Raw genomic sequence first — 56733 nt, forward strand, 5'->3', positions numbered from 1 at the left:
CAGCTGGAAGCCCTTCTCGATCTGGTCGGAGGGCGCCACCGGATATTCGCCGGAGAAACAGGCGTCGCAATACTGCGGGCAGCTGTTGTCGCGGCCCGCGGCCTCGCCCGCGGCACGGTAGAGACCGTCCAGCGAGATGAACTTCAGGCTGTCCACCTGCAGGTGGTCGCGCATCTCCTCCTCGGACATGGTCGCGGCCAGCAGCTTCTCCCGTTCCGGCGTGTCGACGCCGTAGAAGCAGGGCCAGGCCGTCGGCGGAGAGGCGATGCGGAAGTGCACCTCGGCCGCGCCGGCGTCCAGGATCATCTCCTTGATCTTGCGCGAGGTCGTGCCGCGCACCACCGAGTCGTCGACCAGGATCACCCGCTTGCCCTTGATCAGCGCACGGTTGACGTTCAGCTTCAGCCGGACGCCCATGTTGCGGATCTGCTCGGTCGGTTCGATGAAGGTCCGGCCCATGTACTGGTTGCGGATGATCCCCATGGCATAGGGGATCCCGCTTTCCTGGCTGAAGCCGATGGCGGCCGGAGTGCCGCTGTCAGGCACGGGGCAAACCAGATCGGCCTCGACCGGGGCCTCGCGGGCCAGTTCCACGCCGATCTGGCGGCGGGTTTCATAGACCGACCGGCCGCCGATGATCGAATCGGGGCGGGAGAAATAGACATGCTCGAAGATGCAGAACTTCGACGGCTGCGGGCGGAAGGGCATGCGGCTTTCGACGCGGCCATCCTCGGTGATGATGACCATCTCGCCCGGGGCCACTTCGCGCACCAGTTCGGCGCCGATGATGTCCAGCGCGCAGGTTTCCGAGCTGAGGCAGTAGGCATCGCCCACCCGGCCCAGCACCAGCGGCCGCACGCCCAGCGGGTCGCGCACGCCGATCAGCTTGGTCCGGGTCATGGCGATGACGGAAAAGGCGCCTTCGACCCGGCGCAGGGCATCTTCCATGCGGCTAGGGATGTCCTTCTGCAGCGAGCGGGCCATCAGGTGAATGATGCATTCGCTGTCCGAGGAGGACTGGAAGATCGAGCCGCGCTCGATCAGCTCGCGGCGCAGGGCCTCGGCGTTGGTGATGTTACCGTTATGGGCAATCGCTGCGCCGCCGCGGGAAAACTCGCCGAAGAAGGGCTGCACGTCGCGGATCACCGCGGCCTTCTTGCCGGCGGTGGAGTAGCGCACGTGGCCGATGGCCAGCGGCCCCGGCAGCGTCTGCATCACGTCCTGGGAGGTGAAGTTGTCGCGCACGTAGCCGAAGCGGCGGGCGGAGTTGAAGCCGAACTCGGGGTGGTGGCAGACGATGCCGCCGGCTTCCTGGCCGCGGTGCTGCAACGCGTGCAGGCCGAGGGCGACAAAGTTGGCCGCGTCGGTCACCCCGGTCATGCCGAAGATGCCGCATTCCTCCTTCAGCTTGTCGTCGTCGAAGGGGTGGGCGTGAAACCGTTTCTGGGCGGCAAGCGAGGCGGGGGGCGCGTTACGGGCGGCCTTGGTCATCTGTGCGACGTCCTGGGCTGAGGGCTTGGGCTGCAAGGGAGATGCTCCGAATCCGGTCATTCCGTCGCGCCCCTCTTACGCCGGGTGACGCGCAGTGTCACGAAAGGATCACATGGAATCTTGTGTCAGTCCATGTCGGGACGATCACGACAGGGATCAAGGGGCAGAATGTGACCTTTGCCGGGCCGCTCGGGGCCTCAGCCCTCGACGGCGGTGCAGGTGGAGGCCAGCTCTTCGTACTTGGTGGTGATCCAGCCGAGGGCGCGCTCGGGGTCTTCGCTCTCGATCTTGTTGGTCAGCTTGTCGAAGACCACGGCCGAGCGCGAGTCGTCGACCATCGGCACCGCCTGGCTGGTCAGCATCGTCTTGTAGACGAAGAAAGCCAGTGCCACGAGCAGGACGCCGCGCGCCACGCCGAACAGGAACCCGGCCGCCTGGTCGATGCCGCCGAGGAAGCTGCGCTGCACCACCGAGGCGAAGGCCGGGGTGAAGAGCGAGGCCACGGCCAGCGCCAGGGCGAAGATCACGCCGAAGGCCGCGATGATGGTCAATTCGCAGCTGTCGCCCAGGTATTCCCCGATCACCGGGATTTCCTTCATCAGCGGCTGCAGCTGCGGCGCGAAGACGAAGGCCACGACGGCGGCGACGATCCAGCCCAGAATGGCCAGGGCTTCGCGGACCATGCCGCGCGAATAGGCCAGGATGGCCGACAGCAGGATGACCGCCGCGACGATTCCGTCGATCAGAGTGAAACCTTCCATACGCCCGCGTCCCCGCCTTGCTATTCCTGAGCGGGACCGCCTTTGGCGAACGATCCCAGGGTGTTAACGCCTCATCCGGCGCCGAAAACCTCTCCGACGAAGCTGGTCAGATCGCTCATTTGCATCAGACGCAGCCCCTGATCGCCGCCGGGCTTTCCCCCGGCAGGGGCGATCGCGGACGAGAAACCAAGTTTCGCCGCCTCTTTCAACCTGTTTTCGGTCTGGCCCACGGGCCGCAGCGCGCCGGAGAGCGAAATCTCTCCGAAAACCACGCAGTCGGCGGGCAGGGCGCTGTCCTCGCGGGCGGACAGAAGGGCCGCCGCAACAGCCAGATCCGCGGCCGGTTCGCTGACCTTCATGCCGCCGGCGACGTTGAGGTAGACATCGAGCCCCGCGAAGGGGATGCCGCAGCGCGCCTCCAGCACGGCCAGGATGGTGGCCAGCCGCCCGCCGTCCCAGCCCACGGTCGACCGCCGCGCCTGGCTGTGCGGCGAGGGCGCGACCAGCGCCTGGATCTCCACCAGAACGGGCCGCGTGCCCTCGATGCCCGCGAAGACGACCGAGCCGGAGCTGGGCTGACCGCGCTCGCCCATGAAGAGGGCAGAGGGGTTGGACACCTCGCTGAGGCCGCCGCCGGTCATCTCGAAGACGCCGATCTCGTCGGCGGGGCCGAAACGGTTCTTCACCGCGCGCAGGATGCGGAACTGGTGGCCGCGCTCGCCCTCGAAATAAAGCACGGTATCGACCATGTGTTCGACCACGCGGGGGCCGGCGATCTGACCTTCCTTGGTGACGTGGCCCACCAGGATGACGGCGGCACCGCGTCGCTTCGCGAAGGTCGTCAGCTCATGCGCGGCGGCGCGCACCTGGCTGACCGAGCCGGGGGCGCTGTCGACGGTGTCGGACCACATGGTCTGGATCGAATCGATGATGACCAGATCTGGCCGTTCGTCGTCCAACGTGGTCAGGATGTCGCGCAGCGCGGTGTCGGCGCCCAATTTCACCGGCGCGTTTTCCAGGCCCAGCCGGGCCGCGCGCATGCGCACCTGGGCTGAGGCTTCCTCGCCCGAGATATAGAAGGTTTTCAGGCCCTTGTTGGCAAAAGCTGATGCGGCCTGAAGCAGCAGGGTGGACTTGCCGATGCCCGGATCCCCGCCCACCAGAACGGCAGAGGCCGGAACCAGGCCGCCGCCCAGAACGCGGTCCAGCTCATCCAGGCCGGACGAGGTGCGCGGCGGCGGAGTTTCCCGCGCCGACAGGTCGGTCAGCGCGACCTTCTGGCCGCGCATCGACCCCAGCCCCTTGCCCTTGGGGCCAGTGGACAGGGGCACGTCCTCGGTGATCGAGTTCCAGGCGCCGCAGGCCTCGCAGCGGCCCGACCACTTGGGGAAGGAGGCGCCGCATTCGGAGCAGGAGAAAGTGGTGATGGGTTTTGCCATGCCCCGGTTCTGCCCGAGCGGCGGCGGCCGGGCAAGGGGCGATGTGAACAAAAGGGGATCGCCGCGCGCCTTGCTGGCTTTCTTGCGCCCGCTCCCGGCTTGTCCTCGCCGACGGTATCCCGGGGGCGGGCTCCCGCCGTCAGCCGCGCGGCCCGCCCACGGGGCCGAGGAGCCAGGCCCAGCCGAGCAGGCCTATCAGGGCGACCAGCAGCACGATCGTCATGACATCGGCCACCCGCCAGCGGGCATGCGGCAGGTTGCGCGCCCAGTCCCACAGAACCGAGACCGCCAGACCCAGGGTGATCAGCGTGCCGAGCGGCGGTTGCAGCGCCGCCGGGCGCAGGCCCAGGGTCCAGCTGACGGCCCAGAGCACCCAGAGAACCCCGGCGATCAGCCCCAGGCGGAAGCCGTCGCCTGATTCATGCGCCTGCAGCCGCTGCCACAGGGAGATCGCCGCCAGGATGGGGATGGTCCAGATCAGCAGGGCCGCCGCCCAGCCCCAGCCGTTCAGGGCGCCTTCGGTCAGACCGGGAAGATGCATCCGGGGACTCCCTTCGTCACGTGCAGGTCACGCCCTTGGTAGCGCCAACACCGCCCCGGGAAAAGGCGACAGCGCCGCACAGCCCGCCCGAAGGTCAGCGCAGGGCGGCGATCGGCCCGGTGGCAGAGCCGGTGATGAACTGTTCGACGTAAGGATCGCCGGAGGCGTCCAGCTCGGCCACCGGGCCGGACCAGCGGATCTTGCCCCCGTGCAGCATGGCCACCTCGTCCGCGATGGCGCGGACCGATCCCATGTCGTGCGTGATGGTCAGGGCGGTGGCGCCCATCTCGGCGGTGATCTCGCGGATCAGGTCGTCGATGACGCCGGCCATGATCGGGTCGAGCCCGGTGGTCGGCTCGTCGAAGAAGATGATCTGCGGCTCGGCCGCGATGGCGCGGGCCAGGCCCACGCGTTTCTGCATGCCGCCGGACAGCTCTGCCGGGAACTTGTCGGCCACGTCCGGCGACAGGCCGACGCGGCGCAGCTTTTCTATGGCGATCTCGCGCGCCTCGGCCTTGGGGCGTTTCAGCGCGCCGCGCAGCAGGCGGAAGGCGACGTTCTGCCAGACCGGCAGGCTGTCGAACAGCGCGGCGCCCTGGAACAGCATGCCGAAGCGGGCCAGAAAGGCATCGCGGTCGCCCTTGGTCGCGTCCTGGCCATCCACCAGGATGCGCCCGCCGTCGGGCGTTTCCAGCCCGAGAATACATTTCAGCAGCACCGACTTGCCGCTGCCCGAGCCGCCGATGATGACCATCGACCGGCCCTGCGGCACGGTCAGGTCGACGCCGGCCAGCACCTTGTGGGGGCCAAAGCTTTTCTGCAGGTTTTCCAGCTGGATCATACCGAGAAGAAGACCCCCGTCAGGATGAAGTTCGCGGTCAGGATCAGCACCGAGGCGCTTTCGACCGAGGACTTGGTGGCCTCGCCCACGCCTTGCGCGCCACGGCCCGACCGCATGCCCGCGTAGCAGCCCATCAGGGTGGAGATGAAGCCGAAGGCCACGCCCTTCACCAGCGAGGAGATCACGTCGAGCGGTTCGAGGAAATCCCAGGTGTTGCGGATGTAGACCGCCGGGTTGAAGCCCAGGGATTTCACGCCGACGGTGAAGCCGCCAAGGATGCCGATCACGTCGCCCAGCCCCACCAGGAGAGGGACCACGATCAGCCCGGCCAGCACGCGCGGCACGGTGAGGTATTTCATCGGGTGGGTCGAGAGGGTCACCAGGGCGTCGATCTGTTCGGTGACCTTCATTGTGGCGATCTCGGCCGCGATCGAGGAGGTTACGCGCGCCGCGATCATCAGGCCGACCAGAACCGGGCCCAGTTCGCGCACCATGCCAAGCGCCACGATCTGCGGCACCACCGCCTGGGCGTCGAAGCGCGAGCCGCCGGCGTAGATCTGAAGCGCCAGCGCGCCGCCGGTGAAGAAGGCGGTCATGCCCACCACCGGCAGCGACAGCCAGCCGATACTGCCAAGCGCCACGACGAACTCGCGCCCGTAGAAGGGCGGGGTCAGCAGGTGGCGGAAGAACGACAAGGCGAACAGCGTCACCCGGCCGATCATGGCCAGCAGACCCAGGACGGCCCCGCCGAGGCCCGCGAGGGCGCGGACGGGAAGGGAGGGGGCGTCGCGCATCAGGCCGCGGCGCCGGTGAAGCTGCGCGCGTAGCGGCCACCCAGCGAGGTCAGGATCTCGTAGCCGATGGTGCCTTCGTTGGCGGCCAGCCGGTCCACGCCCTGAACGTCGTTGAGAAGCGCCAGGTAGTCGGGTACTTCGGTCAGCGCGGTCACGTCGACGGTGATCAGGTCCATCGAGATGCGACCCACCAGGGGGCAGGCGGTGTCGCCCGCGTAAAGCATCGTGCCCGGGGCCATCAGCCGGTGAAGGCCGTCGGCATAGCCCGCGGCGACGGTGGCGATGGTCGACGGGCGGTCCGCCACCCAGGCATTGCCGTAGCCCACCGACTCGCCCGGTTCGATCTGGCGGGTCTGGATGACGGGCAGGTCCAGGTGCACCACCGGCCTGGCGTCGGCATAGGGCAGGCCGCCGTACATGCCGCAGCCGGCGCGGGTCACCTGGAAGTGATAGTCGGGACCGTTGATGATGCCCCCCGTGGCGGCCAGCGAGCAGGGCGCCTCGACGCCCGCGACCATCTCGCGGAAACAGTTCAGCTGCTGGCGATTCATCGGATGCTCTGGCTCATCCGCGCAGGCCAGGTGCGACATCACCAGAACTGGGTCCAGCGCCAGCGCCTCATCGCGCAGGGCGGCCCAGTCGGCGGGCTCCAGCCCCAGACGGTTCATCCCGCTGTCTAGCTGGATGCCGAAGGGCGCCTCGGGCAGGGCCTCGCGGTGGCGGCGGAACTGCTCGACCGAATTCAGCATCGGCGTCAGCCCGGCCTGCGCCAGCAGGGCGGTATCGCCATCCATATGGCCCGAAAAGACATGGATCGCCGGCCCGTCGCCGAGCGCCTGGCGCACGGCCAGGCCCTCTTCGGCGGCGGCGACGAAGAAGGTGCGCGCGCCGGCTTCGGCGAGGGCGCGGGATACGGGCGCGGCGCCGAGCCCGTATCCGTTGGCTTTGACGACGGCGCCGGTTTCGACAGCCGGCGCGGACATGGCGTCGAGCGCGCGCCAGTTGGCCCGGAGCGCGTCGAGATCGATGAGGAGACGAGAGGTGGTCATGCCCCTTTTCTTGATCCGACCGCCGGGCAGAGGCAAGGGGAAAAGCCGCGTCCCCCGTCGATGGCGCGGCTGGGCAGACGGCGCACAGGGGGGCTTGGTTTCCCCAGGGTCACCTGTCTTGGCCGCTAAGTCACCACAATTTTCCCCAAATTCAGCCCCGGGCAGGTTCTACGACTTTCGTCTAGGGACTGTATGTGTGTGGCCGGCTGCCGGTCGTCAGAATGATAGAGACAGTATGTTAAAGAATTTCAGAAAGCCCGCGACCGATGTCCGCCCGCGGCGGATCGTGCCGCAAGCCAAGAAGCCGACGGTGCAGGACACCTCCGACACCTGGGTCGAGGTCCCCAAGGACTACACGGCAGCGGCCAAGTGGACCCCCAGTATCGGCGAATATTTTCCCAACTTCTCCGGGATCTCGACGGAAGGGCGCATCACCTTCCACCCCTATGTCAGCGGGCGCTGGACGATCTTCTTCAGCATCGCCGACGCTTTCTCGGAAACCTGCACGCGCGAGCTTTGCGCGCTGGCGCCGGTGCAGGATGACCTGCGTCGCGAAGGCGTGCGGCTCATCGGCGTGGCCCGCAACCCGGTCGAGGAACTGGACCGCTGGCGGGACGAGATTCACCTGCGCAGCGGCCACAGGGTGAGCATTCCGATCATCGCCGACACCGACGGTATCCTGACCAACACCTTCGGCATGATCCACCCGCTTCAGGCGGAGGCCTCGGCGATCCGCAAGACGATCATCATCGACCCCAACCTGCGGGTTAGCATGCTGTTCGAATATCCCCTCTATATCTCGCGTTCGATGGAAGAGACGCTGCGCACGCTGGACGCCGCGCGGGGCTTCTACGAGGAGCAGGACGCCGTGATCGGCGGCTACTAGGCGACACCACGATCTGCCCGCATGGGGCACGGGTGACGGGGCCGGAGGAGAGAAACCTTCGGCCCCGTTGCGTTGTCTGGTCCCTGACGCCGGGGATACCGCCCTTCACGCACGGACACGAGGCCGTGGGGTCGCTGTTTTCTGGGGCGCGCGCCCTCGACGGGCGATGCGAAGGGCATAGCTTGAACGTTGGACCAAGGGCTGTCGCCCTGTCTGGTCCGCAATGACGAGACGCCCCGCATGAGGACCCCGCCATGACATCCATCCGCCTTTCCGCCCTTCTTCTGACCGGCGCCGCGCTGGCCGCCCCCGCGAGCGCACAGGATTTCAACGCCGCGCCGCCCAATGCCGCCGATCAGCAACCCGCCTTCGAGGGCCAGACCCGTGCGCCGGTGCTGGAGGACGAAGTGACCTTGGACCGTGCCGTGGTGGTGGACGGGCTGGAACATCCCTGGGGCATGGAACAGCTGCCCGATGGCCGCTGGCTGGTGACCGAACGCCCGGGGCGGTTGCGCATCGTTACGCCCGGTGGCGAGGTGTCGGACCCGGTCGAGGGGCTGCCGCAGGTCGATGCCCGCCGCCAGGGCGGCCTGTTGGACGTACAGGTGCGCGACGATTTCGACGAGACCCGCCGGGTCTGGTGGAGCTATGCTGAACCGCGCGAGGGGGGCGAAACCGGCACCGCCGTTGCCACCGGCCTGCTGTCCGAGGACGGCAGCGCGATGGAGGAGGTCGAGGTGATCTTCCGCCAGATGCCCGGCTGGGCCTCGAGCATGCACTACGGCTCCCGTCTGGTCTTCGACGGCTCCGGCGCGCTTTTCGTCACCACCGGGGAACGGTCCCTGCCGGAGCCGCGCCAGCTGGCGCAGGATCCCTCGACACATCTGGGCAAGGTGCTGCGGATCGACCCGATGGGCGGCGCCATGCCCGGCAATCCGCAGATCGAGGGCGGCGCGCCCGAGGTCTGGTCGCTGGGCCACCGCAATATCCAGGCCGCGGCCCTGGGGCCGAACGGGGCACTCTGGACGATCGAACACGGGCCGCGGGGCGGGGATGAGCTGAACCGGCCCGAGCCGGGCGGCAACTACGGCTGGCCCGTCATCACCTACGGGATCGACTACAACGGCAGCCCCATTGGCAACGGCGAGACGGCCTCGCCCGAGATGCAGCAGCCGCTGTATTACTGGGACCCGGTGATCGCCCCCTCCGGCATGGACTTCTACGAGGGCGAGATGTTCCCCGATTGGCAGGACAGCATCCTGGTGGGCGCCCTGGCGGGCCAGGCGCTGGTGCGGCTGGAACTGGATGGCACCAGCGTGAAGGGCGAGGCGCGGTATCTGCAGGGGCAGGGCCGGGTGCGCGACGTGGACGTGGCCGCCGATGGCGCCGTGATGATCCTGACCGATGCCGGTAATGGCGCCCTGGTCCGGCTGACGCCGTCGGAGTGATCCGGCCCCGGGCGGGGTCTGCCCGCCCGGGAACGTATCGGGGCCGTCGCGCCCTTACTTGCTCACCGCCTTGTCGGCGATCTGCAGCATCAGGTTGGTCGCCACCTCCATGTCCTGGACGGAGATCCATTCCAGCGGCCCGTGGATGCACTGCATGCCGGTGAAGAGGTTGGGCGTCGGCACGCCCATCTCGGTCAGGCGCGAGCCGTCGGTGCCGCCGCGGATCGGCACCGAGATCGGCTCGACCCCAAGCGCGCGGGCGGCATCGCGGGCCAGTTCCACCGGGGTCATGTCGTTTTCCAGCCAGTAGCGCATGTTGCGATACTGCTCGGTGATCTCGCATTTGATCTGCGCGCGGGGCTCCGACGCGCCAATGGCCTCGCAGATCTTCGTCAGGATCTCGCCCTTCTGCGCCAGCCCGTCACGCTCGAAATCGCGCAGGATGAAGGTCAGCTTCATCTCGGCGGCGTCGCCCGTCATGTCGGTGCAGTGGATGAAACCCTCGTAGTCCCTCGTCGTGTCGGGCGTCATCGTATGGGCGGGCAGGGCGGAGATGATCTTCGACGCCAGCTGGATGGCCGAGACCAGCTTGCCCGTGGCCTGCCCGGGATGGATCGAGACGCCGGTGACGGTGACATGGGCGATGTCGGCGGAGAAGGTTTCATAGATCACCTCGCCCACCTCGGCACCGTCGTAGGTATAGGCGAAATCGCAGGCGAAATCCTTCGGCAGGTGTTGGTCCACGCCGCGGCCGATCTCTTCGTCCGGGGTGAAGGCGATGCGGATCTTCGGGCGGGCGATCTCGGGATTGTCGATCAGGTGCTTGGCCGCCGTCATGATGATGGCGATGCCCGCCTTGTCGTCGCCCCCCAGAAGCGTGAGGCCCGAGGCGGTGACGATGTCATGGCCCTGCTTTTCCGCCAGGTAGGGGAAATCCTTCGGCGACAGCACCAGGTCCGGCGCGTCGGGATAGGTGATGTCGCCGCCGTTGTAGCCCCGGATGACCCGCGGTTTGACGTCTGTCGCATTGTACTGCGGGGCGGTGTCGAAATGGGCGCAGAAGCCGACCGTCGGCCCCGGGGCGGTGCCCGGCACGGTGGCCAGAACGGCGCCGTAGTCGGTGACCTCGACATCCTCGGCGCCGATCTCGCGCAGCTCTGCCTCCAGCAGGCGGATCATGTCCCACTGGATCGTGGTGCTGGGCGAGGTGGGCGACAGAGCGTCGGACTGGCTGTCGACGGCGCAGTAGCGGGTCAGGCGGGTTTCCAGATCGGGGGCGAATTTGGGCGACATGGGGGACTCCTTCGGTTCGCGCGAAGGGTTGGGCGGCGGGACCGGAGTGTCAAGGCGGCAGAGGGCGGCAAGAGGGGGCGCTGCCCCCGTCGCCGCTGGCGACACCCCCGGAGTATTTCTGGCAATCGGATTGGGGGAGGGGCGTTGCGCCCCGGGCAGCGGGCGAGGATCTGCTTTGATGTGGGTCATATTTCAAAGGGTTGCGGGATAATCCCGCCTTGGTGACCATGTCACTGAGGGGCGCGCGAAAGGGGCGTATCGTCGGATCAGATATCCAATGGAGGATCCGATGAAACCGCAAGTGACCCGTCCCGCAGATCGCTGGTCGCCGCTGTATTTCCTGGCTTCGGTCGGGGCCGGTGGCCTGGCCGTGACCTTTTTCATGTATCTGATGTTCTGGGTGAAACACCCCGGTCAGCCGGTGCCCGTTTTTGAGGACATCCAGGCGGCGCTGGCCACCGCAAGCCCGCTGTTCTCGGCGACCATCTATCTGGCGCTGGCCGGGATCGCCGTCTTTGCCGCCATGAACCTGTACCTGCTGGTGTGGAACCTGCGGCGCACCGGCGCCTTCCTGCGCTCCGAGACCGGCGCGGCCCTGGCCGCCGGGCAGGGGCAGACCCAGATGACCGCGCTGCCGCTGGCGCTGGCCATGTCGATCAACGGCATGTTCATCTTAGGGCTGGTCTTCGTGCCCGGCCTCTGGGGCGTGGTCGAGTATCTCTTCCCGCTGGCCCTGATCGCCTTTGCCGCCGTGGGCGTGCTGGCGCTGCGCCAGGTGGGGCGGTACGTGGTGCGGGTGATCGGCCATGGCGGTTTTGACTGGAAGGCCAACAACTCGCTGTCGCAACTGCTGCCGGCCTTTGCCCTGTCGATGGTGGGGGTCGGCCTGGCCGCCCCGGCGGCGATGAGCACGGTCAAGGCCACCGCCGGTGTGGCACTGGTGCTGGCCAGCTTCTTCCTGGTGATCGCGGTGATCTACGGGGCGGTGAAACTGGTGCTGGGGGTGCGCTCGATGCTGGAGCATGGGGTGGCCGTGGAACAGGCGCCGACGCTGCTGATCGTGGTGCCCATGGTGACCGTCCTGTCGATCCTGCTGGTGCGTCTGGACCATGCCCTGCACGTCCATTTCGGCGGCCATTCGACCCCGGCGGACATGCTGGTCTTCCTGACCCGGGCGCTGTCGGTGCAGCTGGGCTTCACCCTCTTCGGCCTGACGATCCTGTCGGCCACCGGCTATATCCGCCGCTTCCTCACCGGGTCCGAGACCTCGGTCGGGTCTTACGCGCTGATCTGCCCCGGTGTGGCCCTGTCGGTGCTGATGCACTTCTGGATCAACAAGGGTCTGGTGGCGGTCGGCCTGATCGCCAAGTTCAGCACCGCCTACTGGGTCCTGAGCGGGGTGGCCGTGGCGCTGCAGCTGTCGATGATCCTGCTGCTGCTGGTGCTGAATCGCCGCCACTTCCTGGCGCGGCGCGCCCCGGCCCAGGTGCCCGCGGAATGATCCGCGCGCCCCGGTCGAAGTGATCCCCGACCCCGCCCGGCCTGCTGCCCGGGCGGGGTCTTTACCCATGACCCGCAGCCCAGGAGCCGCTGCCATGCCCCATGTTTCCCATGCCTTCGGGACCCCGCCGGAGACCTCTGTCCGGTCCGGGCCGCAGGTCCCCCCGGACGCGCCCTGTCCTGACGCCCCCGACGCCGCGGCTGCCCGCGACCTGGTGGCGGCCGTGCGCGCGGCGGGCGGACGCCAGCAGGAGGCCGCGGCCGGGGCCCTTGCCTTCCGCTGGTTCGGCCCGCCGCGGGGCTTCGTCCTGCTGGTGACGGGGCGCCTGTCGGTGCGGTTTCACACGCGCAACCGGCTGGTGCCCATGGCGGAATGCCGGGCCAACGCGGGGCAGGACTGCATGCCGGTGACGGCGGCGATCCTGTCAGGCATCGGCCTGTCGGTTGCGGCCCACTGCCTGGAACGAACCCGCTGGCTGACGCTGGATCCTGCGGCGTTCCGTCGCCTCGTGGCGGAGGACGCAGCCTTTCGCCGGGCGTTGTTTGCCCAGCATGCAAGGCGTTTGCCCTATTTCTTCCAGCGGGTGGCGGGGCCTGTCACCCTCAGCATGGAACAGCGCGTGGCGGAATGGCTACTGGCAAATGCGCGCGCGGATACGGTAGAGACGACGCACCAGGCCATGGCCGCCGATCTGGTCACCGCGCGCGAGGTCATTTCCCGCCGCCTGCGGGCGTTCGCCCGCCAAGGCTGGATCGAGCAGGGGCGCGGCACGATCCGTCTGACCGGGGCAGCGGCGCTCAGCCGCGTCGCGCGGGGCCAGACCGCCTGGGGCAGCACGGCGGGCCAGCGGCCCGAGGACAACAGGACGCGCGAGCGGGAGGCCAGCGCCGACAACAGCAGGACCGGGCGCCCCTGAGCCCCGGCGGGGCAGAAGAGGCGAGGCCAGATGCAGGACGTTGCGTTGCCGGACGGTGCCGGGCTTGAGCCCGAAACGGCACAGGCCGTGCCCGAGGCCACCCCGCCCGGAGACCGCCGCGCCGCCCGCGCCGCCATGCAGGCTCGCATCATCGCCCCGGTGAAGCCCCTGTTGCGGCGGGCCGGACTTCTGAGCATCCTGTCGGGTCTTCTCTGGCCGGTGCAGGCCGCTGCCATCGCCTGGGCCGTCTCCGGCTGGGCCGGCGGAGCCCTCGCGCTGGAGCGCAGCCTCTGGGCGGCCGGGATCTTCCTGCTCTGCGGGCTGATCCGTGCAGGCCTTGACCGGGTGGCAGGCGGCCTCCTCTACCGCGCCGCGGATGAGACGATCGCGCGAGAACGCGAGGGGCTGATCGGCCGCGAGGCGCGGCGTCCGGGCGGGGCAGGCTCCGCCGCCGTGGCCGCGCTGGCGGTGCAGAAGCTGCCGCTGCTGCATCCTTGGATCACCCGCTACCATGTCGCCATGCTGCGCACCTCGGTCATTCCGCTGGTCTACCTGGCCGTGGCCTTCTGGTTCTCTTGGGCCATCGGGGTCGTCCTGCTGGTCGCCGGGCCGCTGATCCCTGTCTTCATGGCCCTGGTCGGCATGGCCGCCGAGGACGCCAGCCGCCGCCAGATGGATGAGATCGGCGACATGAACACCATGCTGATGGACCGGCTGTCGGCCCTGTTGGACATCCGCCTGCTAGGCGCGCGCGCCCGCGCGGCCGAGGATTTCGAGACCCGCGCCGACCGCCTGCGCGAGAAGACCATGGCGGTGCTACGCATCGCCTTCCTCAGCTCCACCGTGCTGGAGCTCTTCGCCGCCATCGGCGTGGCCATGGTCGCGGTCTTCGTCGGCTTCACCCTGCTGGGCGAGGTCGGCTGGGGCAGTTGGGGCAACGGGCTGACGCTTTATGAAGGGATCTTCCTGCTGCTGATCGCGCCAGAGTTCTTCCAGCCGCTGCGCGATCTGGCTGCCGCCTGGCACGATCGCGCCTCGGGCGTCTCGGTCGTGGAGGAGCTGGAGGCGATGGACGCCGCGCCGCGTGTCGCCTTGCTGGGCGAGGGGACGCAGGCCGCGCCGCTGGCCGGGCCGCTGTCGGTTTCGGTGCGAGGCGGGGTTGCATCCCTGCCGGGCCGGGCGTTGCCCCTGCCGGACCTGGACCTGAGCGCGGGGCAGAGCCTGGCGCTGGTCGGGCCCTCTGGCGTGGGCAAGTCCACGGCGCTGTCGGCGCTGGCCGGGCTGGTGCCGCTGGTCGAGGGCCGGATCGAGGTCTGCGGGCAGGAGCTGAACGCCGGCACCGCCGACGGCTGGCGCGCGCGCCTCGCCGTGGTGCCGCAGCGGGTGCATTTCCCGGATCTTCCCCTGGGCGACTGGCTGTCGGGCGGGCGTGCGGTGGACGAAGGCACGATGACCGAGGCGCTGGAGCTGGCCGAGGCCCGCGCCGTAGTCGACCGCCTGCCCGAGGGCCTGCAAACGCGGTTGGGTGAAAGCGGCGGCGGTGTTTCGGGCGGCGAGGCGCGGCGGCTGATGATCGCCCGCGCGGTGCTGCAGGGCGCCGATCTGGTGCTGGCGGATGAACCGACGGCGGACCTGGACGCGCTGACCGCTGACCGGGTGACCCGCGCGCTGCGCCGCCTTCAGGGGCAAGGGGCGGCGCTGATCGTGGCGACCCATGACCCGGCGCTGGCCGGGGCGATGGACGCGCAGATCGTCATGACCGGGGAGGCAGAGGCATGAGGGCGCTCTGGCGGGTTTTGAAACTGTTGCTGGGCGCCAGCCCCAAGGCCATGGCGCGCGGCGCCGCGCTGGCCGTCACCGTTCTGCTGATGGGGGTGGCCCTGCTGGGGCTGTCGGGCTGGTTCATCACCGCGACCGGGCTGGCGGGACTGGCCGGGATCGGCATCGCCTTCAACGTCTTCCAGCCCTCGGCGGGGGTGCGGCTGCTGGCCCTGGGTCGGACGGCGGCGCGCTATGGCGAACGGCTGTTGACCCATGACGCCACGCTGCGGGCGCTGGCCGCGCTGCGGGTGGACCTGCTGCGCCGTCAGGCGCGGGCCGGGGGGCGGGCGCTGGCGCGGCTGCGCAGCGAGGCCACGCTGACCCGGATCCTGGCGGATGTGGATGCGCTGGACGGGCTGGTACTGCGCCTGGCGCTGCCGGTCTTCGCGGCGCTGCTGACCCATGCGGTCGTCTTCGCGATGTTGGGCTGGCTGGCGGGCTGGCCCGTGGCGCTGACCGTGGCCGCGATTTACCTGCCGCTGGCGGCGCTGGTGCTGGCACTGCTGGCGCGGGCGGGCATGGCCCCTTCGCGGGAGGGCGAGAGCGAGGCGCAGGCCCTGCGCCGGGGGATGATCGACATGATCCGGGACCGCGAGGCGCTGATCCTGGGCGGCCAGCTGGCGGCCCGGGAAACGGCGCTGCGGGCGGGCGACGCACGGGCGCGCGCCGCCTCGGGGGCGCTGGATCGCGCCGAACGGCGCGCCGGCGCGCGGCTCTCGGCGCTGGTGGCGCTATCGGTGGCAGGCGCGCTGGTGGCCGGCGGCTGGCTGGCCCAGACGGGCGGGCTGGACCCGGCTCGCGCGGCCATCGGCATCTTCGTGGCGCTGGCCCTGGCCGAGACCGTGCTGCCGCTGCGCCGGGGCTTTGCCGAGCTGGGCCGCATGGTCGATGCGGCCTCTCGCGTCGATCCCGGCGCGTCTGCGCTCGGCGACGACAGGGAAGGACAGGAGACGGACCGGGCAGAGGCGCCGATCCTGTCGGTCGACCGCCCCGAGGCGCGGTTCACGCTGCAACGGGGCGAGGCGCTGGCGCTGGAAGGGCCCTCGGGCGTGGGCAAGACCACGCTGCTGCTGCGCATCGCGGGCCTGATGGCGGGCGAGGGGATCGCAGTTGCGGGCCATGGGCCCGAAGACTGGACTGAGGACGCCCTGCGCGCCCGGGTCGCTATGCTGCCGCAACGCTCCGCCCTGATCGCCGGGACGATCCGCGACAACCTGGCCCTGGCCGCGCCCGAGGCCACGGATGAGACGTTCTGGCAGGCGCTGGAGGTCGTGGTCCTCGACACCGTGGTGCGTGATCGCGGCGGGCTGGACGCGCGTCTGGGGGAGAGTGGCACGGGCCTCTCGGGCGGGCAGTCGCGGCGCCTGGCCCTGGCGCGCTGCGTGCTGCGCGCGCCCGATCTGCTGCTGCTTGACGAACCGACCGAGGGGCTTGACCCGGCCACCGCGGCCCGCGTGCTGGGCAACCTGCGCGCCGCGCTGCCCGACAGCGCGATCCTTGCGACATTGCACCGTGGCGGGGATCACGTAATCTTTACCGAGCGACTCACCATTTCCCGCCCCTGAGGCGGTCGTTTTTGCCTCAGGTCAAAAACTGAACTCGAGATTCCAGTAGGTATTGTGACGACGTCACCGCCCTTGGTGACGAAGTCACACAGGAATTCAGTCCGGCGGGGCTATGCCCGGGACAATTGGAGAGTGGCCGAGTCGTGTTTTCTCCCCCGCGGCGCTCTCCCAAGCAAGGAGGCCAGAGATGGAGCTCGACATCGTTGAGCTGTCACGACTGCAATTTGCAATGACAGCCATGTACCACTTTCTCTTCGTGCCGCTGACGTTGGGTCTTTCGATCCTCGTGGCGATCATGGAGACGGTCTATGTCATGACCGGACGACCGATATGGCGCCAGATGACCAAGTTCTGGGGGACGCTGTTCGGCATCAACTTCGTCCTCGGCGTTGCCACCGGCATCACCATGGAATTCCAGTTCGGGATGAACTGGAGCTACTACAGCCACTACGTCGGCGACATCTTCGGCGCGCCTCTGGCGATCGAGGGGCTGATGGCCTTCTTCCTGGAGGCGACCTTCGTTGGTCTGTTCTTCTTCGGCTGGGACAAGCTTTCGAAGGTTGCGCACCTGATCGTCGCCTGGCTGGTCGCGCTCGGCTCCAACTTCTCGGCGCTGTGGATCCTGATCGCCAACGGCTGGATGCAGAACCCGGTGGGGGCGGAGTTCAATCCCGACACCATGCGGATGGAGATGACCAGCTTCTTCGACGTGCTGTTCAACGAGGTGGCCCAGGCCAAGTTCGTGCACACCGTCAGCGCGGGCTACGTCACCGCATCGGTCTTCGTGCTGGGGGTCTCGGCCTTCTACATGCTGCGCGGGCGCCACTTGCGCCTCGCGAAACGTTCGATCACCGTCGCCGCCAGCTTCGGCCTGGCCTCGGCCCTGTCGGTCGTCGTTCTGGGGGACGAGTCGGGCTATTCCGCCAGCCACACCCAGAAGATGAAACTGGCCGCCATCGAGGCCATGTGGGAGACCGAGGAAGCCCCGGCGCATTTCACCCTGGTCGGCATCCCCGACAAGGAGGCGCGCGAAACCCATTACGCGGTGCATATCCCCTGGGCCATGGGTCTGATCGGCACCCGTTCGCTGACCGAGGAGATCCCCGGGATCAACGAGCTGGTCGACGAGGCGCATGATCGCATCGAAAGCGGCATCATCGCCTATGACGCGCTGATGACCATCCGCGCTGAACGCGATGCCACCCCCGCCGATGTCCGCGCCACCTTCGAGCAGCATTCCGAGGACCTCGGCTTTGCCATGCTCTTGATGCGCTATACCGACGATCCGCGCACCGCCACGCCCGAGATGATCGACCAGGCGGCCGAAGATACCATCCCCGGCGTATTCCCCCTGTTCTGGGCCTTCCGGATCATGGTGGGTCTCGGCTTCGGCTTCATCGGCATGATGGCCTATTTCTTCATCCGGTCGAGCTTCTACGGGCAGAGCTACCCTCGCTGGGCCCTGCATGCGGCCGTCTGGCTGATCCCGGCGCCCTGGATTGCCGCCGAGCTGGGCTGGTTCGTGGCCGAGTTCGGGCGTCAGCCGTGGACCGTCGACGGGGTCCTGCCGACCGCGCTGTCGGTCAGCCACCTGTCGGTCGGTGACCTGCTGCTGACGCTTGCCGGCTTCGTCACCTTCTACAGCGTGCTCTTCATCATCGAGATGGGTCTGATGATCAAATACATCCGCAAGGGCCCGACCGAAGATGTCGAGGAAACCGAAATCTGGGAAGAGCGGCACGCGGCCCGGCTTCAGGCCGATCCCGCCATCGCTGCCGCGGAGTAAGAACCATGATCCTTTACGAACTTATCAGCTATGACGTGCTGCGGGTGATCTGGTGGGTGCTTCTGGGCGTCCTCCTGATCGGCTTTGCCCTGACCGACGGTTTCGACATGGGGGTCGGCGCGCTGCTGCCCTTCGTGGCCAAGACCGATGTGGAACGCCGGGTGGTGATCAACACCGTCGGCCCGGTCTGGGAAGGCAACCAGGTGTGGTTCATCCTTGGCGGTGGCGCCATCTTCGCCGCCTGGCCGCCGCTCTACGCGGTCAGTTTCTCGGGCTTCTACCTGGCGATGTTCGCCGTGCTGGCCTGCTTCATCCTGCGGCCCGTGGGGTTCAAGTACCGCTCCAAGCGCGAAAGCGCGCGCTGGCGGCGGAACTGGGACTGGGCGCTGTTCGTCGGCGGGGCCGGTCCGGCGCTGCTCTTCGGGGTGGCCGTGGGCAATGCCATGCTGGGCGTGCCCTTCCACCTGAACGACCTGCTGATGCCGATGTATGACGGGACCTTCTACGGCAAGTTCCTGGGTCTGCTGCGGCCCTTCGCGATCCTGTCGGGCGTGGTCAGCTTCGCCATGCTGATGATGCACGGCGCCGCCTGGCTGGCGCTGAAGACGGAAGGGGAGATCAACGCCCGCGCCCGTCGCATGGGGTCTGTCGCGGGGATCGTCGCCATCGTCGCCTATGCCCTGGCCGGTGTCTGGCTGGCCTTCGGGGTGGACGGCTTCACCCTCACCTCCGACGTGGTGGCCAATGGCCCATCGAACCCGCTTTACAGCGAGGTTGCGCGCGGCGGGTCCTGGCTTTCGGCCTATGCCGAGCGGCCCTGGATCGCCATCGCGCCCGTGCTCGGCTTCCTCGGGATGGTGCTGGCGGTGCTGGGCCTGCGGTCCCAGCGTGAGGTCTCGACCCTGCTGTTCTCGAAGCTGGGGATCCTCGGCGTCATCAGCTCGGTCGGGCTGACGATGTTCCCCTTCATCCTGCCGTCCACTGTGGATCCGGCCTCCTCGCTGACGGTCTGGGACGCCTCGTCCTCGCACCGCACGCTGTTCATCATGCTGGTCTGCGCGCTGATCTTCATGCCGCTGATCCTGGCCTACACCGCCTGGGTCTACAAAGTCCTCTGGGGCAAGGTGACCGAAGATGACGTGACCGGCCCGTCGCACAGCTACTGACACGAAAGGAACAGATCAAATGTGGTATTTTGCCTGGCTTCTGGGCCTTCCGCTGGCCGCCATCTTCGCCGTGATGAATGCGATGTGGCTGGAAATGCAACGCGACCGCCGTCTTGCCGACGAACATGACGAGGCAGGCGGGAACTGACGACACCGCCCCGGCCGGGGACCCCCGTGGGGACGGGGCCGGCCGGGGCATTTCGAAGGGACCGGGGCCGTGGGGGGACCCGAACGTGGTGGAGGAGAGCGGCATGGTAGACCGCAGAGATTTCCTGAAACTGGCGGCGCTTGGGGCGACCGCCGGCATGGCGACGGGCACACAGGCCGCGCCGCAACCTGATCCGGTCGAAACGACCGCCCGGATCGTCATCATCGGCGCGGGTGCCGCCGGCACGGCGCTGGCCAACCGGTTGGTGCGGCGGCTGGACGGGGCGCAGATCACCCTGATCGACCCGCGCCGCGATCACCTCTATCAGCCGGGGCTGTCGCTGGTGGCGACGGGGCTGAAGCCCGCCGGTTACGTGGTGTCCAAAACCACAGACTGGCTGCCCGACGGCGTGGATCTGATCCCCGACCGCGTGGCCGCGGTCGACCCCGAGGCGAAGACCGTCGCCACTGAGGGCGGCGAGGTCCTGGACTACGACTGGCTGGTCGTGGCCCCGGGGCTGGTGCTGGACCACGACGCGATCGAGGGGTTCTCGCTGGATCTGGTGGGCCGCGACGGCATCGGCGCGCTGTATGCCGGGCCAGACTACGCCGCGAAGACCTGGGAGGCGGCTGGCCGTTTCACCGAAGAGGGCGGGGTGGGCATCTTCACCCGGCCCGCGACCGAGATGAAATGCGCCGGTGCGCCGCTGAAGCACACCTTCCTGATCGACGATATCGCCAAACGCCACGGCGCCGCGCGCGAGGTGGTCTATGCCGCGCCGCAGGGCAGCCTCTTCGGCGTGCCGATCGTGGCGGAAAAGGTGCGGATGCTGTTCGAGGATCGCGGCATCGACACGATGATGCAGTCGACCCTGGTCGCCGTCGAACCGGGCGCCAAACGTGCCACCTTCCGCACCGAGACCGGGCTGGAGGAACGCGACTACGACTACCTGCACGTCATCCCGCCGCAGCGCGCGCCGGATTTCGTGGTGCAATCGGGCCTCGCCTGGGCCGACAAATGGGTCGATCAGGGCTGGGCCGAGGTCGACATGCACAACCTGCGCCACCTGCGCTATCCCGAAATATTCGCCCTGGGCGACGTCGCGGGCGTGCCCAAGGGCAAGACGGCGGCATCGGTGAAATGGCAGGTGCCGGTGGTCGAGGATCACCTGGTTGCCGCCATCGAGGGCAAGGAGGGGACGGGCTATTACGACGGCTACACCTCTTGCCCGTTGATCACCCGCGTGGGCCGGGCAATGCTGGTGGAGTTCGACTACCACAACAACCTGACCCCCAGTTTCCCGGGCGTGATCGCGCCGCTGGAAGAGCTGTGGATCAGCTGGCTGATGAAGGAAGTCGCGCTGAAGGCCACCTATAACGCCATGCTGCGCGGCCGCGCCTGAGGAGGAGGACAGACCATGAAGGACATGACATTCAGTACCCTGATCGCCGTCTTCGAGGAGATTTTCGGACGCGGGCTGTTCTGGGCCATGGTGGCCGTCGCCGCAGTGGTGACGCTGGCCTATCTCTACGTGCTGATCCGCGACCGCGCGGTCAGCTGGCGCAAGTTCCTGCTGGCGCAGCTGTCGATGCCCGTGGGCGCGGTGGCCGCGGTGATCTTCGTGCAGGCGGTGACCCATTCGGGGTTCGAGGACATCGGCGGGCCGATCGACGTGATCGTCCTGCTGGCGGTGGCCGTGGTCGGGGCCATCGGCATGGCGATCCTCGTCTACACGGCGCAATCCCTTCTGACTGGACGGAGATCTGCGGAATGACCGACGCCACCAGCGCCCCGCAGCCCTCGCGGCTGGAACATTTCCCGATTTCCTTCTTCGGCATGTCCATGGGCCTGTTCGGCCTGGCCCTGGCCCTGCACGCGGGCGGCCTGACGACTCCCGCCCACTGGGTCGGGGCAGGGGCGCTGGTGGTCTTTGCCGCGCTGGTCCTGGCGCTGGCCGCCAAGGCCGCGCTGCACTGGGAGGCGCTGAAGGCCGAATGGCACCACCCGGTGCGGCTGGCCTTCTTCCCGGCCACCTCGATCTCGCTGATCCTGCTGGCGACCTTCCTGCGGGAGGTCTCGCCGCCCGTGGCAGAGGGCGTCTGGCTGGTCGGAGTGGCGGTGCAGGCGGTGCTGACGCTGGTCGTCATTTCCGCCTGGATCTCGGCCCGGGCCTTCGGGCCGCAACAGCTGTCGCCGGCCTGGTTCATCCCGGCCGTGGGCAATGTCATCGCCCCGCTGGCCGGCGTGCCCCTGGGCTATGTCGAGCTCAGCTGGTATTTCTTCGCCGTCGGCATGATCTTCTGGGTCGTGCTGCTGACGCTGGTCTTCAACCGGCTGATCTTCCACGATCCGCTGCCGGGCAAGTTGCGCCCGACTCTGGTCATCCTGGTGGCCCCGCCCGCCGTGGGGTTCCTGGCCTGGGTGCAATTGCAGGGCGGGCAGGTGGACGCCATGGCACGGATCCTGCTGAACGTGGGCTATTTCTTCACCGCGCTGGTGGCGATCCAGGTGCCGGCGCTGCTGAAACTGCCGTTCGCCCTCAGCTTCTGGGCGCTGTCCTTCCCGCTGGCGGCGATCACCACGGCCAGCTTCCGCTTCGCCGCGCTGACCGGCTCGGGGGTCCACCTCGGCCTGGGCTATGTCCTGCTGGCGGTGCTCGTGGTGACCATCGTGGCGCTGATCCTGCGCACCGCGCGGGCCGCCGCCGCCCATCAGATTTGCATACCGGAGTGAGACGGAGATGAGCCAGACCGCCAATCTCGACACCGACGACAGGACCGAGGCCAGCCTGACCAACTGGATCGACCGGTTTGACGGACTGAAATCCCTGCCGGAAGACACCCGCACCCGCCTGGCGCGGGGCAGCCGCGTGCGCCGCTTCCCCGAGGGCGCGGTTCTGTTCGAGCCGGGGCAGGAGGCCGACCGTCTGCTGCTGTTGTTGTCGGGCACGGTGCGGGTCCAGCAAAGTTCCGACCAGGGGCGGGAGGTCTTCCTCTACCGGGTGAACGCCGGCGAAAGCTGCGTTCTGACCACCGCCTGCATGCTGGCCTTCGAGGATTACGCGACCACCGGCATCGCGGAGACCCCGGTGCTGGCCGCCGAGATCCCGCGCGGCACCTTTGACGCGCTGGTGGCCGAAAGCCGGGTGTTCCGCGAGTTCGTCTTCCGCGCCTATGCGCGGCGCATCACCGATCTGTTCACCCTGATCGACGATATCGTCTTCCAGCGGCTGGATGTGCGCCTGGCCGGGCGGCTGGTCGAGTTGGCCGATGCCGATGGCGTGGTGCATGCCACGCATCAGGTGCTGGGCACCGAGCTGGGCACCGCGCGGGAGGTCATCAGCCGCCTGCTGTCGGATTTCCAGAAACGGGGGCTGGTGAAACAGGCGCGCGGTGCGGTCTGCCTGCTGGACCGGGAGGCGCTGGAACGGCTGGCGCGGGGTGGCGAGCGCTGATCATCGCCGGATCACGTGGGGTTTGGTGACAAGATCACCGTGGACCCTGGGGGATCGGTGGCATGATGGCGCCCTGACATCCCCGAAAGGAATGCGATATGTCCGTGAACATGGGAAAGATCGACCGCGCCCTGCGCCTGGTCATTGCCGCGGTGCTGGTCTGGCTGGCCTTCGGCAGCGCCGTGGCGGCCGCCGGCCTGCTGCACTGGCTGGCCCTGATCGTGGCCGCGGTGATGGTGCTGACCGCCGTGATCGGTAACTGTCCGCTCTACAGCCTGATCGGCCTGAAGACCTGCAAGAGCTGCTGACGGCGCCTTGGCGCAAGGCGGCCAAACTGATGACAGGGGCCGGGCGATCAGCCCGGCCCTTTATCGTTTAAGGGCTCCGGCCAAAGAAAAGGCCGCCCCGAGGGGCGGCCAGGCTGGGAGGAGGGACGGGAAACAGGGTCATGGTTCCCACTGGTTGCGGAAGCGTTCCCAGGTCTTTTCGCCTGCCAGGCAATCGGCGGCGGGGCTGCGCCCGGCGGCGGGGCGGGTCAGCACGGTGCCGGCGGGGATGACACGGGGCTGGGCGGCGGCGATCTCCAGCACGATCTTGCGGCGGACGGCATCGGCGAACTCGTCCCAGCTGCGCACGGGGATCATGAAAGCGCCATGGCCGCCGATCACGCAGTCGCGGTAATAGGCATCCAGATCGTCCAGTGACCAGCGCGAGCCGACCCCTTCCTCGGTCATCAGCGGCAGCCCGTTGATCGTCACGCCCTGGGCCAGCAGCCGGTCGCGGGCCGGTTCCACCGGCGTCCCGGAATTGTTCGGCCCGTCGCCGGAGATGTCCACGACGCGGCGCAGCCCCTGAAACCCATTGGTGCGCAGCGTATCGGCGGCATAGTCCAGCGCCGAGGAAATCGAGGTGCGTTGCATCCCCACCGGACGCGCCTGCATCAGCAGGGTCGCGACACGGGCCGCCTCCTCGGGGCCGGCGATGGTGGTCCAGTCGACCACGACGCGGTGCGATCCCGGACCCGCCCATTCGACGTAGGTGATGGCGATCCGGCCCAGGAAACCGTCCCCGATGACCCCCAGCACGGCGTCCGAGGTCAGCGCCTCGGCGTAGCCGCGCCTCTGGATGTCCAGTTCGTTCGGGGTCATCGAGCGGGACACATCGACCATCAGGGCCAGTTCCACGTCGACCTCGACCACGGTGGGGTCATAGGCGAACAAATCGGCGCTGTCGGCCAGCGCAGGGGCGGGGAGAAGGAGGAGGGAGAGAAGATGTAACAGGCGCATGACAAACTGTCCGGTGACTTGGGCAGAGCTGTCCAGTGCGCGTGCTGCGTTGCAGCATATGTGAACGGTAACTGCCGCGTGAGATGCGCAAGAAACTAGCTAATTTACCTTAACGGGAGCTTGTGGCCTGCGGACTTTCGACAATTGTCCATATTTCTAGGCTCGACTCAATTCACTTTCCTTGAACAATCAAGTGAGTGTGGAAATGCTGCGCATGCGAAGTGATCCCCGGTGCGGCCTTGCCGCAGGGGGGGGCGGACGGGCATAGGGCGCGCCGAAGGGCGCGGCCCGAAAGGCCGGTCTTTGTCCCGAAGATCAAAACCTTGGGCGCGCCCCGCGGCGCTGCCCGGATCAGTAGTCGCCCTGGCCGTTCTGCCAGGGTTTCACCAGGTTGCCGAAGCGGGTGAAGCGGCCCTCGAAGGCCAGTTCCACCGTGCCGATCGGGCCGTGACGCTGCTTGCCGATCACGACCTCGGCCTTGCCGTGCAGACGTTCCATCCGCTCCTGCCAGGCGGCCATTTCCTCCAGCCGGTCGTCCGAGGGCTTTTCCCGTTCGACGTAGTATTCCTCGCGGAACACGAACATCACCACGTCCGCATCCTGTTCGATCGAGCCCGATTCCCGAAGGTCCGACAGCTGCGGCCGTTTATCGTCGCGGCTTTCCACGGTCCGCGACAGCTGAGACAAGGCGATGACGGGGATGTTCAATTCCTTCGCGATCGCCTTCATGCCCATCGAGATCTCTGCAATCTCCTGCACCCGGTTGTCGGCGGTGCCGCGGCAAAGCTGCAGGTAGTCGATGATCAAGAGGTCGAGGCCATGGGTCCGCTTCAGCCGCCGCGCCCGCGCCGCCAGCTGCGCGATCGGCAGGGCGGGCGTGTCATCGATATAAAGCGGGCAGGCCTCCAGCGACTTGGCGGCCTCGACGAAGCGGCGGAATTCCTCTTCGGTCATGTCCCCCTTGCGGATCTGTTCGGACGGCACCTCGGCCGCCTCTGACAGGATCCGCGCGGCCAGCTGTTCGGCCGACATCTCGAGCGAGTAGAAACCGACGACGCCGCCTTCGATGGCGCCTTCGGTGCCGTCATGGCGCAGGCCGCGCTTGTAGGCCTTGGCAACGTTGAAGGCGATGTTGGTGGCGAGCGAGGTTTTCCCCATCGACGGACGCCCGGCAAGGATCAGAAGGTCGGAGGGGTGAAGCCCCCCCAGCTTGCGGTCCATGTCGATCAGCCCGGTGGAGATGCCGGCCAGGCCGCCTTCACGCTGATAGGCGGCATTGGCCACGTTCACCGCGTCGGTGACGGCCTTCAGGAAGGAAACGAAGCCCGATTCCGAGGTGCCCTGTTCGGACAGCTTGTAGAGCTTCTGTTCCGCCTGGACGATCTGTTCCTTGGGGTCGTTGTCCACGTCGACCTTGGCCGCCCCGTCCGAGATGTCACGCCCCAGGCGGATCAGTTCGCGCCGGATCGCCAGGTCATAGATCATCTGGGCGTAGTCGCGCACCGCGTAGGACGACACGGCGGCGCCCGCGAGTTTCGCCAGGTAGGCGGGGCCGCCCAGTTCCTTCAGGCCCTCGTCGTCGGAGAGGAAGGCCTTCAGCGTGACCGGAGAGGCCAGCTGGTTCTTGGCGATCCGCGCCGCCGCGATCTCGTAGATGCGGGCATGGACCGGGTCGTAGAAATGGGTGGCGTTGATGATCTGGGCAACGCGGTCGTAGACGTCGTTGTTGGTCAGGATCGCGCCCAGAAGCTGCTGTTCGGCCTCGACTGAATGGGGCAGGGCCTTCGACAGCTCTGCATCTTCGCCGGTCGCGTTGAAAGTGGTGATCTCGTTCATGCCTGTCCCCGGATCTGCCCTGGTTTCGGGATCTGCGCGATCCCGCGGCGGTGGCCCGGATCGCTCCGGCACCAGCCGCGGGACGGACCTGCCTCGGCCGTCCGTGCTGTGCCGCCGGATCGTCCCCCGTGGACAGAGGTCTTAGACCGCCCGGGCGCCTCGCGACAATCTGGAAAAGCTGTGGATAAGCTGTGCATGACTGAAGCCTACCATATGCGGTGGGTCCTTGCATCGGCTTCCGCCAGATTTCGCAAAGGCCCTGAGCGCAGCGGGCGACAAAGGCGCCTCAGCTGGCGGCATTCCGCCCGTGAATGCGGCAACGGCCCCGCGCGGGGGCCGTTCCGGTCGATCCGGCGCCGCGCCTGCGGCAGCGCGGCGAGTCGCGGCTCAGCCCTTGCGGGCCTCCTGCCAGGCGCGCGGCGCCTTGAGGAACTCCTCGACCTCGTCCAGGGTGTCGGCATCGAAGGCGCCGCGGGCACGGGCCTCGGCCAGCACGTCCCACCAGGTGCACAGGTGATGCAGGGTCACCCCATGCTCGGCCAGGCGTTCGGTCGTGCCCTCGAAGATGTCGTAGTAGAAGATGACGGCGGTGTGGTTGCAGCTGGCCCCGGTGTCCCGGATGGCATCGACGAAGGACAGTTTGGAACCGCCGTCGGTGGTCAGATCCTCGACCAGCAGCACGCGCTGGCCCTCGGTCATCACCCCCTCGATGCGGGCGTTGCGGCCATAGCCCTTGGGCTTCTTGCGCACGTAGGTCATCGGCAAGGCCATGCGTTCGGCCACCAGCGCGGAGAAGGGGATGCCCGCGGTTTCACCGCCCGCGATGTTGTCGAAGGCCTCAAGGCCGGCGTTGCGCATCACCGTGCAGGCCATGAAATCCATCAGCGCGGAGCGGATGCGCGGGAAGGAGATCAGCTTCCGGCAGTCCACGTAGGATGGCGACGGCAGGCCCGAGGCCAGGGTGAAGGGCGTCTCGGTGTTGAAATCCACCGCCTTGATATCCAGAAGCATGCCGGCCGTCAGGCGCGCGATCTCTTCTTTTGACGGGTAGGAACTGGGGATCATCGTCGGTGTCCTCTCATTGCGCTTATGTTCATCCGGCAGCTGAAAATACTCCCGCCGGAGGCTCGGGGCGCCCGCAGGGCGTCCCGAACGGGGCGCGCCGGTCAGTCGGCGCTGACCGCGCTGACGTGCCAGGCGGGGGTGAAGCCGGGATCGAAGACGGTCACCGGGCCCCCGGCCTGGGTCTCGATCTTGGCGGGATAGTCGATGGGCGAACGCTCCAGCGTCAGGGTGCCGGGGTTCGGCGCCAGGCGATAGAAGGCGGGACCGTTGAGGGAGCTGAACCCCTCCAGCTTGTCCAGCGCGCCTTCCTCCTCGAAGACATGGGCCAGGATCGCCATTGTGTTGGTGGCGGTGAAACAGCCCGCGCAGCCGCAGCCGCATTCCTTGGCCGGGTCCACGTGCGGCGCACTGTCGGTGCCCAGGAAGAAGCGCGGATCACCGGAGGTCGCAGCCTTGCGCAGGGCCTGCTGATGGGTGGCGCGTTTGGCCACGGGCAGACAGTAGTAATGCGGCTTGATGCCGCCCACCAGGATGTGGTTGCGGTTGATCACCAGGTGGTGCGTGGTGATCGTGGCGCCCAGGCCGGCATTGGCCGAACGCACGTAGTCGGCGGCGTCGGAGGTGGTGATATGTTCCATCACCACGCGCAGTTCCGGGATTTCGCGGCGCAGCGGATCCAGCACGGTGTCGATGAAGACGGCCTCGCGGTCGAAGATGTCGACCTCCGGGTTGGTCACCTCGCCGTGGGTGCAGAGCGGCAGGCCGATCTCGGCCATACGTTCCAGCACCGGCACCACCTTGCGGAAATCGGTCACGCCGGAGGCGGAGTTGGTGGTGGCGCCCGCGGGGTAAAGCTTCACTGCCTTCACCAGGCCCGAGGCAGCGGCGGCGGCCACGTCTTCGGGGTCGGTGTCCTCGGTCAGGTACAGCGTCATCAGCGGCTCGAAGGACATGCCTTCGGGCAGGGCGGCCAGGATGCGGTCGCGATAGGCGCCCGCCTGGGCGCCGGTGACCACGGGGGGCACCAGGTTCGGCATGATGATGGCGCGGGCGAAATGGCGCGCGGTTTCAGGCAGGACGGCCCGAAGCATCTCGCCGTCGCGCAGATGCAGGTGCCAGTCGTCGGGGCGGCGGATCGTGAGGCTCTGGGTCATGCCCGCGCTTTACGACATGCGCGCCGCGCGCGCCAGATATTAGTCGTCGGTGATCCGCGCGGCCTCTTCCATCTCTCCGGCGACGCCGGGCAGACGCCGCAGCCGGCGGCGGAAGCGCGGCAGGTTCATCCGCCGGGTCACGTTCTGGCACAGCGCCTGGATCAGCGGCTCGCGTTCGTCGACCTCCAGCTGGGACAGGAGGTTGCGCAGGTAGGGCGGATAGCGCCGGCGGCGGCGATAGAGCGTGGCGAAGCTGTGCCGGTCCAGCCGGTCGGTGCCCACGAGGCGCAGCAGCGTGTGCAGCATCCCCATGCGCAGCAGTGCCCCCTGCAGGGCCCCGCCCATGTGGCGCAGCCGAAGCAGGGTGACATTGGGCCGGGCGAAAAGGGCGGCATGCATCGCGTCCAGCCGGTCCATCGGATCGTAGAGGACGAAGGCCTTTCCGGCGGCATCCAGCATGTCGGGGGCGTAGCCATAGCGCGAGGTGAAATCGAGGCGGCGCATCTCGCGGAACCGCTCGTCCCATTCCGTCATCGCCGGGTCCAGCGTCGCCTGGGGCTGCACCGCCAGAACATGGGCGCCCGGAGCGGCGACCGAGAAGGCACAGGCGGCATAGGCGCAGGGCCCCGCGCCGTAGAAGATCACCTGCTCGAACTCCTCGAAGAAGCCCCGGTCGACCAGGTCGTCGAAATAGGCATAGACCGCCTCGTCACGGAACCAGGTGTCGCCGTCGGACGCCAGGCACAGGTGCGACCAGCCCGCCTCGCGCACCAGGCGCCATCCCAGCGGTTGCGCTTCCTCGGTCAGGCCCTGGATGCCCGCCTGGGTCTCGAAGGTGACCAGCAGGGTCGGTCCGGCAGAGATGAAGGCCGCGAAATGCCGCTTGCCCAGCTCGCGGAACCCGCCGCGCGAACTGGCGATGCCGGCCAGCCGGTTCAGCCAGTCGGACTTGCCCAGCCCCTGCAGGGAGGCCGGCAGTTCTTCGGGCGTCTTGGCGGTGCTTCTGGCGGACATGGAACCTCTGTGACAGGGGGCGGCCTGTGCCGCTGGATGGCTTTCCACTCTAGCCGGGGATTTGGGCGAAATTGAGATATTTCGGGCCGTAGGGGAAGGGCCTTCGCGGGGTCAGGCGTCGCCCCGCCGGTCCGGCGCCGTTCCGGTCGCCTGCGGGTCGCCCTGTCGGCGCGCCTCGTTGGCGAAGCGGGCGAGATACCGCGCCGCTGGTAGGGGCAGGGGCCGGGTCGGCGGCGTCAGCAGCAGCCGCCCCATGAGGGCGCGGAAGGGCTCATCCAGCATCAGCTGCTTCAGCCGGCCATGGCGCCAGGCGACGGCGGCGGCGTGCAACTCGGCCAGGCGCGCGTCCTGCATCAGCCGCGCGCGCTCGGCCTCCATCGCCGGGGCGAGGCGCAGGATGGTCCGGTCCTCGTCGCTGGCAAAGTTGCGTTCGACCCAATAGTCGAGATCGAGCATGTGATCGGCATGGACGGCGCGACCCCGGTCGGCCTTCAGCACATAGCTTTCCATCGCGCCCAGGGCATAGTGGTTCAGCTGGGCCAGCCCGTAGTTCGGCCGCCCGAAGGTCGAAAAGATCCGCTCTGTGCGGAATTTCTCCGGCAGCGCCCGCCCGTGGCTGTCGTACCAGTGCGCCTCGTTCAGCCGGTCCTTCACCGGGGATCGGGGTCGGTGCACGCCGACCTTCCGGTAGGTGCCGTCGTTGCGATAGAGCGTCTTGAACATCGACGCCCGCCAGGGCCAGTGCAGCACCTCGGGCGCGGCGCGCAGGAAGGTCTGGGTGACCGGCCGATCCTCATAGTGTACCACGCCGCCATTGCCGAAAAGGCGCCAGGTCAGGGTGATCGCCGTGGCCTCCGGCAGGGCCGCCAGCAGGGCGGGCAGGGTGCCGTCGCCTGCGTGAATGTTGACGAACTCGTCGATGTCGAAGGGCAGGATCCAGTCGGCGTCGCGCACGATCTGCAGCTTTTCGCACTGCTTCAGCGCCGTGAACTGGATGCCGCGCGCGTCATAGGGGCCGTCGTTGCGGATATGGGTCAGCTCGCCGCGCTCCGCCAGCCGGTCCAGCATCGCATCGGTGCCGTCCTGGCAGTCGTTCGAGAAGACCAGGAAATCGGTGAACCCCACGGCGCGGTGATGGGCCAGCCATTCCAGCAGGAAGGCCGCCTCGTTGCGGACGCAGAGGATGGCGAGGAAGCGCATCAGCGGCCCATCCCGGGCAGGCGGGGATCAGCTTTCCACATCGAGGGCCAGCGCGTAGGCCACGCGCTCCGTTTCCGTCAGTTTCAACTGCAGCGCCTGGGTATAGAGCTCTTCGAATTCGGGCATCCCGTGCAGTTCGGCGGCCTTGGCGCGGTGCCAGGAGAAACCTGCGCCGTGCAGGGCGCGCAGCCGGTCGTCATCCATGAGGCGCGCCAGTTCCTCGCGCACGCGGGGGATGTTGCGCTGGATCGTCACGTCGCGGTTGTCGGACCAATCCATGCGCACCCAGTAGTTCAGCCCGATGGAGCGGTCGACGTGCAGGGCGCGTCCTCGCTGCCGCTTCACCAGGTAACTTTCGGCCGAGCGCAGCGCGTAGTGGTTCAGTTGCAGCAGGTCATAGCCCACGGTCTTCTTCGACGAGCGCCAACCGTTCTTCAGCACGTCCCTGGTCATCGGTTGGCCCGAGCCATTGACCCAATGCACCTGCCCCTCGGCCCCCTCGGACAGCTTGTTGGGGCGGTGGCAGGAGATTTTCTGATAGGCGCCCATGTTGCGGAACATGGTTTTGAAGCCCCAGACCGTATGAGGTTTCGGGCAGAACTTCGGCGCCGCATGGTCGAACTGGGCGATCACCAGATCGTCTTTCAGGGTGGTCACCCCGTTGTGGCCGAACAGGCGCCAGGTCATGGCAATGTTGGTGGCATCCGGCACGCGGGCGAAGAAATCATCCAGCGTGCCATTGCCGCAGCGGATGTTGACGAATTCGTCCACGTCGAAATGGGCGATCCATTCGGAGTTCTGGATCACCGGCTCTTCCAACGCGCTGTCCAGCGCCCATTGCTGGGGCGAGTTGCCCTTCCAGTTGTCGTTGTTGCGGTGCTGGACGACGCCCAATTCCTGCAAGCGATTCAGGATCTCGGAGGTGCCGTCGGAACAGTCGTTGGTGTAGATCAGGAAATTGTCGAACCCCACGGCGCGGTGATAGGCGACCCATTCCAGGATATAGGGCGCCTCGTTCTTCATGCAGCCCAGCACCACGCGGCCCGAGTTGCCTGCGGGCAGGTCGCGGGGGGCGATGGGATCATAGGGCGGCAGCTCTGCCTCTTCATCCACCTGGCCCAGTCGGTTGTGCGGCGCAAAGGCCCCGCCTTTCAGCGCATCGAAACGGGCCACGGCCTCGGGCGGCAGGATGGCGCGGGCCTCGGGCGACAAGCTTGTGCCTGCGGACGCGGTGTCCGTCTTGGGCGCGGGGGCCTCGCCGGTCATCGCCTTGGCCTCGGCGATCTTGCCGTCGCGTTCCTCTTTCGTGGCTTTGGCGATCCGCCAACGGAAGGAGAGCAGGTATTGCGAGGCGCGATAGCCGAACAGGGGATCGGCCTCCACCCAGTCGCCTGCGGGGGTAGGCAGGGCCAGATGGTCTGCCTCCAGCGCCGGGTGGTCCGCGACCAGCGCGGTATTGCCCGCCGCGAAGCGGGCGCAGAGGCCGGACAGCGTGGCGGGGTCGGTGACCGGGCCGTCCACCGCGATCTCGCGCAGGAACCGCATCCACAGCTGCCGGGGCAGGATGGCATCATGTTTGCCCAGGTAGGCCAGCAGCAGGTCGTTCATCTGCCGTGCCCGGGTCAGGGTCGCGGCGGGCTCTTGCCCCGGCGCCGGGGTCACAGGGCCGCGCCCGATCTGTTCTTCGATGCCGAAGGCCGCACGGATCTCTTCCGTGATTGCTTCGGAATGGAAAACCTCCGGCACGTAAGGCCGCAGGGTCAGGGCGCCTGCGCCAAAGACGCTCTCCCAATGGGTCTGAAGGGCGGCATAGTCGAGCCAGAAGAGCGGGCGCTGGATGGCGGGGAAAGAGCCGCGCAGCGGGTCGGCCTCGGGTGTCTGATCCAGGCAGGCCTGCCACCAGTTCGCCTCGGCGCTGATGCCCTGTTCCACGGCCAGCGAGGTGGCCCGCCCCTCCATCACCTGTGCCGCATAGGCCCGCGCCATGGTCGAGGCCTGATCGCCCACATGCATCAGCAGCGAGATGTCATCCGAGATCGGGCGCAGCAGGTCGCGCAGGGTTTCCAGCTCTGACACCCGGGTCAGGGCGCTGGCGGCCTGGGTCATCGACAGGATCAGCGTCTGGGCCCCCGCCGCCTGAGCCTCGCGTGCCAGATCGCTGGCCACTTCCTCGCGCAGGGCGCGCTGTTTCTCTTCCAGGATGAAGCCGCGGTTGAAGCGCAGAGGGTCCACCTGATCGGGGTCGGTGACGGCCATGAACAGCCGCGCATGGTTCTTTTTGCCGACCGAGCGGGCATAAAGAACGCCCTTGGCCGCCAGCTGCTCGCGCTTGTCGTGCAGCGCGGTTTGCAGAGCCAGGGCGCCAGTGCCCTCGGTGCCGATATGCAGGATGATCTTCATTCCGCGTGGTCCTCGGCTGGACGGTCGGTGTTCGCGTTTGCGCGCCCCCACCAAGGCAGGTCGAAGCCCAGGAATTCCTGCAACCTGGCTTGTGCCTCCGGCTCGGCCACGTCGAATTGCAGGAACCCTGGGTCGCCGGCAAAGATCGCCTCAAGATGCGCATAATGCCCGTCGATCCAGCGCGCCAGCTGGGCCTCATCCCCGCCGAAGCCCACGGGCAGGCCGGGCAGGGCGTTGCCTTCCAGCCGGGCGGCCATGTTGGTCCAGCGCATCATCGAATTGGCCAGCTTGGCGGCATCGCGACGGGTGGCGGTGAATTTCACCTGGGGGTGCCGCTCGCGGATCGCCATCAGCAGGGCATGGTCCATCTGCGGCCAAGCCTGCCGCCCGCCATGCAGGAAGGACGCCTCGGCCACCGCGTCGAACTCGCCCAGCTCCGCCAGCGGGTCGCCCGCGCCATAAAAGCCGCGATAAAGCACCTGACCGACGAAGTTGCGCGTCAGCCCCGGGTCGCGGGCCTGGCCGCGCCGGATGCGGTGATCGGCGACGTTCAGCCCGGCGGCGGTCATCGCCTCGGCAAAGCTGGTGGTGCCCGATTTCGGCAGGCCCAGGTTGATGACACGCATGCGGTGTTGGGCCATCACAGCCTCCCCAGATCGGCCAGCAGGGCCTCTTCCATCGGCGGCAGGGTCGGCGTGGCCCGCAGTTGGTCACGCATGGCGCGATAGGCGGGCTGGGCCAGCAGGTCGTCGCGGCGGGCGCGGTGCAGGGCGCAGGCCTCTTCGTGCAGATCGGCGACGCCGGGCAGGGCCTTCAGCCGCTCGATCTCGGCGTTGAGGGCGGGCAGGTAGCGGGCGATGGAGAGGTCTTGCCAGGCCACATCGGCCCGCTCGCGCCAGTAGCTGTCATCAAAAGCGCGGTGCTCGCGGTTCACGTCGCCGCGGTCGTTCTTCACCAGATAGCTGTCGAGGGACCGCAGGGCGTAGTGGTTCAGCGTCGCGAAGGCGCGCGCGCCCTTGGCGGGGAACTTGCGGATGCGGCGAGGGTTGTCGGCCAGCAGGAACTTTTCCGGCACCGCGCGGCCCGCGCCATCGGTCCAGCGGGGCCGCTTGGCAGGCGCCAGCCGTTTGCCGAAGAAGGGCCGGTGCGCGCCGTAATAGCGCAGGGGAAAGTCCTGGCGCACAAGGGTTTTCACCTCGATCGCCGTTTCGCCGCACCAGATGTCGGGGTTGTGGGATCGGGTGAACTGCTCGATGACAGGGCGGTCCTCGAACCCCTCGATCCCGTCATTGCCGAAGAACTGGAAGGTCACGGAAATCGCCTGCGGGTCGCCGCAGGCCGCGATCAGCGCGGGGATCGTGTGATCGCCCACATGGATGTTCAGGAACTCGTCCACATCGGCGATCCAGACCCAGTCGGCTCCGGTGACAAGGCTTTGCTTCGCCGCGTCCTTCAGCGCCTCCATCTGGTAGTTGCGCCCCTGGGCGGGGTTGGGCAGGTGCCACAGCAGGTCGTGCCCTTGCAGGCAGTCCAGCAGCCGGTCGGTCGCATCTGTGCAATCGTTGGAATAGAACAGGAAATCGGTCACCCCGATCACCCGGTTGAAGGCGATCCATTCCAACAGGAAGGGCCCCTCGTTCTTCACGCAGGTGACGGCGGTCACGCGCATGGGCAGGCCTCCATGTTGGCCGGGCCACAAGGGCCGCAAGGCTGTCCGATCATCTGCACTCCGCCCTTCACCGCTGCTTCTGGCGCGGTCCCCGACCTGACGGCCGAATGTGGTTCTTCTTGGGCGGAAAGATCGCAATTTCCGGCCTTTGCGTCAATCTCGCCCCGGCGCCGCAGGGGCCGGACGCGCGACGTGACGCTTGACGGCGCCTGCCGCGAATGCAGGCTGGTCGGGAGGAGAGAGGGAGGATGCCATCATGGCCGAGGAGCGGATCGCGCTGCCCGCCGATATCGACGCGCTGACGGCGCTGCTGGCAGGGCAGGAGTATGTGGCGGGCCGCCCGCTGGCGACGGTGGCCTTCCTGGCTCTGCGCCTGGGCCGGCCGCTGTTCCTGGAGGGCGAGCCCGGCACCGGCAAGACCGAGATCGCCCGCGCCCTGGCTACCGGGCTGGGGCGTCGTCTGATCCGCCTGCAATGCTACGAGGGGCTGGATGCCACCCAGGCGCTCTGCGACTGGAACTTCCCGGCGCAGATGATCGCCATCCGCACGGCGGAGGCCGCGGGGGAGGCCGGCGGCGCGCTGGACCGCACTGCCCTGCAGGAGGAGCTCTTCGGCCCCGACTTCCTGATCGAGCGCCCGCTGCTTCAGGCCCTGCGTCCTGCGCCCGAGGGCCAGCCGGTGCTGCTGATCGATGAGCTGGACCGCACCGATGCCCCCTTCGAGGCCTTCCTGCTGGAGATCCTGTCGGACTACCAGGCGACGATCCCCGAACTGGGCACCATCCGCGCCCCCGAACCGCCCATCGTCATCCTGACCTCCAATCGCACGCGAGAGGTGCATGACGCGCTGAAGCGGCGCTGCCTCTATCACTGGGTCGACTATCCGGCGCTGGACCGCGAACTGGCGATCCTTGCGGCCCGCGTGCCCGAGGCCTCGGCGCAGCTGTCACGCGAGATCGTGGGCTTCGTCCAGCGCCTGCGCACCGAGGACCTGTTCAAGAAACCGGGCGTTGCCGAAACCATCGACTGGGCGAAATGCCTGCTGGCGCTGGACGTCATCAGCCTCTCTCCGGAGGTGATCGCGGATACCATCGGCGCGATCCTGAAATACCAGGACGACATCGCCCGGCTGGAAGGTTCGGAGGCGAAACGCCTGCTGGACGAGGTGCGCGCCGCCCTGCCGATGGAAGGCCCCTGATCCATACGATGGCTGAAAATACTCTGCAGGGGGTGCGGGGGATGCAAAATCCCCCGTGACGCAGCGCGCGCCCTCAGAACGCCATCTGGTAGGTGACCGACACGCTGCCGCCGGTGAAGCCGGGGCCCGGATCCTCGCCGCGGTTCCAGGGAAAGCGGTTGTTGCTGTAGTTCTGGTAAGACACCAGCCAGTCGTCGTTGATCCGGTAGCTGGCCGTATAGGTGTAGTCGGGCTGATAGGTGTCCTGGGCATCGGCCAGGTAGAGATGCGTCGAGGCCCCCAGGCGCAGCTTTTCGGCCACCAGGTAGCTGCAGGACAGGCTGAACGCCGTCCGGTCCGGGCGCGGCAGGCCCAGGGAGGCGCTGCAGGGCAGCTCCTTCTCCGTTCCCACTGGCAGGGGTGGCAGGCGATAGGTGGCGCGCAGGGTGCCATCCAGCAGGCCGGCCAGATCGCCACTGCGAAAGCGGGCGGAATAGTTGCTGTAGCTCAGGGTGATGCTGTCGCTGAAGCGATAGGAGAGGGCATAGGTGTAGTCGGGATCCCAGGACCGCTGCTGATCGGGATTGAAATAGCCGATCAGGCTGGTGCGCAGGGTCAGCTTCTCGGTCAGCCGCGCCCCGCAGCCGAGGCTTGCACGCGGTTTGGCCACGCCCCGGCTGTCTGACCCGCCGCTGGATGCCAGGCCCGCCAGGCCCGCGCTCACCGTGACGGAGCAGGAGATGTCGAACCGCTCGATCAGAGAGGGGCGCGCCTTGGGCGTGCCCTCTGCGGAGATCGCGGAGGTTGGTCCAGAGACCGGTGCCGGGCGGGCCACGTCGGGCAGGCGGGCGGCGCCGACGCCGGGCGCTCCGTCCGGCGCATCAGGCTGCGGGGCGGCGGCCACGGCGCAGGCATCGGGCATGAAGGGATCGGGCGCCGCGCAGGTAGCGTCGGTGCTGTCGACCCGTTCGGGCGCCGCGCCGGTCTCGGCGGTGCGGGTCTGATCGGGGGCTGTCCCGGCGGGCGGGGTCGGTATGGCGGGCGGCGGCGTCCCGGCGGCGTCGGACAGGGGGACGGCGGGCAGGCTTGCCGGCTCGGGCTCGGTCGGCTGCTCCGGGGGCAGGGGCGGGGCCGTGCCGGCCAGCAGCCATGCCGCCAGGTAGCGGGCAACGCTGTCCAGGTCGGTCCGGGCGGGCAGTTCCGGGCGCGCGCCGCGCCCCACCTCGACGGTGAAACCCGTGCCGTCGCGCCTGCGGATGTGGCAGGCCACGCCCGCCTCGCAGGTCAGCTCTGCCGCGATGGTCTTGCGATCCGCGCCCTGCAGGACGCGGGCGGTGCCGTCCGGGAAGAAGACGTAGTGCCATTCGCCCAGCTGTCCGCGCTGTTGGCGGGACCAGTGCAGGGCGTTGGGAATGTCCTGCACGATCTCGCGGGCATCGGGGGCGGCGGGATTGGCGGTGTTGACGAAGGGCGGGCCGGGGCGCGTCGGATCCGGCGCCGCCGTCTGTGTTGCCGTCTGGGCCGCTGTCTGGGTCGGCGCGACACAGACCAGGCCGCCGGCAATCGCGGCCCAGGTCGGGACAGCACGCCACGGCCGCCGCGCGATCATGCGCGGCGCCCTTCGCAGTTCGGGGCGGAGGCCAGGGGTGCCGGTGTCACTGCTGTTGCCGTTTCGGTTGCCGGGGCCTTGTTGTCGGTCGGCCCTTCTGAGGGAATTTTGCCAGAACCGGGCGCTTTTTGCGACTGCCTTTTTCCGTCCCCCGCCGGGCCGCGAAGTTTCGCGCGTCCGGTGACCGGAAGGGCGGCAGGGCGGATCACCCCCTCCCTTTGACGGGCGCAGGTTCTTCGCTAGGCTGTCGGCGGGAGGATCCATCATGACACCGACAGCCCTGTGCCCGGCGTGGCCGGCGGAGCGATGAGCGTGGCTGCGCCCCTCGACCTGCCGGACCAGCCGCGCCTGGTGGAGAACCTGGCGCATTTCGCCCGGGCCCTGCGCCGGGCCGGCCTGCCCGTGGGGCCGGGTCAGCTGATCGAGGCCATCCGCGCGGTCGCGGCGACGGGTTTCGCCGAGAAGCGCGATTTCTTCTGGTGCCTGCACGCCTGTTTCGTCACCCGCCCGGAGGAAAGCCGCGCCTTCACCCAGGTCTTCCGGCTGTTCTGGCGCGATCCGCGCTACATGGAGCACATGATGACGATGATGCTGCCCAGTCTGCGCGGCGTGGCGGAGGAGCGCGCGCCGCAGGCGGCAGAGCGCCGCGCGGCGGAGGCCCTGCTGGCCGATGCCGACCGCGACTTGCCGCCCCCGCAGGCGCAGGAGGAGGCGCAGGAGGTCCAGATCGACGCCCGCGCCACCGCCTCGGAGGAGGAGAAGCTGCGGCAGCTCGACTTCGAGCAGATGAGCGCCGAGGAGATGGCGCGCGCCCGCCGCATGCTGGCCGAGCTGGCACTGCCGGTGCCGCCGATCCGCACCCGGCGCCTGCGCGCGGTGGCGGCGGGGGATCGGATCGACCGCCGCAGGCTGCTGCGGGAGGCCGGGCGCAGGGGCGGCGAGATCCATCGTCTGCCCCGCGCCGCGCCCCGGACCCGCTGGCCGGACCTGGTGGTGCTCTGCGACATCTCCGGGTCCATGTCGGCCTACAGCCGCATGGTCCTGCATTTCCTGCACGCCGTGGCCAACCGCGAGGGGCAGGGGTGGGCGCAGGTGCACGCCTTCACCTTCGGCACGCGGCTGACCAATATCACCCGCCAGCTGCGCCAGCGCGATGTCGACGCGGCCCTGGCCGCCGCTGCCGGCCAGGCGCGGGACTGGGAGGGCGGTACGCGCATCGCCGAAAGCCTGCATGCCTTCAACCGTGACTGGGCGCGGCGGGTGCTGGCGCGTGGGGCCGTGGTGCTGCTGATCACCGATGGGTTGGACCGCGACGGCGCCGAGGGGCCGGATCTGGGGCGCGAGACGCAGCGCCTGCGCCTGATGTCGCGACAGCTGATCTGGCTGAACCCGCTGCTGCGCTGGCAGGGATTCGCGCCGCGGGCAAAAGGGGTCGCGGCGATGCTGCCGCATGTCGACAGCCTGCGCGCCGGGCACTCCGTCGCCTCCCTCCAGGCGCTGGCAGAGGCTCTGACGCGCCCTGGCGACGATGGTGAAAAAGCCCGCCTTCTCAGGTCCTTGGGCTGAGGTTATCCAATATCATTCAGTCGTCATTGAACCGCAACCCGTCCTTGGGTGTTGGTGTGGGGACAGAGGACGCACCACGCGTCCGCCGACGACAGAAGGACTGTTCGAATGACGAGTCGTGTTTTCCGCAACGGGACGGCCCTGGCGCTGAGCCTGGCGATGGCCATTCCGCACGGTGCCGTGGCGCAAAGCGCCCAGGGCCTGAACAACGGTCAGGGCAATGGCCGAGCTGCCGAAGCCTGCGAGGGGCTGGACGCCGACGCGCTGCAGGACTGCCTGCAGGCGCAGGAGCGCGCTGAGGGCCAGGAACAGGGCCAGCAAGCGGCTCCGGAGGCTGAACCCTCCGATGAAGACCGGCTGCGCCAGGCGCTGGAAGGCGAGCAGGAGGAGTCTGACGCCCCGGCAGAGGAACAGGCGCCGGCGGCTGAGGCCGAGCCTGAACTTCAGGCCCCTGAAACGCAGCCTGATGCCGAAGCTCAGGAAAGCACAGACGGTGATCTGCTGCGCGAGGCCCTGGAAGGGGAGCAGGGCGAAGGTGAGGCCGCCGGCGCTGAAGAGCAGGCGCCGACCGAGCAACCGCAGGCCGAGGCCGTGGAGCCGGAAGCCATTGATGACGCCGAACCCACCGATGAGGACCGCCTGCGCGAGGCCCTTCAGGGCGAGCAGGACGAAGGTGACACTGCCGAGGCCGTCGAGCCAGCGCCGACCGAGCAACCGCAGGCCGAAGCCGCTGAGCCGGAAACCACTGACGACGCCGAAGCCACCGACGAGGACCGCCTGCGCGAGGCGCTTCAGGGCGATCAGGACGAAGGTGACGCGGCCGAAGCCGCAGAGCAGGCGCCGACTGAACAGCCGCAGGCCGAAGCTGCTGAGGCAGAAGCCACCGACGATGCGGAAGCCACGGACGAGGAGCGCCTGCGTGAGGCCCTGCAGGGGGAGCAGGACGAGTCCGAAACCCCCGCCGCAGAGACCGACGAACGCTCCGCCGAGGACACGCCGCTGACCGAGGAAGAGCAGCGTGAACTGGAGCGTCTTCAGGCCCGCCAGCAGGCGGAGCGTCAGGAAGAACGCTCTCAGGCTGCCGCGGCCCAGGCTGATGCCGAGGCCGAGAATGTCGAAGAGCAGGAGGTGACCGAGGAGAACAGCCGGTCCTCCGATGAGGAGTTCGACAACAGCGTCAACGAAACCGCCCCGGCGGCCCGCGAGGAAACGCGCGCCCGCGAGGACGATGATGACGACGATGACAACGACGAGCTGCTGCGGGCCCTGGGCACCGCTGCCGTGGTGGGCCTCGGCGCCTATGCGGTCGGTCGCATCATGAACAACGGCGACGAGGTGGTCTCCAACTCCGGTGACCGCGTGGTGGTCGAGCGCGATGGCCGTTATGTCGTGCTGAAGGACGATGACACCCTGCTGCGTCAGCCGGGCAACGATGTGCGCACCGAGACCTTCAACGACGGTTCCACCCGCACCACGGTGACCCGCGATGACGGCAGCCGCGTCGTGACCATCCGCGCCGCCGACGGTACGGTGCTGCGCCGGACCCGCGTCCTGCCCAATGGCCAGGAGGTGCAGCTCTTCGATGATACCCGCCAGTTCGAGCGGGTCGAGGTCGAGGACCTGCCGCAGGCGCCGCGCCGCGAGTTCACTTTCGACGAACGCAACTCCGACGAACTGGAACGTGCCCTGGCGTCCTACCGTCCCGAGGTCGACCGCAGCTTCTCGCTCGGTCAGGTCCGTGACATCCGCGCCGTGCGCAACCTGGTGCCGGAGATCGCCGTGGAGAACGTCAACTTCGAGACCGGCAGCGCCGTGATCCGCCCCGATGAGGCCCGTGATCTGGCCGAGCTTGGGCAGCTGATGGCCGACATGATCGAGGAAAACCCCGGTGAGGTCTTCCTGGTCGAAGGCCACACCGATGCCGTGGGCCGTGCCAGCTACAACCTGGCCTTGTCGGACCGCCGCGCGGAAAGCCTGGCCCTGGCCCTGACGGAGTATTTCGACGTGCCGCCCGAGAACATGATCGTTCAGGGCTACGGCGAAAGCGACCTGAAGGTGGCCACCCAGGACGCCGAGCGCGCCAACCGCCGCGCCGCCGTGCGCCGCATCACGCCGCTGCTGGAAGATCGCTGACGGCAGCTGACGGGAAAATGGAAAATGGGCGGGGCCTCTCGGACGAGTGGCCCCGCCTTTTCTCGGGCCGCGCGCCCGCGGAGCCTCTTCACGATCTTCCGATCCGGCCCGCCGCTTGCTTGTATCCCGTCCCGGCTTGCCCCTAACTGGGGCCGAACCAAGGGAGATGTCCGATGGACCGCTTTGACAATAGTCCCGAACAGGCGCTGGACTGGCACCTGGCCGGGCGCGGTGCCGCGCTGGCCACGGTGGTCGAGACCTGGGGCAGTGCGCCCCGCCGGGTGGGCAGCCAGCTGGCCGTCTCGGGCACCGGCGAAATGGCCGGCTCCGTCTCCGGTGGCTGTGTCGAGGGCGCGGTGGTGACCGAGGCACTGGAGGCGCTGGAGGATGGCGCGCCGCGGATGCTGGAATTCGGCGTCAGCGATGGCGATGCCTTCGCCGTGGGCCTGGCTTGCGGCGGCACGATCCGGGTGCTGGTGCAGCCCGTGGGCGAGGCCTTCGCCCCGGACCTGTTGCAGGAGCTGGTGACGGCCCGGGCGGATCGGGTCGCGGTTGCCGCGATCTCCGACGCCGAAGGGCGGGTGTCCGAGGTGACGCAGCAGGGCTACCCCGAGCGGTTCCGCATGGATCGATCGGGGTTCGAGGAAGATGGTCGTTTCGTCGCCGTGCACAACCCGCCGCTGCGGCTGGCGGTGGTGGGGGCGGTGCATATCGCCCAGACGCTGGTGCCCATGGCCCGCGCCACCGGCTTCGACCCCGTCATCATCGACCCGCGCGACAGTTTCGCCAGCCCCGAGCGCTTCCCCGATACGCGCATCCTCTCCGACTGGCCGGACGAGGCGGTGGCCGAGGTCGGGCTGGACGCGCGCACCGCGTTGGTGCTGTTGACCCATGATCCGAAACTGGACGACCCGGCGCTGGAGGCCGCGCTGGCGGCGGAGTGTTTCTACATCGGCGCGCTCGGGTCCAGCCGGACCCATGCCAAACGCCTGGACCGGATGCGCGAAAAGGGGTTTGACGAGGCGGCGCTGGCGCGGATCCACGGCCCCGTGGGCCTGGACATCGGCGCGGCCAATCCCGCCGAGATCGCCGTGTCGATCCTGGCGGAGATGGTGCAGGTCCTGAGGAAGGGCGCATGAAGTTCGGCCCCATAGCGGTGTCCGCTGCCGAGGGCACGATCCTCGCCCATTCGCTGGACCTTCCCGACGGGTCGCGCCTGCGCAAGGGCCTGCGCCTGGGCAAGGCGGAGATGGACCGCCTCGACTGGTACGGCGTGGAGGAGGTTGTGGCCGCGCGGCTGGAAGCGGGCGACGTGCATGAGGATGCCGCCGCCGAGGCCCTGGCCCGCGCCCTGGTGCCGGAACTGGACGGGCTGCGCCTGGGCGTGCCCGGTACGGGACGCGTCAATGTCTTCGCCGAGACGACCGGCGTGGCCGAGATCGACGCCGGGAAGATCAACGCGGTCAACGCCCTGCACCCGATGATCACCGTGGCCACCGTGCCGCCCTGGCAGCGGATGGCGGTGCGCGGCATGGTGGCCACCGTCAAGATGATCTCCTACGCCGTGCCCGGCGCGGCGCTGGAGGCCGCCTGTGCCGCGGGGCAGGGCGCCCTGCGCCTGCGTCCCGTCACCCGGCGGCGCGCCACGCTGATCCAGACCTTTGTGGGCGAGGAGCTTCAGGGCAAGGGGCCGGAGGCCGTGGCGAAACGGCTGCACCGGATGGGGGCAGACCTTGTCGCCGAAAGCAACGTGCCCCACGAGGAGGAGGCGCTGTCCCTGGCGCTCGCGGCAGCGCGGGAGGCGGCGCAGAGCGATGTGATTCTGATCCTCACGGGGTCGGCCACCTCCGATCCCGACGACGTGGCCCCTGCCGCTCTGCGCCATGCGGGCGGCCATGTGGAACGCTTCGGCATGCCGGTCGACCCCGGCAACCTGCTGTTCTTCGGCGATCTGGCCGAGCTGCCGGTGATCGGCCTGCCGGGCTGCGCGCGCAGCCCCGCCCTGAACGGCGCCGACTGGGTGCTGGAACGCATCCTCTGCGATGTGCCGGTGACGGATGCCGATGTGGCCGCCATGGGGGTCGGCGGGCTCTTGAAGGAAATCCCGACACGCCCTCAGCCGCGCGACCCGAAATAGCACGTCGCGCAGGGCGCGGGCCTTGCTCCCGACACGGCGCCATGGTTTGCTGCCCCCGAGGCCCGCAACCCCAGGCGACGAGGAAGCCATATGCCCAGCATCAGCTTGAAAGTGAACGGCAAAACCCGGACGGGCGAGGTCGAGGGCCGCACCCTGCTGGTGGATTTCCTGCGCGAGGGGCTGGGCCTGACCGGCACCCACGTCGGCTGTGACACCTCCCAATGCGGCGCCTGCACGGTGCATGTGGATGGCACGCAGGTCAAAAGCTGCACCATCTTCGCGGTGGAGGCCGATGGCGCCGAGGTCACCACGATCGAGGGCATGGCCGAACCGGACGGCACGCTGAACAAGCTGCAGCAGGCCTTCCAGGATCACCACGGTCTGCAATGCGGCTTCTGCACGCCCGGCATGGTGATGTCGCTGGCCAAGCTGATCGAGGAGACGCCGAAACCCAGCGAGGCGCAGATCCGCGATCACCTGGAAGGCAACATCTGCCGCTGCACCGGCTACCACAACATCGTCAAGGCGGCGCTGGCGGCCACGGATCAGCTTTGATCCGCGGGCTCGCGTCTGTCTGATCGCCCGTCCCGGGCGATGCCTCCGGCGGGAGTATTTGAAACAAGGTGAAGGCAGGGGCGGGTGCCCTCAAGCCCTGATGTCGCCCCGGCTGACAAGATCGCCGACAGGGGGCGGGCAAGGTGCTTGTCTTCTCTTTGCCGGAAATATCCGGGGGTGTCGCAGCTTGCCGAGACGGGGGCGGTGTCCCCATTCTGGCCGCTGACCCTGAAAGAGCCTAGGGGCAACGAAAAACGCCCCCCGGAAACCGGAGGGCGTAGACCTGTCGGCGGTGCCGGAGGAGGGATCAGCGCGCGAGCGGGCCGATCATCATCACCATCTGGCGACCTTCCATCTTCGGCATGTTCTCGACCTTGCCGAGTTCCTTCACGTCCTCGGCGACACGCTCCAGAAGCTCGCGACCGAGATTCTGGTGCGCCATCTCGCGGCCCCGGAAGCGCAGGGTGACCTTCACCTTGTCGCCTTTTTCCAGGAACTTGATGACGTTGCGCATCTTCACGTCGTAATCATGCTGGTCGGTGTTGGGGCGGAACTTCACCTCCTTCACCTCGATGATCTTCTGCTTCTTGCGGGCTTCGGATTCGCGCTTCTGCTGTTCGTACTTGAACTTGCCGAAGTCCATGATCTTGCAGACCGGCGGTGTGGCGTTGGGAGAAATCTCGACAAGGTCGAGACCGGCCTCCTCGGCCATGGCGAGGGCCCGGGCGGGCGGGACAACGCCAACGTTTTCTCCCTCGGCGCCGATCAGGCGCACTTCGGGGGCACGGATGCGGTCGTTTACGCGGGGGCCGGTATCACGGGTCGGCGGCGCGTTGTGGGGTCTGCGAGCTATGGTTTTCGTCCTTTGATCGTTGATCTTAATTAGGCCGGCAAAATAGGCCCGGGCCGGGATTCTTTCAAGCGGCAATTCCAATGGCCGTCTTGCCGTTCCGTTGGGGATAACGCAAGTGGGGCGGCCCTGGTTCCGGACGCCCCACTGCATTTTTTCAAGCACTTGTCCGACCGGGACCGGTCGGCGTCGCGGATCAATCCACGAAGGCCTTTTCGACGACGTATTGCTTGGGATCGGAATTGGCGCCCTCTTCGAGGCCGTAATCCTCCAGCATTTCCTTGATCTCGAGGTTGAAGGCCAGGTTGCCGCAGACCATGGCGCGGTCATCCTCGGGGTTGATCGGCTTGATGCCCAGATCCTCGAAGACCTCGCCCTTGCGCATCAGGTCGGTGATGCGGCCCATCTTGGGGCTCTCTTCGCGGGTGGTGGTGGGGTAGTAGCGGATCTTCTTGTGGAAGTCCTCGCCCATCAGTTCCGCCAGCATCTCGTCCTGCTTGATCTCCTCGATCAGAGCGGCGCCATATTGCAGCTCGCCCACGGTGCGGCAGGTGTGGGTGATGACCACCTCGTCGTAGTCCTCGTAGGTCTGCGGTTCGCGCAGCAGCGAGGCGAAGGGGGCGAAGCCGGTGCCGGTGGCGAAGAACCACAGACGCTTGCCCGGCAGCAGGGCGTCATGGACCAGGGTGCCCACGGGCTTGGGCCGCAGGATGATCTGGTCGCCTTCCTTGATGTTCTGAAGCTTCGAGGTCAGCGGGCCGTCGGGCACCTTGATCGAGTAGAATTCGAGTTCCTCGTCCCAGGAGGGGGAAGCGATGGAATAGGCGCGCAGGATCGGTTTCTGCTTGCCGGTCTTCTCGTCCGGGTCGCCCATCAGGCCGATCATTACGAACTCGCCCGAGCGGAAACGCAGGGAGGCCGGGCGGGTCACGCGGAAGGAGAACAGGCGGTCGGTCCAGTGCTTGACGAAGGTCACGGTCTGGGCATCCGGCAGGGCAGGCGCCTTGGGCGCGGTCTTCGTCTGGGTCGCTTGATCGGTCACGGCAAGGCTCTCATTCATTAGCACACAAATGGATTTCTCAATCCATCCTCTAGCGCGGTTGGGCACCGCTTGCAAAGGGGTTTAACAGGGATCAGCCCGCGCGGAGGCGTGACTGATAGTCATGGGCGCGCCAGTCTGCCCGAAATTTCCACTGTTCTTCCGGCTGGCGTGCGGCGAGTTCGTCCGAGATTTCGACGTCGTCGAAGCCGCTGCGGCGGGCCATGGCGTATTGGTCGGCGATCACGTGGCCGGAGGCCCGCAGGTGACCGGTGAAGCCGCGCTGGCGCAGTTCGCGGGCAATGGTGAATCCGCGCCCATCGGAGAAGGAGGGAAATTCGACGCGCACCAGGGCGGCGCCGTCGAAGTCCACTTCGCGCGGGTTGCTGTCCGACGGCAGGGTCAGGACCTCGACCTCGGAGCAGGCCGCGGCGGCATCGCTTTCGCTGCCTGCGGAGACGAAGCCCTGGTCGGTGACGATGATACTCATGCTTGCGGTCCTCTCACGATCTGACCATCCACGACGTGGATGCCGCATTCAACCTTGTCCTGGCCGCGCCAGCGGCCCGCACGCGGGTCTTCGCCGGGCTTGACGGGCGTGGTGCAGGGCCAGCAGCCGATCGACGGGTAGCCCTTGGCGACCATCGGGTGTTTCGGCAGTCGGTTCTCTTCCATGTAGGCGCGCACGTCTTCGGGGTGCCAGTGGGCCAGCGGGTTCACCTTGATCCGGTCGACGCCATCGGCCTCGAAGAAATCGAGGGCGGCGCGGGTCGAGGACTGGAACCGCTTGCGCCCGGTGATCCAGCCGTCGAAGCCCGACAGGGCCCGTTCCAGCGGCACCGTCTTGCGCAGGGCGCAGCAGGCGTCGGTGTCGAACTGGTGCAACGTGCCGTCCGGGTCCTGGCGCGCCAAGTCGGTATCGGTGGCGCGGATGATGCGCATGTCCTTCAGGTTCAGCCGCTCGGCCACCTCCTGCTGGTATTCCAGCGTTTCGGTGAACAGCAGCTGGGTGTCGATGAACAGCACCGGAACGGTGTTGTCGATCACCGACACCAGGTGCAGCAGCGCCACGCTTTCGGCCCCGAAGGAGGAGACCATGGCAAGGTCGCCCACGTCGTGATCCTTCAGCGCCGCTTCCAGCACCGAGGTCGCGCCGTGGTGCCGGTAGCGGTCGTTGAGGCGCGCGATCCGCGCCTCCAGTTCGGGCGAGATCTCGGTCGCGCCGAAATCCATTGCGGCTTCAGGCGGCATTGGCTTTCTCTTTCTCCGGGTAGAGCGCGGCCTTGAAGGGGCCGGGCCCGGTACGGCGATAGGCTTCGAGGAAGGTCTCGTCCTCGCTTTCACGCAGATCGAGATAGGTCGTCAGGATGGTTTCGATGGCGCCGGTGATCTCGTCATAGGCAAAGCCCGGGCCGACGCGCTGGCCGATGGTGGCGTCTTCCGACCCGTCACCGCCCAGGGTGATCTGGTAGTTCTCGACGCCGGCGCGATCCAGGCCAAGGATCCCGATGTGGCCCACATGGTGGTGGCCGCAGGCGTTGATGCAGCCGGAGATCTTGATCTTCAGCGGGCCGATGTCGTGTTCCAGCTTCAGCTCGTCGAAGCGGGTCGCGATCTGCTGGGCCACGGGGATCGACCGGGCGGTGGCCAGGGCGCAGTAATCCATGCCGGGGCAGGCGATGATGTCCGACACCAGGCCGATGTTGGCCGTGGCCAGGTCGGCCTCCTTCAGCGCCGCGTGCAGCGCCGGCAGGTCGGACTTGTGCACATGGGGCAGGATCACGTTCTGCTCATGGCTGATGCGGATGTCGTCGTGGCCGTATTGCTCGGCCAGGTCAGCGATGACGCGCATCTGCTCGGAGGTGGCATCGCCCGGCGTCTGGCCGTGCTTCTTCAGCGAGATCGACACGATGGCATAGCCCGGCGCCTTGTGGTCCGACAGGTTGGTGTCGGCCCAGGCGCGGAAGACCGGGTCTGCCTCGCGGGCCGCGTCGTATTCCGTGGTCGGCGCATTGCGGAAGGCCGGCGGGGCGAAATGGGCGCGGATGCCGTCCAGCATCTCCTGGTCGACACCGGTGAACAGCGGCTTCAGCTCGGCAAAGCGGGCCTCGGTCAGCTCGCGGAAGGTGTCCAGGCCATTCTCGTTGACGGTGATCTTGATGCGGGCCTTGTACTTGTTGTCGCGGCGGCCCAGCACGTTGTAGGTCGAAACGATCGCCTCGGAATAGGGCAGCAGGTCTTCCTCGGGCAGGAAGTCGCGGATCACCTTGCCGATGACCGGCGTGCGGCCCAAGCCACCGCCGACCAGCACGCGGTAGCCGCGCTTGCCGTCCTTTTCCACCAGCTGCACGCCGATGTCATGGGCCCGGATTACGGCGCGGTCATGCTCGGCGCCGGTGACGGCGAACTTGAACTTGCGCGGCAGGAACTGGAATTCCGGGTGGTCGGTGGACCACTGGCGCAGCAGTTCGGCCACGGGACGCGGGTCGCCCACCTCGTCGGCGCTGGCACCGGCGAAATGGTCCGCCGTCACGTTGCGGATCGTGTTGCCCGAGGTCTGGATGGCGTGCAGCTGCACCTCGGCCAGGGCATCGAGGATGTCCGGGATATCGGGCAGCTTCGGCCAGTTGTACTGGATGTTCTGACGGGTGGTGAAGTGGCCGTAGCCCTTGTCCCACTTGTCCGCCACATGGGCCAGCTGGCGCATCTGGGCGCTGCCCAGGGTGCCATAGGGGATGGCCACCCGCAGCATGTAGGCATGCAGTTGCAGGTAGAGGCCGTTCATCAGGCGCAGCGGCTTGAATTCATCCTCGGTCAGCGATCCGTCGATGCGGCGCGCGACCTGCTGGCGGAACTGGGCGTTACGCTCGGCCAGGAAGGCGGCGTCGAAGTCATTGTAGCGATACATCTCAGGCCTCCGCTTGCTTGCCGTGGAAATAGTTGGAGGGGCCGGTGCGCCGGAAATCCTCGCGGAAATGGGTGGGCTCGGGGCCCGCCTCGCCGGGGGCCATGTCGGCCAGGTAGGGGCCGACGACCTCGTGCTGGCGGGCGTTGGCGTCGATCAGGCGCAGCTCCGCATGGGCTTCGTCGGTCAGCAGCTCGGCCTCGCTCAGGTCGCGGGTCCAGCGGTCGTCGGCGGTCAGGTAGACCACGTCGCCTTCCAGCAACGCATTGGCGGTGACGACTTTGGGGGTGAACGGACGGGGCATATCAGGCGGTATCCTTCAGTTGCGCCGCGTCCTGCGCGGCGATGCCGGGAATGAGGTCGACAGGGAGGCCGGCGCGACGACAGCTGGCCAGCAGCTTGCGCGGCAGGGGCGCGGCAGAGAGGTAGACGACATCGGCGCCGCCATCGGCCTCGATCAGCAGGATCTGGTCGAGCGGCGGCACGTCGAGAGGTTCGGGCAGGGCGACGAGGCGGGCCTCGCGCCGGGCGAGTTCCAGCACCGCGGGCGAGATCGCGGCGTCATGGACGACGACATCGGCGCGGTCAAGCGCGCGGCGTGCCTTCATGGTCAGCAGGTCGGGATCGTCCGAGCCGGTGAAGGTCAGCGTCAGCCGGCCTTCGGGGGCGGCCTGGTCCAGGTGGCGGGCCAGCAAGGCGTGCAGGGCGTCGGTCAGGTCGCGGCCGGCGTCCTGGGCGGCGGGGCCGGCGGTGTCGAACCACTCGGCCCAGAAGGCGCGGCGCGGCGCCCCGTGGGCCAGGGCCTCGGCCTCGGCGCGGAAATCCCGGGCGGCGGCGGTCAGCGCGGCGGTGCCGGCGGGCAGGTATTCTTCCAGGTGGCGTTTGACCTTGCGCGCCAGCATCGGGGCGGCGCCCTCCGTGCCGATGGCGACGGTCAGCGGCGCGCGATCCACCATGGCGGGTGTGATGAAGGCCGAGGCCTGCAGGTCATCGACCACGTTCCACAGGACACCGGCGGCCTTGGCGATCTCGACCGTTTCGGCATCGGTCAGCGCATCCTCGTCGGCGGCATAGACCAGGGCGGCCCCGGCCAGGGCCGCGGGAGTCAGTGGGGCGTCGGTCAGGCTCAGGCGCCCCTCGGCGGCCCAGGTGCGGATCTCCTGCGCCGGCTCGGCGGCATGGACGATGATCCGGGCGGAGGTCTTCAGCAGCAGGCGCAGTTTGGCGATCGCCGCCTCGTCCCCACCCGAAAGGACCACGCGGGCGCGGTCCATGTCGAGGAAGATCGGGAAGTGACGCATCTGGATGGCCTCGTCGCTGTCGGTTCGCTGTCGTTGACTTGTTCCTAATTTAGGAAATAGTCCTGTGTCGGCGCCATGGGGGCGCGGAAATAAGAAAAACGGTTCCTTCGGGGCAGGTGCCCGTGGTCCGCGTTCCATAGATAGGGGGAAAGGGCGAATGGCTGTCCGCCTCGACCAGACGGATCGGAAAATCCTTTTGCAGCTGCAGCAGGACGCAGCGCAATCACTGGATGATATCGCCAAGCAGGTGGGCTCTTCCAAGACGCCGGTGTGGAACCGGATCCGCAAAATGAAGGAGGCCGGAATCATCGGCCCGCAGGTGGCCCTGCTGGATGCCGAGGCCCTGGGTTTCGACGCCTGCTTCTTCGTGCTGATCCGCACCAGCGAACATGAGGCCGAGTGGCAGGTGAAATTCCTCAAGGCCCTGAAGGAACGCCCAGAGGTGCAGGAAGCGCACCGGCTGGCGGGCGACATCGACTATATCCTGAAGGTCCGGGTGAAGAACGCCCGCGCCTACGACGCCTTCTACCAGGCGCTGATTTCCGAGGTGAAGGTGCATAACGTCACCGCGCTGCTCAGCATGGAAGAGATCAAGTCGACCACCGCCCTGCCGCTCTAACCCGGCGTCGCGCCCGGTCTGACCCGGGTCACATGAGTATTTGGAACAAGGTGAAGACAAGGGGCGCACGCCCCGGATTGGCCGACTTTCGAAGACGGGCGCGTGGCACGCTCCTGATTGCCGAAGGAGGCCGCCTCAGGGGGCGCCGTCCCGCCTCTTCACCGCGTCGGAAATACTCCGGGGGGAGCCGCAGGCGGGGGGCAGCGCCCCCCTCCCGTCGGTGCCTTCAGCGACGCACCATCAGTCTTTCGAGCCCGTGGAAGTGGTAGAGATCGGCGAACTGCGGCTCTTCGGTCAGTGCCAGGTCCGGACAGCGGGCGAAGAGAACCGGCAGCGCGACCTGCAGCTCCAGCCGGGCCAGGGGCGCGCCGATGCAGAAATGCGCCCCGGCCCCGAAGGCCGCGTGGGTGCGCACGGGGCGCGTCGGGTCGAAGCGGTCGGGATCGGGCCAGACCTCGGGGTCGCGGTTGGCCGCGCCCAGAAGGAGGGCCACGCGGTCACCGCGCTCGAAATGCCGCCCGGCCACCTCGCAGGGTTCATGGGCGTAGCGGGTGAACATGTGCAGGGCGGGGTCGTGGCGGAAGATCTCCTCCACCGTGCCCTCGACGCGCTCCGGTGCCAGCCAGTGCGCCGCGTTGCCGTGGCGCAGCAGGTGCATGGTGCCGATGCCCAGGGTGTGCACCGTCGCCTCGTGGCCCGCGTTCAGCAGCAGGATGCAGGTGGTGATCAGCTCGTCCGTCGACAGTTTCTCGCCCGCTTCCTCTGCCGCCAGCAATTCGGAGATCAGGTCGTCCGAGGGGGTCTTGCGGCGTTCCTCGGCGTAGCTGCGGATGTAGGCGGCAAACTCGGTGGCGGCCGAGGCGGCGGCCTCCTCGATCGCACGGTCGCGGCGGGCCTGGTACATGGCCACCATGCGGTTCGACCAGTCCAGCAGTTGCGGGGCCATGGCCTCGGGCACGCCCAGCAGGCGGCAGATGACGATCACCGGCACCTGGGTGGCGAAGGCCGACAGCAGGTCGAAGGGCTCGTCCTTCGGGAAGGCATCGACCAGGGATGTCGCGATCTCTTCGATTTCCGGGGCCAGGGCCTTGATCCGGCGCGAGGTGAAGGCCCGCAGCACAAGGCCCCGCAGCCGGCGGTGCACGTCGCCATCGAGTTCCAGCATCGAGTGGTCCTCGATGTCGTAGAAGGGGCGCTGATGGGCCGGGATCTCGGGCGCCAGCTCCGGCGGGCACTGGCGGCCGAACCGGCGGTCGCGCAAGAGCGTGTTGACCAGATCGTAGCTGACCGCGCAGGGCAGGCCGTAGTCGGCCCAGTCGATCAGCGGGCCTTGCGCGCGGGCGCGCGCGTAGAAAGGGTAGGGGTTCTGGACGAAGGCGGGATCGGTGGGAGATTGGGTGAGCGTGACCATGCGCTCTTGTGGCGGGATGCGCTTTCCAAGACAAGAGGGAGAGGCGCGCGGTCGCGCCGGGTGGAGGAGAAATGTCGCGACGTCTGATGGTGCTGGGGTTCCTGCTGCTGACCACCGCGGCGCTGTCGCTGGCGGTCTTTCATGCCGCCTATCGCCAGTCGCTGCGCGCCCTGGTCGAACGCGGCGAGGCGGACCTGAGCCTGGCCGCGGACCGGCTGACCGGACAGTTGCAACGCTATCAGGACCTGGCGGTGCTGCTGAACGCCCATCCGTCGGTGGCTGCCGTCCGTTTCGGCGCCTCGGGCCGGGCGGAGGCGGAAGAGCTGCTTCAGTGGGCCATCGACCGGACCGGCGTGCTGAACGCTGCCGTGGTGGCGCCCTCGGGCCGGGTGCAGGCGGCGGCGCGCCCCTTGCCCGACGCGGCCTTCCCCGACTACGTGGCGGGCGCGCTGGACCGGGCGCGGGACGGGGCGCTCGGCACGGGCCATGGGACCACCGCCGACGGGCTGCGCGTCTATGTCTTCGCCGCGCCGCGTTTTCGCAGCCAGGGGGGCGTCGCGGGGATCCTGCTGCTGTGGGTCAATGTCGAGCTTCTGGAACAGGAATGGCGCGGGGATCGTCCGGCGGTCTATTTCACTGATGCGGGGGGCGATGTCTTCATCTCCAACCGGTCCGAGATCCTGGGCTGGCAGCGCCGGCCGGACGGTGGGCTGATCCCGGGTGCGGCCTCGGCGCCCGAGATGACACGGCGCGACGTGGCCGGGCTGGACCTGTGGCGCATCGACTGGGGGCCCTACCTGCCGCGCCGGGCGCTGCACCTGGTGCGCGACCTGCCGCAGGTGGACATGCGGGCCGAAACGCTGGTGGATGCGGCGCCGGGGCGGCGCGTGGCGCTTTTGCAGGCGGCGGTGGCGGGGCTGGTGCTGCTGGTGGCGGGCGGCACGCTGGCCATCGTCACCGCCCGCCGCCGGGCACTGGCCCAGGCCAATCAGCTGCTGGAACAGCGCGTCGAGGCGCGCACGATCGAGCTGAAACGCGCCCAGGACGAGCTGGTGCAGGCGGGCAAGCTCTCGGCTCTAGGGCAGATGTCGGCCGGGCTGAGCCATGAGCTGAACCAGCCGCTGATGGCCATCGGGCAATTTGCCGAGAACGGCGCGCTGTTCCTGGCCAAGGGCAAGACCGACCGTGCCGCGCAGAACCTGGAGAGGATCGCCGAGCTGTCGGCCCGCATGGGGCGGATCATCCGCAACCTGCGCGCCTTCGCCCGGCAGGAGGCGGAGCCTGCCCGCCGGATCGAGCTGGGCGCGGTGCTGGACACGGCGCTGGAAATGACCGAGGCGCGCATCGCCAAGGAAGGCGTCACGCTGCAGGTGATCCGCCCCGACGGCCCGGTTCCTGCGCGCGGCGGCGAGGTGCGGCTGGCCCAGGTGCTGGTGAACCTGATCACCAATGCCGTCGACGCCATGGCCGCCAGTGAACCCCGGTGTCTGACCGTCACGCTGGAGGGCGGGCGCGCGCCCCGCATCCGCGTGGCCGACAGCGGTCCCGGCATCGCCAGCCCCGAGAAGATTTTCGATCCCTTCTATTCCACCAAGGAGGTGGGTGCCTCCGAAGGCATGGGCCTGGGGTTGTCGATCTCCTACGGGCTGGTGCAAAGCTTCGGCGGGGCGATCCGGGGGCGCAACCGGGCCGAGGGGGGCGCCGAGTTCACCGTGGAGCTGGAAGGCGTCGGGGGTGCAGGCTGAGAGCGGGGGCGGGGGACGCTGTCCCCCGGCGCGCGGGCGCGCCTCCCCCTGGAGTATTTTCAGCTTCAGGATTGGGTAGGGTGCTGCCTGGCAGCGTCGTGCCACGAGGCCGGCGGGGCATGGTCTTTGCCGTCGCCGGACGCTAGGTTTTCGCGGGGAGGTCCGGGGTGATGATGAGCGAGACGGGAATGGTGAGCCGGGTTCTTCTGGTCGATGACGATGCCGCCGTGCGCGAGGCGCTGGCGCAGACGCTGGAGCTGGCGGACCTGGAGCCGCTGGTGGCGGGCAGTTTCATCGAGGCCAAGGATCATATCGGCGCCGGGTTCGAGGGCGTCGTGCTGTCCGACATCCGCATGCCGGGCCGCGACGGTTTCTTCCTGCTGGATCATACGCTGAAGGCCGATCCCGAACTGCCGGTGATCCTGCTGACCGGCGAGGGCGACATTCCCATGGCAGTGGACGCGATGAAGCGCGGCGCCTTCGGATTCCTGGAAAAACCCTGCAAGGGAACGGAACTTCTGCCCGTGCTGGAACGGGCGCTGAAGACCCGCGCCCTGGTGCTGGAGAACCGCCGGTTGAAGGCGCAGCTGGAAAGCGGCGACCCGGCAGCGCGGATGATCTTCGGCCGCAGCGAACAGAGCCAGGCCCTGCGCCGCCGGGTGCGACAGGTGGCCGGCACCGGTGCCGAGGTCCTGGTGACCGGCGCGCCGGGGGCGGGGATCTCCAAGGTGGCGGAGGTGATCCATCTCAGCTCCCGCCAGGCGCAGCGGCCCTTCGTCAAGCGCGCCTCTGCCGGGCTGTCGGTGGCGGCGCTGGAAGGGGCCTTCCAGGAGGCGCTTGGCGGCTCGCTCTACCTTGATGAGATCACGCAGCTGCCCGGGGACACCCAGTTCGCCCTGTCGGAGGTGCTGGAACGCCAGCCCGGCGCGCGGCTGATCGCCGGCAGTGCGACCGCGCCCGAGGAGGCGGTGGAGACGGGACGGTTCAGCCCCGACCTCTTCTATCGCCTCGACGTGATGCGGGTGCATATCCCGGCCCTGTCGGAACGGCCCGAGGACATCCCCGTCATGTTCCGCCAATACGTCGCCCAGGCCGCCGAACAGGCGGGCCTGGCCGCGCCGGAGGTGACGCCCGACCATGTGGCCTGGCTGATGGCGCGGGACTGGCCCGGCAATGCGCGCGCGCTGATGTCGGCCGCCATGCGCTTCGTCCTGTCGGGCGGCGAGGGAGAGGCGGAGGAGCAGAGCGACCTCGGCCTGGCCGAGCAGATGGCGCAGATCGAGAAGAGCCTGCTGGTCGCCGCCCTGCGTCGTCACGAGGGCCGCGCCGGCGCCGCTGCCGAGGCGCTGAAACTGCCGCGCAAGACCTTCTACGACAAGCTGGCGAAATATGCGCTGAAGCCGGGCGAATATCGCTGACGTGGCCGGTCCGGTGCGCTCTGCGCGATGGTCCCGGTCGTGGCGCCGCGTCGTGAAGGTGACCTGGAGGTCGATCTCACGGCTCCGTGATTCCTGCGCATAGGTGTGCGGAAATCCGCACGTTATCGCAATCGGACTGTGCGGGATGTCGCACACATTCTGCATGGCGGATATGCGCTCAGCACATGGCGATCTAGCAAGTAATTGGTAGGGCATACTTTTTCAGGTGATGGGCACAGGGGGCGACTTTCTCTTGAGCGGGGCTCCGCCGTTATCGAATGTCTCTCCACCGGGGCAGGACGCCCCAGACAGACCTTTCACTCCGGGGAGGAGACCCAGATGAAATTCCTGACCAGCACCGCCATCGCCCTTGGCCTGGCCATCACCGCATCCGCCGCATCGGCGGCCTGCGACGACGGCGAGATGGTGATCAAGTTCAGCCATGTCACCAACACCGACAAGCACCCCAAGGGCATCGCGGCCGAGCTGCTGAAGACCCGCGTCAACGAGGAGATGGACGGCGTCGCCTGCATGGAGGTCTACCCGAACTCCACCCTCTACGACGACGACAAGCTGCTGGAAGCCATGCTGCAGGGCGACGTCCAGCTGGGCGCCCCCTCGCTGTCGAAATTCGAGACCTTCACCAAGGTCTTCCGCATCTTTGACCTGCCCTTCATGTTCAAGAACATGGAAGCCGTGGACGCCTTCCAGAACTCCGAAAACGGCCAGGAGATGATGTCCTCGATGGAACGTCGTGGCCTGGCGGGCCTGGCCTTCTGGCACAACGGCCTGAAGCAGTTCTCGGCCAACAAGCCGCTGCTGCTGCCCGAGGACGCCGAGGGCCTGAAGTTCCGCGTGCAGCCCTCCGACGTGCTGGTCGCCCAGATGGAAGCCATCGGCGCGAGCCCGCAGAAGATGGCCTTCTCCGAGGTTTACGGCGCGCTGCAGCAGGGCGTTGTCGACGGGCAGGAAAACACCTGGTCGAACACCCTGGGCCAGAAGTACTACGAGGTGCAGGACGGCATCACCGAGACCAACCATGGTCTGCTGGACTACATGGTCGTGGCCTCGGTCGACTGGCTGGACAGCCTGGATGACGACGTGCGCGAACAGTTCCTGACGATCCTGCAGGAAGTCACCGAAGAGCGGAACGCGGCGATTGCCGAGGTCGACGCCGCCGCCCGTCAGGGCGTGCTGGACGCCGGCGGCACCATCCGCGAACTGACACCGGAGCAGCGCGAGGCCTGGGTCGAGGTGATGAAGCCCGTCTGGGAACAGTTCACCGCCGATGTCGGCCAGGAGAACATCGACGCGGCGCAGGAAATCAACGCCATGTACTGATCGCCCTCCGGGTGATCGGGCAGGGGCGCCTCCGAAAGGTTCGCGCCCCTGCCTTGTCCCGCGCCGCCCACCCGCGGCGCGGGCTTTGCACAGGCCGCCCCTGGCGCGCCTGACGCAGTATTCAAAGACCAACAAAAAGAGAGGGACGGGCCATGCATCCTCAGCCCGGGGAAAGTGTCGTCGACCGCATCGAGGAGACCCTCATCGCGGTCATTCTGGGCGCCATGACGCTCATCACCTTTGCCAATGTGGTGGCCCGCTACGTGTTCAATTCGAACATCCTCTGGGCGCTGGAAGCCACGGTGTTCCTGTTCGGCTGGCTGGTCCTGCTGGGTGCCTCCTACGCGGTGAAGAAGAACGCCCACCTGGGCGTCGACGCGGTGATCGATATCGTCTCGCCGGC

At 68.0% G+C, this 56733-nt stretch carries 50 protein-coding genes and 1 pseudogene (2 of these 51 cut by a window edge); 25 read left to right on the plus strand and 26 right to left on the minus strand.

Features of this window, described 5'->3' with window-relative positions; all coding sequences use genetic code 11:
* From purF to alr, 7 genes are all read right to left on the minus strand, one after another.
* Positions 1-1491, minus strand: partial view of an amidophosphoribosyltransferase gene (purF, locus tag LC066_RS06465; RefSeq protein ID WP_224897325.1) — the 5' portion only. Its footprint begins 15 nt before the window's first position; only the first 1491 of its 1506 coding nucleotides appear in the window; the start codon lies at positions 1489-1491; its stop codon lies beyond the left edge, outside the window.
* 197 nt (positions 1492-1688) lie between these two features.
* Positions 1689-2252, minus strand: a complete 564-nt coding sequence (locus tag LC066_RS06470) for a CvpA family protein (RefSeq protein WP_222477045.1) — start codon at positions 2250-2252, stop codon at positions 1689-1691.
* A gap of 71 nt (positions 2253-2323) precedes the next feature.
* Positions 2324-3691 carry a DNA repair protein RadA gene (gene radA / locus LC066_RS06475; protein ID WP_224897326.1) on the minus strand — a complete coding sequence of 456 codons (1368 nt, stop codon included), beginning with the start codon at positions 3689-3691 and terminating at the stop codon, positions 2324-2326.
* Between the two features lie 139 nt (positions 3692-3830).
* The gene (locus LC066_RS06480; RefSeq protein WP_222477050.1) at positions 3831-4232 is read right to left on the minus strand and encodes a hypothetical protein; all 402 of its coding nucleotides are present in this window, start codon (positions 4230-4232) and stop codon (positions 3831-3833) included.
* Positions 4233-4326: 94 nt separating this feature from the next.
* On the minus strand, positions 4327-5073 hold the full coding sequence (locus LC066_RS06485) for an ABC transporter ATP-binding protein (RefSeq protein ID WP_224897328.1): 747 nt from the start codon (positions 5071-5073) through the stop codon (positions 4327-4329).
* Positions 5070-5867, minus strand: a complete 798-nt coding sequence (locus LC066_RS06490) for an ABC transporter permease (RefSeq protein WP_222477058.1) — start codon at positions 5865-5867, stop codon at positions 5070-5072. Before LC066_RS06490 ends, LC066_RS06485 begins: the two co-directional genes overlap by 4 nt.
* Positions 5867-6916, minus strand: coding sequence for an alanine racemase (gene alr / locus LC066_RS06495; RefSeq protein ID WP_224897331.1), 1050 nt, complete (start codon positions 6914-6916; stop codon positions 5867-5869). Before alr ends, LC066_RS06490 begins: the two co-directional genes overlap by 1 nt.
* Positions 6917-7202: 286 nt before the next feature.
* On the opposite strand from alr, the gene LC066_RS06500 reads away from it, so the two are divergent.
* A complete protein-coding gene (locus LC066_RS06500) occupies positions 7203-7802 on the plus strand; it encodes a redoxin domain-containing protein (protein ID WP_224897333.1) in 600 nt (199 codons plus the stop codon).
* A 254-nt stretch (positions 7803-8056) separates the two neighbouring features.
* The gene (locus tag LC066_RS06505) at positions 8057-9250 is read left to right on the plus strand and encodes a PQQ-dependent sugar dehydrogenase (protein ID WP_224897335.1); all 1194 of its coding nucleotides are present in this window, start codon (positions 8057-8059) and stop codon (positions 9248-9250) included.
* A gap of 54 nt (positions 9251-9304) precedes the next feature.
* Here LC066_RS06505 and pepT read toward each other — a convergent pair whose 3' ends face one another.
* On the minus strand, positions 9305-10543 hold the full coding sequence (gene pepT / locus LC066_RS06510) for a peptidase T (protein ID WP_224897337.1): 1239 nt from the start codon (positions 10541-10543) through the stop codon (positions 9305-9307).
* A gap of 289 nt (positions 10544-10832) precedes the next feature.
* Between pepT and LC066_RS06515 the strand changes: the two genes are divergently transcribed.
* From LC066_RS06515 to LC066_RS06570, 12 genes and pseudogenes are all read left to right on the plus strand, one after another.
* Positions 10833-12044: a TsoY family (seleno)protein gene (locus LC066_RS06515; RefSeq protein WP_224897339.1), complete on the plus strand. Its 1212-nt coding sequence runs from the start codon at positions 10833-10835 to the stop codon at positions 12042-12044.
* A 94-nt stretch (positions 12045-12138) separates the two neighbouring features.
* A complete protein-coding gene (locus tag LC066_RS06520; RefSeq protein ID WP_224897340.1) occupies positions 12139-12960 on the plus strand; it encodes a Crp/Fnr family transcriptional regulator in 822 nt (273 codons plus the stop codon).
* Between the two features lie 30 nt (positions 12961-12990).
* Positions 12991-14739 (plus strand): ABC transporter ATP-binding protein/permease, encoded by a 1749-nt coding sequence (locus LC066_RS06525; protein WP_224897342.1) that lies wholly within the window; start codon positions 12991-12993, stop codon positions 14737-14739.
* A 923-nt stretch (positions 14740-15662) separates the two neighbouring features.
* Positions 15663-16217: pseudogene (locus tag LC066_RS21565) on the plus strand (ATP-binding cassette domain-containing protein); the annotation flags it as partial.
* 316 nt (positions 16218-16533) lie between these two features.
* On the plus strand, positions 16534-18132 hold the full coding sequence (locus LC066_RS06535; RefSeq protein ID WP_224897346.1) for a cytochrome ubiquinol oxidase subunit I: 1599 nt from the start codon (positions 16534-16536) through the stop codon (positions 18130-18132).
* A gap of 5 nt (positions 18133-18137) precedes the next feature.
* Complete coding sequence (cydB, locus tag LC066_RS06540) at positions 18138-19298, plus strand: cytochrome d ubiquinol oxidase subunit II (protein WP_224897348.1); 1161 nt, start codon at positions 18138-18140, stop codon at positions 19296-19298.
* Positions 19299-19317: 19 nt separating this feature from the next.
* On the plus strand, positions 19318-19446 hold the full coding sequence (gene cydX, locus LC066_RS06545; RefSeq protein WP_085888367.1) for a cytochrome bd-I oxidase subunit CydX: 129 nt from the start codon (positions 19318-19320) through the stop codon (positions 19444-19446).
* A 103-nt stretch (positions 19447-19549) separates the two neighbouring features.
* Positions 19550-20848, plus strand: coding sequence for an FAD/NAD(P)-binding oxidoreductase (locus LC066_RS06550; RefSeq protein WP_224897350.1), 1299 nt, complete (start codon positions 19550-19552; stop codon positions 20846-20848).
* Positions 20849-20863: 15 nt separating this feature from the next.
* Positions 20864-21220: a DUF5368 domain-containing protein gene (locus LC066_RS06555; RefSeq protein WP_224897352.1), complete on the plus strand. Its 357-nt coding sequence runs from the start codon at positions 20864-20866 to the stop codon at positions 21218-21220.
* Entirely contained in the window at positions 21217-22179 is a 963-nt protein-coding gene (locus LC066_RS06560) for an SLAC1 anion channel family protein (protein WP_224897354.1), read from the plus strand. The genes LC066_RS06555 and LC066_RS06560 overlap by 4 nt, the downstream gene beginning before the upstream one ends.
* A 7-nt stretch (positions 22180-22186) precedes the next feature.
* On the plus strand, positions 22187-22900 hold the full coding sequence (locus tag LC066_RS06565; RefSeq protein WP_224897356.1) for a Crp/Fnr family transcriptional regulator: 714 nt from the start codon (positions 22187-22189) through the stop codon (positions 22898-22900).
* Between the two features lie 98 nt (positions 22901-22998).
* Positions 22999-23208 carry a DUF2892 domain-containing protein gene (locus tag LC066_RS06570; protein WP_085888362.1) on the plus strand — a complete coding sequence of 70 codons (210 nt, stop codon included), beginning with the start codon at positions 22999-23001 and terminating at the stop codon, positions 23206-23208.
* A gap of 138 nt (positions 23209-23346) precedes the next feature.
* On the opposite strand, the gene LC066_RS06575 is transcribed toward LC066_RS06570, so the two are convergent.
* From LC066_RS06575 to LC066_RS06615, 9 genes are all read right to left on the minus strand, one after another.
* Positions 23347-24186 (minus strand): DUF1194 domain-containing protein, encoded by an 840-nt coding sequence (locus tag LC066_RS06575; RefSeq protein WP_224897358.1) that lies wholly within the window; start codon positions 24184-24186, stop codon positions 23347-23349.
* 351 nt (positions 24187-24537) lie between these two features.
* Complete coding sequence (locus tag LC066_RS06580) at positions 24538-26022, minus strand: replicative DNA helicase (protein WP_222477093.1); 1485 nt, start codon at positions 26020-26022, stop codon at positions 24538-24540.
* A gap of 387 nt (positions 26023-26409) precedes the next feature.
* Positions 26410-27087: an orotate phosphoribosyltransferase gene (locus LC066_RS06585; RefSeq protein WP_224897360.1), complete on the minus strand. Its 678-nt coding sequence runs from the start codon at positions 27085-27087 to the stop codon at positions 26410-26412.
* A gap of 101 nt (positions 27088-27188) precedes the next feature.
* A complete protein-coding gene (pyrC, locus tag LC066_RS06590; RefSeq protein ID WP_224897362.1) occupies positions 27189-28241 on the minus strand; it encodes a dihydroorotase in 1053 nt (350 codons plus the stop codon).
* 39 nt (positions 28242-28280) lie between these two features.
* Positions 28281-29255, minus strand: a complete 975-nt coding sequence (locus LC066_RS06595) for a phosphoadenosine phosphosulfate reductase (protein WP_224897364.1) — start codon at positions 29253-29255, stop codon at positions 28281-28283.
* Positions 29256-29366: 111 nt separating this feature from the next.
* Positions 29367-30455, minus strand: coding sequence for a glycosyltransferase family 2 protein (locus LC066_RS06600; RefSeq protein ID WP_224897366.1), 1089 nt, complete (start codon positions 30453-30455; stop codon positions 29367-29369).
* A gap of 27 nt (positions 30456-30482) precedes the next feature.
* Positions 30483-32855 (minus strand): glycosyltransferase family 2 protein, encoded by a 2373-nt coding sequence (locus LC066_RS06605; protein ID WP_224897368.1) that lies wholly within the window; start codon positions 32853-32855, stop codon positions 30483-30485.
* Entirely contained in the window at positions 32852-33496 is a 645-nt protein-coding gene (locus LC066_RS06610; RefSeq protein ID WP_224897370.1) for a sulfotransferase, read from the minus strand. The genes LC066_RS06605 and LC066_RS06610 overlap by 4 nt, the downstream gene beginning before the upstream one ends.
* Positions 33496-34524 carry a glycosyltransferase family 2 protein gene (locus tag LC066_RS06615; RefSeq protein ID WP_224897372.1) on the minus strand — a complete coding sequence of 343 codons (1029 nt, stop codon included), beginning with the start codon at positions 34522-34524 and terminating at the stop codon, positions 33496-33498. Before LC066_RS06615 ends, LC066_RS06610 begins: the two co-directional genes overlap by 1 nt.
* Positions 34525-34780: 256 nt before the next feature.
* Here LC066_RS06615 and LC066_RS06620 point away from each other — a divergent pair, with 256 nt between their 5' ends.
* The gene (locus tag LC066_RS06620) at positions 34781-35722 is read left to right on the plus strand and encodes an AAA family ATPase (RefSeq protein ID WP_224897374.1); all 942 of its coding nucleotides are present in this window, start codon (positions 34781-34783) and stop codon (positions 35720-35722) included.
* Positions 35723-35795: 73 nt separating this feature from the next.
* Here the strand turns inward: LC066_RS06620 and LC066_RS06625 are convergent, their stop codons facing one another.
* A complete protein-coding gene (locus LC066_RS06625; protein ID WP_224897376.1) occupies positions 35796-37310 on the minus strand; it encodes a hypothetical protein in 1515 nt (504 codons plus the stop codon).
* 306 nt (positions 37311-37616) lie between these two features.
* On the opposite strand from LC066_RS06625, the gene LC066_RS06630 reads away from it, so the two are divergent.
* The 5 genes from LC066_RS06630 (at position 37617) to LC066_RS06650 (ending at position 43701) form a co-directional block, all read left to right on the plus strand.
* Positions 37617-38876 (plus strand): vWA domain-containing protein, encoded by a 1260-nt coding sequence (locus tag LC066_RS06630; protein ID WP_224897378.1) that lies wholly within the window; start codon positions 37617-37619, stop codon positions 38874-38876.
* Between the two features lie 108 nt (positions 38877-38984).
* Positions 38985-41009, plus strand: coding sequence for an OmpA family protein (locus tag LC066_RS06635; protein WP_224897380.1), 2025 nt, complete (start codon positions 38985-38987; stop codon positions 41007-41009).
* A 173-nt stretch (positions 41010-41182) separates the two neighbouring features.
* Positions 41183-42148: an XdhC family protein gene (locus tag LC066_RS06640; protein ID WP_224897382.1), complete on the plus strand. Its 966-nt coding sequence runs from the start codon at positions 41183-41185 to the stop codon at positions 42146-42148.
* Complete coding sequence (locus LC066_RS06645; RefSeq protein WP_224897384.1) at positions 42145-43146, plus strand: molybdopterin-binding protein; 1002 nt, start codon at positions 42145-42147, stop codon at positions 43144-43146. The genes LC066_RS06640 and LC066_RS06645 overlap by 4 nt, the downstream gene beginning before the upstream one ends.
* 90 nt (positions 43147-43236) lie before the next feature.
* Positions 43237-43701: a (2Fe-2S)-binding protein gene (locus LC066_RS06650; protein WP_224897385.1), complete on the plus strand. Its 465-nt coding sequence runs from the start codon at positions 43237-43239 to the stop codon at positions 43699-43701.
* Positions 43702-44008: 307 nt separating this feature from the next.
* Here LC066_RS06650 and infC read toward each other — a convergent pair whose 3' ends face one another.
* The 7 genes from infC to LC066_RS06685 all read right to left on the minus strand — a co-directional run bounded on the left by infC (position 44009) and on the right by LC066_RS06685 (position 49796).
* Positions 44009-44554: a translation initiation factor IF-3 gene (infC, locus tag LC066_RS06655; protein ID WP_224897513.1), complete on the minus strand. Its 546-nt coding sequence runs from the start codon at positions 44552-44554 to the stop codon at positions 44009-44011.
* 193 nt (positions 44555-44747) lie between these two features.
* Positions 44748-45611, minus strand: a complete 864-nt coding sequence (locus LC066_RS06660) for a ferredoxin--NADP reductase (protein WP_224897387.1) — start codon at positions 45609-45611, stop codon at positions 44748-44750.
* A 73-nt stretch (positions 45612-45684) separates the two neighbouring features.
* Positions 45685-46080 (minus strand): DUF934 domain-containing protein, encoded by a 396-nt coding sequence (locus LC066_RS06665; RefSeq protein WP_224897389.1) that lies wholly within the window; start codon positions 46078-46080, stop codon positions 45685-45687.
* On the minus strand, positions 46077-46823 hold the full coding sequence (locus LC066_RS06670) for a phosphoadenylyl-sulfate reductase (protein WP_100148528.1): 747 nt from the start codon (positions 46821-46823) through the stop codon (positions 46077-46079). The genes LC066_RS06665 and LC066_RS06670 overlap by 4 nt, the downstream gene beginning before the upstream one ends.
* Before the next feature lie 7 nt (positions 46824-46830).
* Positions 46831-48498 carry a nitrite/sulfite reductase gene (locus tag LC066_RS06675; RefSeq protein WP_224897391.1) on the minus strand — a complete coding sequence of 556 codons (1668 nt, stop codon included), beginning with the start codon at positions 48496-48498 and terminating at the stop codon, positions 46831-46833.
* Position 48499: 1 nt separating this feature from the next.
* Positions 48500-48799, minus strand: coding sequence for a DUF2849 domain-containing protein (locus LC066_RS06680; RefSeq protein ID WP_085888342.1), 300 nt, complete (start codon positions 48797-48799; stop codon positions 48500-48502).
* A 1-nt stretch (position 48800) separates the two neighbouring features.
* Positions 48801-49796 carry an NAD(P)-dependent oxidoreductase gene (locus LC066_RS06685; RefSeq protein ID WP_224897393.1) on the minus strand — a complete coding sequence of 332 codons (996 nt, stop codon included), beginning with the start codon at positions 49794-49796 and terminating at the stop codon, positions 48801-48803.
* Between the two features lie 157 nt (positions 49797-49953).
* On the opposite strand from LC066_RS06685, the gene LC066_RS06690 reads away from it, so the two are divergent.
* Positions 49954-50415: an Lrp/AsnC family transcriptional regulator gene (locus tag LC066_RS06690; protein WP_085888341.1), complete on the plus strand. Its 462-nt coding sequence runs from the start codon at positions 49954-49956 to the stop codon at positions 50413-50415.
* 226 nt (positions 50416-50641) lie between these two features.
* Here the strand turns inward: LC066_RS06690 and LC066_RS06695 are convergent, their stop codons facing one another.
* Complete coding sequence (locus tag LC066_RS06695; protein ID WP_224897395.1) at positions 50642-51826, minus strand: cytochrome P450; 1185 nt, start codon at positions 51824-51826, stop codon at positions 50642-50644.
* Between the two features lie 71 nt (positions 51827-51897).
* On the opposite strand from LC066_RS06695, the gene LC066_RS06700 reads away from it, so the two are divergent.
* The 4 genes from LC066_RS06700 to LC066_RS06715 all read left to right on the plus strand — a co-directional run.
* On the plus strand, positions 51898-53571 hold the full coding sequence (locus LC066_RS06700) for an ATP-binding protein (protein ID WP_224897397.1): 1674 nt from the start codon (positions 51898-51900) through the stop codon (positions 53569-53571).
* Between the two features lie 188 nt (positions 53572-53759).
* Entirely contained in the window at positions 53760-54989 is a 1230-nt protein-coding gene (locus tag LC066_RS06705; RefSeq protein WP_224897515.1) for a sigma-54-dependent transcriptional regulator, read from the plus strand.
* Positions 54990-55328: 339 nt separating this feature from the next.
* Entirely contained in the window at positions 55329-56330 is a 1002-nt protein-coding gene (locus LC066_RS06710; protein ID WP_222477128.1) for a DctP family TRAP transporter solute-binding subunit, read from the plus strand.
* Between the two features lie 152 nt (positions 56331-56482).
* Positions 56483-56733, plus strand: the 5' portion of a protein-coding gene (locus LC066_RS06715; protein ID WP_222477129.1) for a TRAP transporter small permease. The gene runs 418 nt beyond the window's last position; only the first 251 of its 669 coding nucleotides appear in the window; its start codon is at positions 56483-56485; the stop codon falls past the right edge of the window.

This window comes from Pseudooceanicola marinus (genome assembly GCF_020177265.1).
Taxonomy (GTDB): Bacteria; Pseudomonadota; Alphaproteobacteria; order Rhodobacterales; family Rhodobacteraceae; genus Pseudooceanicola; species Pseudooceanicola marinus_A.

Bases quoted from the DNA above. Each gene is read 5' to 3' on its own strand.
- radA (WP_224897326.1), bottom strand. From the start codon at position 3,691: ATGGCAAAACCCATCACCACTTTCTCCTGCTCCGAATGCGGCGCCTCC.
- cydB (WP_224897348.1), top strand. From the start codon at position 18,138: ATGATCCTTTACGAACTTATCAGCTATGACGTGCTGCGGGTGATCTGG.
- LC066_RS06485 (WP_224897328.1), bottom strand. From the start codon at position 5,073: ATGATCCAGCTGGAAAACCTGCAGAAAAGCTTTGGCCCCCACAAGGTG.
- LC066_RS06490 (WP_222477058.1), bottom strand. From the start codon at position 5,867: ATGCGCGACGCCCCCTCCCTTCCCGTCCGCGCCCTCGCGGGCCTCGGC.
- LC066_RS06565 (WP_224897356.1), top strand. From the start codon at position 22,187: ATGAGCCAGACCGCCAATCTCGACACCGACGACAGGACCGAGGCCAGC.
- LC066_RS06520 (WP_224897340.1), top strand. From the start codon at position 12,139: ATGCCCCATGTTTCCCATGCCTTCGGGACCCCGCCGGAGACCTCTGTC.
- LC066_RS06700 (WP_224897397.1), top strand. From the start codon at position 51,898: ATGTCGCGACGTCTGATGGTGCTGGGGTTCCTGCTGCTGACCACCGCG.
- LC066_RS06605 (WP_224897368.1), bottom strand. From the start codon at position 32,855: ATGAAGATCATCCTGCATATCGGCACCGAGGGCACTGGCGCCCTGGCT.
- LC066_RS06620 (WP_224897374.1), top strand. From the start codon at position 34,781: ATGGCCGAGGAGCGGATCGCGCTGCCCGCCGATATCGACGCGCTGACG.
- LC066_RS06515 (WP_224897339.1), top strand. From the start codon at position 10,833: ATGAAACCGCAAGTGACCCGTCCCGCAGATCGCTGGTCGCCGCTGTAT.
- LC066_RS06690 (WP_085888341.1), top strand. From the start codon at position 49,954: ATGGCTGTCCGCCTCGACCAGACGGATCGGAAAATCCTTTTGCAGCTG.
- LC066_RS06670 (WP_100148528.1), bottom strand. From the start codon at position 46,823: ATGGATTTCGGCGCGACCGAGATCTCGCCCGAACTGGAGGCGCGGATC.
- LC066_RS06550 (WP_224897350.1), top strand. From the start codon at position 19,550: ATGGTAGACCGCAGAGATTTCCTGAAACTGGCGGCGCTTGGGGCGACC.
- LC066_RS06535 (WP_224897346.1), top strand. From the start codon at position 16,534: ATGGAGCTCGACATCGTTGAGCTGTCACGACTGCAATTTGCAATGACA.
- LC066_RS06610 (WP_224897370.1), bottom strand. From the start codon at position 33,496: ATGGCCCAACACCGCATGCGTGTCATCAACCTGGGCCTGCCGAAATCG.
- LC066_RS06575 (WP_224897358.1), bottom strand. From the start codon at position 24,186: ATGCGCCTGTTACATCTTCTCTCCCTCCTCCTTCTCCCCGCCCCTGCG.
- LC066_RS06630 (WP_224897378.1), top strand. From the start codon at position 37,617: ATGAGCGTGGCTGCGCCCCTCGACCTGCCGGACCAGCCGCGCCTGGTG.
- LC066_RS06695 (WP_224897395.1), bottom strand. From the start codon at position 51,826: ATGGTCACGCTCACCCAATCTCCCACCGATCCCGCCTTCGTCCAGAAC.
- alr (WP_224897331.1), bottom strand. From the start codon at position 6,916: ATGACCACCTCTCGTCTCCTCATCGATCTCGACGCGCTCCGGGCCAAC.
- LC066_RS06470 (WP_222477045.1), bottom strand. From the start codon at position 2,252: ATGGAAGGTTTCACTCTGATCGACGGAATCGTCGCGGCGGTCATCCTG.
- LC066_RS06585 (WP_224897360.1), bottom strand. From the start codon at position 27,087: ATGATCCCCAGTTCCTACCCGTCAAAAGAAGAGATCGCGCGCCTGACG.
- LC066_RS06560 (WP_224897354.1), top strand. From the start codon at position 21,217: ATGACCGACGCCACCAGCGCCCCGCAGCCCTCGCGGCTGGAACATTTC.
- LC066_RS06660 (WP_224897387.1), bottom strand. From the start codon at position 45,611: ATGAATGAGAGCCTTGCCGTGACCGATCAAGCGACCCAGACGAAGACC.
- LC066_RS06675 (WP_224897391.1), bottom strand. From the start codon at position 48,498: ATGTATCGCTACAATGACTTCGACGCCGCCTTCCTGGCCGAGCGTAAC.
- LC066_RS06680 (WP_085888342.1), bottom strand. From the start codon at position 48,799: ATGCCCCGTCCGTTCACCCCCAAAGTCGTCACCGCCAATGCGTTGCTG.
- LC066_RS06640 (WP_224897382.1), top strand. From the start codon at position 41,183: ATGGACCGCTTTGACAATAGTCCCGAACAGGCGCTGGACTGGCACCTG.
- LC066_RS06525 (WP_224897342.1), top strand. From the start codon at position 12,991: ATGCAGGACGTTGCGTTGCCGGACGGTGCCGGGCTTGAGCCCGAAACG.
- LC066_RS06505 (WP_224897335.1), top strand. From the start codon at position 8,057: ATGACATCCATCCGCCTTTCCGCCCTTCTTCTGACCGGCGCCGCGCTG.
- LC066_RS06705 (WP_224897515.1), top strand. From the start codon at position 53,760: ATGGTGAGCCGGGTTCTTCTGGTCGATGACGATGCCGCCGTGCGCGAG.
- LC066_RS06685 (WP_224897393.1), bottom strand. From the start codon at position 49,796: ATGCGTCACTTCCCGATCTTCCTCGACATGGACCGCGCCCGCGTGGTC.
- LC066_RS06555 (WP_224897352.1), top strand. From the start codon at position 20,864: ATGAAGGACATGACATTCAGTACCCTGATCGCCGTCTTCGAGGAGATT.
- LC066_RS06665 (WP_224897389.1), bottom strand. From the start codon at position 46,080: ATGAGTATCATCGTCACCGACCAGGGCTTCGTCTCCGCAGGCAGCGAA.
- LC066_RS06580 (WP_222477093.1), bottom strand. From the start codon at position 26,022: ATGAACGAGATCACCACTTTCAACGCGACCGGCGAAGATGCAGAGCTG.
- LC066_RS06600 (WP_224897366.1), bottom strand. From the start codon at position 30,455: ATGCGCTTCCTCGCCATCCTCTGCGTCCGCAACGAGGCGGCCTTCCTG.
- LC066_RS06650 (WP_224897385.1), top strand. From the start codon at position 43,237: ATGCCCAGCATCAGCTTGAAAGTGAACGGCAAAACCCGGACGGGCGAG.
- LC066_RS06625 (WP_224897376.1), bottom strand. From the start codon at position 37,310: ATGATCGCGCGGCGGCCGTGGCGTGCTGTCCCGACCTGGGCCGCGATT.
- pepT (WP_224897337.1), bottom strand. From the start codon at position 10,543: ATGTCGCCCAAATTCGCCCCCGATCTGGAAACCCGCCTGACCCGCTAC.
- LC066_RS06645 (WP_224897384.1), top strand. From the start codon at position 42,145: ATGAAGTTCGGCCCCATAGCGGTGTCCGCTGCCGAGGGCACGATCCTC.
- LC066_RS06595 (WP_224897364.1), bottom strand. From the start codon at position 29,255: ATGTCCGCCAGAAGCACCGCCAAGACGCCCGAAGAACTGCCGGCCTCC.
- LC066_RS06570 (WP_085888362.1), top strand. From the start codon at position 22,999: ATGTCCGTGAACATGGGAAAGATCGACCGCGCCCTGCGCCTGGTCATT.
- LC066_RS06710 (WP_222477128.1), top strand. From the start codon at position 55,329: ATGAAATTCCTGACCAGCACCGCCATCGCCCTTGGCCTGGCCATCACC.
- LC066_RS06615 (WP_224897372.1), bottom strand. From the start codon at position 34,524: ATGCGCGTGACCGCCGTCACCTGCGTGAAGAACGAGGGGCCCTTCCTG.
- pyrC (WP_224897362.1), bottom strand. From the start codon at position 28,241: ATGACCCAGAGCCTCACGATCCGCCGCCCCGACGACTGGCACCTGCAT.
- LC066_RS06480 (WP_222477050.1), bottom strand. From the start codon at position 4,232: ATGCATCTTCCCGGTCTGACCGAAGGCGCCCTGAACGGCTGGGGCTGG.
- cydX (WP_085888367.1), top strand. From the start codon at position 19,318: ATGTGGTATTTTGCCTGGCTTCTGGGCCTTCCGCTGGCCGCCATCTTC.
- LC066_RS06635 (WP_224897380.1), top strand. From the start codon at position 38,985: ATGACGAGTCGTGTTTTCCGCAACGGGACGGCCCTGGCGCTGAGCCTG.